We start from the raw sequence: 57,671 nt of genomic DNA, 5'->3' as shown, positions 1-57,671 counted from the left end.
ATGCGGTTATAAGAGCGGGATTGTAACCAATCCACACCCTTTTTTATAGAAAATAAACACGTCATCCTTCAAGCTGCCTCTTTACTGGCTGCGTGAATTTCACTCCGGTCACGTACTCTTTGTACGCTCGGGGACGCATTCACTTGCCGCTTCGATGTAGCCTGAATGATTATGTGTATCGTGACGCTATAGTGGCCAGATATTATCGATAATAATTTGCAGCGAGCGGTTGCCGCGAAATTCGTTAATATCCAGCTTATAGGCCAATTGAACCTCACGCACGCCGTTATCCGGCCAGCAACGGGTATCGACGTTAAACGCAATACCGTCCAGCAGCGGCCCGCCGCCAACCGGCTCCACCATCACTTTCAGGTGACGCTCACCAACAAGACGTTGCTGGAGCAGGCGAAAATGTCCATCAAACAGCGGCTCCGGGAACATTTGCCCCCACGGACCGGCATCGCGCAACATTTGCGCGACTTCCATGGTCATCTCTGCCGCACTCAGCGGACCATCAGAGACGACCTCACCCTGTAATAAAGCGGGGTCAAGCCATTCTGTTACCAGCTCGCCAAAACGCTGCTGGAAATGCCCGAACTGCGCTTCTTCCAGCGACAGGCCTGCTGCCATCGCATGTCCACCAAACTTAATGATCATGCCGGGATAAAGCGTATCCAGACGCTCCAGCACATCACGCATATGCAGTCCCTGGATCGAACGTCCGGAACCTTTTAAGGTGCCATCCCCCGCAGGAGCAAAGGCGATTACCGGACGATGGAAACGCTCTTTAATACGCGATGCCAGAATGCCGACTACCCCCTGGTGCCATTCGGGATGATACATCGCCAGCCCACCCGGTAGTGTGTCACTGCTGCGCTCCAGTTTTTCGCACAGGGTCAGAGCTTCAGTCTGCATTCCCTGTTCAATCTCTTTTCGCGTCTGGTTGAGTGCATCCAGTTCATTGGCCAGCATACGCGCCTCACCAATGTTATCGCACAGCAACAGCGCAACGCCGACGGACATATCATCCAGACGACCTGCTGCGTTCAGCCGAGGGCCAAGCGCAAAACCTAAATCACTGGCGGCCAGTTTAAGCGGGTCGCGATTGGAAATCTCCAGTAGCGCCTTAATGCCAGGGCGGCACTTTCCAGCACGAATTCGGCTTAAACCTTGCCACGTCAGGATACGGTTATTGGCATCCAGCGGCACCACGTCTGCTACTGTGCCCAAAGCAACCAGATCAAGCAAATCGGCCAGATTTGGCGGCGCGATACCACGTTCATCAAACCAGCCTTTGTCACGCAGGAAGGTGCGCAGCGCCAACATCAGGTAGAAGGCTACCCCCACACCTGCCAGCGATTTCGACGGAAATTCACAGTCGTGCAGGTTAGGATTGATGATTGCTTCCGCGCCCGGCAGCGTATCACCGGGTAGGTGGTGATCGGTCACCACCACCGGAATCTTCAGCGTTCTGGCATGCTCAACACCCGCGTGAGAAGATATGCCGTTGTCCACAGTGACGATCAGCTGAGCGCCCCGGGCATGCGCCTGATCCACGACTTCCGGGCTTAAGCCATATCCATCTTCAAAACGGTTGGGCACCAGGTAGTCAACATTACTACAGCCCAACGCACGCATCGCCAGGATGCTCAGTGCCGTGCTGGTCGCACCATCGGCATCGAAATCCCCCACCACAATGATGCGGGTCCCTTCGCGAAAGGCGTTATAGAGGATCTCAACCGCTTTTTCGACGCCGTTCAAATGCTGCCACGGCAACATCCCTTTCACGCTACGTTCAAGCTCCTGCGCACTACGCACGCCACGACTGGCGTACAAACGACGCAACAAGGGAGGCAAATCCGCAGGCAGTTCGGCAGTCTCGTCGGCCTCACGCCGACGGAGTTGTATCTGTTGTTTCACGCGAATTATTTACCGCTGGTCTGTTTTTCGTGTGCGTCGAGGAATTCTTTCATCTCTTTCGGCCCCTGATAGCCCGGGACAACATAGCCGTTGCTCAGAACAATCGCCGGTGTGCCACTGACGCCAAACTGCACGCCCAGTGCGTAATGATTCGCGATATCCACATCACAGGTCGCCGCTTTCACGCCCTTACCCGCCATCGCATCGTCAAAGGCTTTGTTTTTGTCTTTTGCACACCAGATTGACTTCATGTCCTGCTCAGCCTGGCTTTCCAGCCCCTGTCGAGGGAAGGCCAGATAACGGACGGTGATGCCCAGCGCGTTGTAGTCCTTCATTTCTTCATGCAACTTGTGGCAGTAGCCACAAGTGATGTCGGTGAAAACGGTGATGACGTGTTTTTCTTGCGGCGCTTTGTAGACGATCATCTCTTTTTCCAGCGCATTCAGATGCTTCATCAGCAGTTGGTTAGTGACATTCACCGGGCTTGCGCCACTTACGTCATACATCGGCCCCTGAATAATATGCTTGCCGTCTTCAGTAACGTACAGCACACCGCTATTGGTCAGTACGGTTTTCATGCCCGCAACCGGAGCAGGTTGAATTTCGGTGCTCTGCACACCCAGCTTCGCTAATGACTGGCGAATAGCCGCATCATCTGCATGCACCATGCCTGAAAACGCAGTAGCCAGCAGGGTGAGCATCATAAAACGTTTCTTCATAACCTATCCTTTACTGTCAGCACTCACGCTCGTGGGTGATGCTGTTGATGTAGTTGACGCAAGCGCTCCGTTGCGACATGTGTATAAATCTGTGTAGTCGAGAGATCGCTATGCCCCAGCAGCATCTGCACCACGCGCAGGTCAGCGCCGTGATTGAGCAAATGCGTGGCAAAAGCATGCCGCAATACGTGCGGCGACAGTTTCTCGCTGTCGATCCCTGCTAACACAGCATAGTGTTTAATACGATGCCAGAAAGTCTGACGGGTCATCTGCTGCGCACGCTGGCTGGGAAACAGTACGTCAATCGATACGCCGTTGAGCAACCACGGACGACCGTGTTCCAGGTATGTTTCCAGCCAGTACACGGCTTCTTCGCCCAACGGCACAAGCCGCTCTTTGTTGCCTTTACCAATCACCCGTACAACACCCTGGCGCAGACTAATATCGCTCATCGTCAGCCCCACCAACTCTGATACACGCAACCCCGTGGCGTACAAAACCTCCAGCATAGCTTTGTCGCGTAGCTCAAGCGGTTGGTCAATAAGCGGGGCCTGCAGCAGCCGTTCTACCTGCGCTTCGCTAAGATCTTTTGGCAAACGCTGCGGAAGTTTAGGTGAAGCAAGCGAGGCGCTTGGATCGTCTTCGCGAAATTTTTCGCCGTAAAGATGCTGAAAAAAACGCCGCATGGCACTGAGCAAACGTGCTGAACTGGTGGCTTTATACCCGCCATCCATTCGCTCAGCCAGCAGTGCCTGCAAATCATCGCTCTGCGCCGTCGCCAGTGAAATGCCACGATGGTGCAGCCATTCAACAAGCATTGTCAGATCGCGACGATACGCACTTAACGTGTTCTCCGCCAGATTTCGCTCCAGCCACAGGGCATCAAGAAATTGCTCGATGCGTGCCAGATCTTGTTCCACTCGCGCCCCTTAATTCACTCTCATTTTTGATGCATTATGCCTCATTGTGCCGAGATTGCGGCGATTCTGTTACACTAGCCGCAACGCTACAGCAGAATTGAGATGTTTACGTCATGAACATGGGTCTTTTTTACGGTTCCAGCACGTGCTACACCGAAATGGCAGCAGAAAAAATCCGCGATATCCTTGGTCCCGAACTGGTGACACTGCACAACCTCAAGGATGATTCCCCAGCCTTAATGGAGCAGTATGACGTGCTCATTTTGGGTATTCCAACCTGGGATTTCGGTGAAATTCAGGAAGACTGGGAAGCAGTCTGGGATCAACTGGACAACCTCAACCTGGAAGGCAAGATTGTCGCGCTTTACGGCATGGGCGATCAACTGGGGTACGGTGAGTGGTTCCTTGATGCACTGGGTATGCTGCATGATAAACTGGTCACCAAAGGTGTTAAGTTTGTCGGTTACTGGCCAACTGAAGGCTATGAATTCACCAGCGATAAACCCGTGATTGCCGATGGACAGCTGTTTGTCGGTTTAGCTCTGGATGAAACTAACCAGTACGACCTCAGCGATGAACGTATCCAGGCCTGGTGTGAGCAAATTCTCGGAGAAATGGCCGAACACTGGTCCTGATAACCGTGTTGCCGGATGATGGCGTGAATGCCTTCTCCGGCCTACATAGCGCACTAAACCGTAGCTGCTCGCCATCAATCATTCGCCAGCGTTAACCCTGCTTCACCTGTTGCAGCATTAACCGTCGCAAATCCCGCCACTCTGCGTCATCCATGCTGTCCGCTGCCAGCCACAAATGCTGACGTTTTCCCGCATCTGAACGCAAACGCAGCATCATGCCCGTTTTAATCATCCAGGGTGCACAAACGATAGACCACTCCTGCCCCTGCCAGCGCAGACGACCGTCCATTAACAGTCTAATCTCTCCCTGACAAGCGTTAATGCGACGCTGACTGCGTACGCTATCAAACACCACCAGAGAGAGCAGAACCAACCATAATGGGGTGTAGCTCAACGGCCAGGGCATCAATAAAATGAATACCGCAACCAGCCCATGAATGAGCAGAGAGAGCCACTGTGCGCGCCATGAAACGCGTAAATCAGATTGCCACTGGACCACGTTCCCGATTCCGTGTCTGGATGAGTCGCACCATCTGCTCCAACTGCTCATCAGCCGGTTTCCCATGATTCATCAACCAGTTAAATAAGTCTGGATCATCGCATTCCAGCAGACGGATAAAGATGCGTTTTTCTTCGTCACTTAAGTTGTCATACTCATGTTCGAAAAACGGCATGATAGAGATGTCCAGTTCACGCATACCGCGGCGGCATGCCCAATGAATACGTGCTTTGTTGTTAATATCCATGTTCTTTTCCCTGTCTCGCGAAAACGAAGTATCCGGCTATTGTAACGTGTTTTTCACGCTCTTTTACGGGAATATCAGTAAACGGAAGCGCGATCGCTAAATAAAACCACATTAAGTCAAAGGGTTCACTTTTTTGGATGTCTCCTCGCAAAGCTTAATAGAAGGCACAAACAGGATGTTTAAACCGCTTGCAATAGCCCATAGCTCTTTTACCATTAGTCATTATTACCGCGTTAAGCAAATCAGGACATTATTATGGCTTTTACATCATTTCCTCCTCGCCAGCCGTTTGCGTCGGCACGTTTGCCTCTGACGCTAATGACGCTCGACGACTGGGCTCTCGCCACCATTACTGGTGTCGACAGTGAAAAGTACATCCAGGGCCAGGTCACCGCTGATGTCAGCCAGATGACCGAACAGCAACACCTGCTGGCCGCTCACTGCGATGCCAAAGGTAAAATGTGGAGCAACCTGCGACTCTTCCGTCAGGCTGATGGTTTTGCCTGGCTTGAACGCCGTAGCCTGCGTGATGCCCAATTAACCGAACTGAAAAAATACGCCGTCTTCTCGAAGGTCGTGATTGCCCCGGATGATGAGCGCGTCCTGCTGGGCGTGGCAGGCTTCCAGGCGCGTGCGGCGCTAGCCAATCTCTTTAGCGAACTGCCAACCAGCGATAAGCAGGTCGTTACCCACGGCGCTTCCACCTTGCTGTGGTTCGGGCATCCGTCTGAACGCTTCCTGCTGATCGTTGATGTCGCAACAGCTGAGATGATTGCAGAGAAACTGCGTGGCGAAGCAGAATTGAATAACAGCCAGCAATGGCTGGCGCTGGATATCGAAGCGGGTATCCCGGTGATCGACACCGCTAACAGCGGTCAGTTTATTCCGCAGGCCACTAACCTTCAGGCTCTGGGTGGTATTAGCTTCAAAAAAGGTTGTTACACCGGTCAGGAAATGGTTGCCCGCGCAAAATTCCGCGGCGCCAATAAACGTGCAATGTGGACCCTGGCGGGTACTGCCAGCCGGGTACCAGAAGCAGGTGAAGATCTGGAACTAAAAATGGGTGAGAACTGGCGTCGTACCGGTACTGTTCTTGCTGCCGTGCAACTGGCCGATGGTCAGGTGTTAGTACAGGTTGTGATGAATAACGATATGGAAGCAGACAGCGTGTTCCGCGTGCGTGATGATGCGAAAACGCTGCATATTGTGCCGCTGCCGTATTCGTTAGACGAAGAGTAATTAGTCGGCCTGATAAGCGCAGCGCCATCAGGCAATTCAGTGCAGGCCGCCGGATGGCGGCGTTGCCTTATCCGGCCTAAAAACATATCCCGGGCGAGCGTTTACGCCGCCCTCGGGGTTGCACTGAATCTATGCGTTTTGCCCCACGTACAAATAAATCGCCAGAAAGTGACAAACACTGCCACCCAGCACAAACCCATGCCAGATAGCATGGTTGTAAGGAATACGTTTGCAGACGTAGAAAATCACGCCCAGCGAATATACCACGCCCCCCACAGCCAACAACGTCACACCGCCCGCCGCCAGCTTAACCGCCAGTTGATACACCACAATCAATGATAACCACCCCATCGTCAGATAGGTCACCAGCGACAAAACCTTAAAGCGGTGGGCAATAGTCAGTTTGAATAAAATACCAAGCAGCGCCAGACTCCAGATAACGATCATCAATCCACGCGCCAGCGGCGAATCCAGTCCCACCAGCAGAAACGGCGTGTAAGTCCCGGCAATCAGCAGATAAATAGCGCAATGGTCGAATTTTTTCAGCCAGATTTTCGCTTTCTGATGGGGGATTGCGTGATACAAGGTTGAAGCAAGGAACAGCAGGATCATGCTGCCGCCATACAGGCTATAGCTGGTAATCGCCATAGCACTGGCATTGGCATCCACTGCCTGAACCAGCAACAGCACCAGTCCGACAATCCCAAACACCAGTCCAATACCGTGACTGATGCTATTGGCTATTTCCTCAGCCAGCGAATATCCCTGCGCGATTAATGGCTTCTGAACCATAAGTTACTCCGGTAAAACGAACACTTTCGTGATTGCGCCTCTAGCGTAACTGAGAATGGTTCCAGTGAACACCTGTTAGCCAAAATATTTCTCAAAAAAATAAAAAATCAATAAAAATCATGTTGTTACATTTTATATTTCAGCTAACAGCTGTACCTTAAAAATTAAAGGCATTTAAAATCAATCACATAAAATTGCGTTTGTTGTGGATAGATCTCAGCAATCACCTGTTTAAGCTTATCAAGCGTCATGTTTTCCTGTCGGGCGTGTTGTTCCGTTAGCGTATCCAGTGTAACTGTTGAAGTGCCGACAACTTCAATCGTGCAGAAGTAGCCATCATCCTCGAAGCGCCCAACGCGCAGAATATCGCCGACTTTGAAGTGTGATTCAGACTCATCACGAATGGTGATGGTCTTACGTCCTGCCAGAATGTCATCCTGGAAGCGTTGAAAAAAAGTGATGTCATTTGGCTGCATGTTATTATTCCCTGTAGATGAAGTCTGATGAGTGAGTTTTGCCATTGTGAGTATGTTCTCCCACGCTGCCATCGCCAGTCTCAACAATCTTGAGATGCTGGTCTATAACTATGTCATCAAAAACCGTGACAAAGTCATGTACATGACCATTCGCGAACTGGCCGATGCCGTGGGCGTATCCACAACTACCGTGTTGCGCTTTTGCCGCAAGCTTAAGTGTGAGGGTTACTCAGAATTTCGCGTACGCTTTAAATTATATTTAGAGCAGAATGAACCGCAACAGGCTAATTTTGGCGCCAGCGAGATAATCAGCTTTTTTAAAGGCGTGAACAATGACGAGTTTGATAAACTGCTCGATCAGGCTGTTGATATTATATTATCTTCTGAGCGTATCATATTCGTCGGTGCGGGAACATCAGGAGCCTTAGCAAAATATGGCGCACGTTTTTTCTCCAATGTGGGTAAATTCAGTAACCATATCGACGACCCTTATTTTCCGGTAACCAATGATATGGCCAGAAACGCGCTGGCGATTGTCCTGTCCGTCTCTGGCGAAACAGAGGAAATCCTGCGTTTCGCCAGCCAGTTCAGCCTGCATAACTGTAAAGTCCTGTCGATTACCTGCCATGAGCATTCGCGACTGGCGAAACTCGCCGACTTTAACCTCTCGTGGCACGTACCGCAAACCCGCATAGCGGGGGTCTATGATATTACCACGCAAATTCCTGTTATTTATATTCTGGAATCACTTGGCCGCAAGCTGGCGAAAAGATTAGCGTAAAAAAAACAATATGTTTTTTTGATGTAACAAATCACATTTCCGCTATTTTGTTATATCGTGACATTTATCTTTCCTTTGTTAGACTCAAAATCAGATTGTATTAATTTGAGACTGAGCGCAGATGAAAAAACTTACCTTACCAAAAGATTTTTTATGGGGCGGCGCAGTAGCGGCGCATCAGGTTGAAGGCGGCTGGAACAAAGGTGGCAAAGGTCCCAGCATTTGCGACGTACTGACCGGTGGCGCACATGGTGTTCCCCGTGAGATCACTCAAGACATTGTGCCCGGCAAGTACTATCCCAACCATGAAGCTGTCGATTTTTACAGTCATTACAAAGAAGACATCAAGCTGTTTGCCGAAATGGGTTTCAAGTGCTTCCGTACCTCTATCGCATGGACCCGTATCTTCCCGCAAGGTGACGAATCACAACCGAACGAAGAAGGTCTGAAGTTCTACGATGATATGTTCGATGAATTGCTCAAATACAACATCGAGCCGGTTATCACGCTTTCCCACTTCGAAATGCCGCTGCATCTGGTTCAACAGTACGGTAGCTGGACCAATCGCAAAGTCGTCGATTTCTTTGTTCGTTTTGCCGAAGTTGTCTTTGAGCGCTACAAGCACAAGGTCAAATACTGGATGACCTTCAATGAAATCAACAACCAGCGTAACTGGCGCGCACCACTTTTTGGTTACTGCTGTTCCGGCGTTGTGTATACCGAACATGAAAATCCAGAAGAAACCATGTATCAGGTGCTACATCACCAGTTTATTGCCAGTGCGTTGGCGGTAAAGGCGGCACGTCGCATCAACCCTGAAATGAAGGTCGGTTGCATGCTGGCGATGGTACCGCTGTATCCGTTCTCCTGTAAGCCTGAAGATGTAATGTTCGCGCAGGAATCTATGCGTGAGCGCTATGTTTTCACCGACGTTCAACTGCGCGGTTACTACCCGTCTTATGTGCTGAATGAATGGGAGCGCCGCGAATTCAACATCAGGATGGAAGAGGGTGATAAACAAATCCTGCGTGAAGGGACCTGCGACTATCTCGGCTTCAGCTATTACATGACTAACGCAGTAAAAGCAGAAGGTGGTAGCGGCGATGCAATCTCGGGTTTTGAAGGCAGTGTGCCAAATCCGCACGTAAAGGCCTCCGACTGGGGCTGGCAGGTAGATCCTGTTGGGCTGCGCTATGCGTTATGCGAACTTTACGAGCGTTATCAGAAACCGCTGTTTATCGTCGAAAACGGGTTTGGCGCCTACGATAAAGTGGAACAAGACGGTAGCATCATCGATGACTATCGTATCGACTATCTGCGTGCTCATGTCGAAGAGATGATGAAAGCGGTAACGTATGATGGCGTGGATCTGATGGGCTACACGCCGTGGGGTTGCATCGACTGCGTATCATTCACCACCGGCCAGTACAGTAAACGGTATGGTTTTATCTATGTGAATAAACACGACGATGGCACCGGCGATATGTCGCGTTCGCGCAAGAAAAGTTTTAACTGGTACAAAGAGGTAATTGCCAGCAACGGCGAGAAACGTTAACTACACGAGATAATACGTACTTACCTGCGTGATGCCAGGTAAGTACGCAAACAAAGAGATCACCAGGTTTTACCGACTTTAAACTCCCAACGTACATTTTCCATTTTGGTCGCCGATTTAGCCTCTTGCATTACAGGAAAGAATGAGCCGAAACCAAGCCAAACATTTATTGAATCAATCGCAACATTGAAAGAAGGACCAATAACCCATTCGGTAGTACCTGACTGATTATTTATCACACGGCCCGTTGATAGCTCCCGGGTGCCAGAATCATTATGGCTATACGCACTTTCCACGCCAATATCCCACGGTATTTCGCTAAACATATAACGGAATTGGGTATTCCATTGAAACTCATTCCCACGTTTAACATCCTGATTTCCGCGTTCAAACGGCCCCTGGAAGATAAAATCCATATCACCTTTAATATTCGGGGTAAAAAACTTCGTTAATGACACGGATGCCCGGCCACCCCACGCCCCATTACCGGGTAAATGGTTATCTCCATCCTGCCCCGTCGGTAACAGCACCGCTCCGCCAACTGTCAGCCAAAATGGCGCCCCCGCTCGCTGACTCAACAACGCATAGCTCAGGCCAACTGACTGGTCGCCCAACCCTTCTATATGTTCGGGAGACATATTGTTGCGTCGATTATTAATATAAGATCCAACTGTCACACCTTCGAGTCGGTCAGTCATTCCGTAACGGATTTTGAGCAGCCATATTTGAGAGTAAATATCCGGACTTCCGCTTCCCTTTATTTGATTATCCTTATCACGAAAGGAACTGTTTACTGCTGTCAGTAACATTCCCTGCGGAAGTAGCGAACCACCTGAAATTGCTGTGTTAACAGGAGCACCTAATATTTTACTTGGGGATGATGTATTACCTTTTGCATCCGCACTCATTGCATTTATAGATATAAAATATATAATTAACGGCAGCAAGCTTAACTTATTCATCATTTCCTCCTGAAATGAAAATACCGCAGATTATTTCACAGAAAATATATTTGAGTTATTTATGGTATTTAATTTTTCATAAATAAAGGGGATTTAAAACAACGTTAATTTACTGGAAATGATGAGAATAAATTGAGATACAAATTCCGTTTTAAGAGATTATATACCTTACTACAATGGCGTTTAACGACGCCCATATCTCTGTCGCCGGATTCGGGATCTTTTCTCCGGGTCTACCTGAGGATAACATTATTACAGATGCGGATTACCGGGAAAACGGCAGTCCGCGACATAAATATACGCTTCGGGTTGCACACTTATGGCACGGTAAGCGCAGTACGCTATCAACGCACTTACTTCCCCCCCGCTAATTCAAGAAAACTGCCCGTCACGTAAGAGGCCTTTTCGCTCAGCAGCCAAACTATCGCCTGCGCGACCTCTTCCGGCTGTCCGCCTCGCTGCATAGGCAACATGGATTTCACGCGGTCCACCCTGTCCGGCTCTCCTCCACTGGCATGCATTTCGGTATAGATAAGGCCTGGTCGTACGCAGTTTACACGAATCCCCTGTGCCGCCACTTCCAGCGCCAGCCCGGTCGTTAGCGAATCCACAGCCCCTTTCGATGCGGCATAATCAACATATTCGAAAGGCGCGCCAAGCCTTGATGCGGCTGAAGAAACATTCACAATCGCCCCACCCTGACCACCGTGTTTTAACGACATCCGTTTTACCGCTTCCCGACAACACAGAAAATAGCCGGTCACATTGGTTGCCAGGACACGGTTGATTCGCTCAGCCGTGAGGTTCTCCACCGTGCTCTGCTCAAACAAAATCCCGGCATTATTGACCAGTGCAACCAATGGTTCGCCTTCGCGGTCAATCGCGTCAAACATCGCCACCACCTGACTCTCATCACTGATATCCGCACGCAGAATAAACGCGTTCCCTCCAGCGGCTATGATGCGATTTACCACCTCCGTTGCGGCGCGAATATTATGATGAAAGTTAACCGCAACCGTGTAGCCCTCTTCTGCCAGCTGCAATGCAGTTGCCCGTCCAATACCACGACTGCCGCCAGTAACCAGTGCGATTCCCATACATTCCTCCAGATATGAAAAAGCCGGGAGGCGGCTTCGCCTTACCCGGCCTGGAAACGGCTTTACTACACGGAAAAATTACTGATATTCGCTCATCGGTACGCAAGAGCAGAACAGGTTACGGTCACCGTAAACGTCATCGAGACGCTTCACGGTCGGCCAGTATTTGTTCGCCACACCCACCGGGAAGACAGCAATTTCGCGGCTATAACCGTGAGTCCACTCAGACACCAGTTCATTCTGGGTATGTGGAGAGTTAACCAGCGGGTTATCTTCCAGCGGCCATTCACCGGCTTTCACGCGATCGATCTCAGCGCGGATAGCCAGCATCGCATTGATAAAGCGATCCAATTCTACTTTGCTTTCGGATTCCGTTGGTTCGACCATCAGCGTACCCGCAACCGGGAATGACATGGTCGGCGCATGGAAACCGTAATCGATCAGACGCTTGGCAATATCCAGTTCGCTGATACCGGTCTCTTCTTTCAGTGGGCGAATGTCGAGAATACATTCATGTGCCACACGGCCGTCACGACCAGTATACAACACCGGATAGGCATCTTTCAGACGGCTGGCAATGTAGTTAGCATTCAGAATTGCCACCTGGCTTGCCTGCTTCAGACCTTCTGCGCCCATCATACGGATATACATCCAACTGATTGGCAGAATAGATGCGCTACCGAACGGAGCGGCAGAAACAGCGCCCTGACGGGTGAGCATCCCTTCAATCTGTACCACACTGTGGCCCGGCACGAACGGTGCCAGATGCGATTTAACGCCGATCGGTCCCATACCTGGGCCGCCGCCGCCGTGCGGAATGCAGAACGTTTTATGCAGGTTGAGGTGTGATACATCTGCGCCAATAAAGCCTGGCGAAGTAATACCAACCTGGGCGTTCATGTTCGCACCATCAAGGTAAACCTGCCCGCCAAACTGATGCACAATTTCGCACACTTCACGGATGGTTTCTTCATATACGCCGTGCGTAGACGGATAGGTGACCATGATGCAGGAGAGATTTTCGGCGTGTTGTTCTGCTTTTGCACGCAAATCGTCCAGGTCGATGTTGCCGTTCTTATCACAGGCGACAACCACCACCTGCATACCCGCCATCTGAGCGGAAGCCGGGTTGGTACCATGAGCAGAAGCCGGGATCAGGCAGATATCACGATGGCCTTCGTTACGGCTTTCGTGATAATGACGAATTGCCAGCAGGCCAGCATATTCACCCTGTGCGCCGGAGTTCGGCTGCATGCAAACGGCGTCATAACCGGTCAGTTTAACCAGCCAGTCAGACAGTTGACCTATCATCTGGTGATAACCTTCTGCCTGTTCCGGCGGACAGAACGGGTGCAGTTCGGCAAATTCCGGCCAGGTGATTGGAATCATCTCAGCGGCCGCATTCAGCTTCATGGTGCAGGAGCCCAGCGGGATCATCGCCTGGTTCAGTGCCAGATCTTTACGCTCCAACGAGTGCATGTAGCGCATCATTTCGGTTTCGCTATGGTAGCGATTAAATACCGGATGGCTGAGGATTGCGTCATCACGCAGCATGCTGTCCTGAATAGAACGGCTGTCGAGCGCCACATCTTTATCCAGCGTATCGATGTTCAGGCCGTGGCTGTCGCCCAGCAGGACGTTGAACAATTGCACCACATTTTCGCGAGTGGTGGTTTCATCGAGGGTGATACCTACTGCGTTATGAATATCGCTGCGCAGGTTGATTTCAGCCGCTTCAGCACGCGCCAGCACGGAGGCTTTGTCAGCCACTTCGACACACAGGGTATCGAAGTAATGCGCATGCCGCAGCTTCAGTCCTTTCTGTTGCAGACCTGCCGCCAGAATATCGGCCAGGCGGTGGATGCGGTTGGCGATGCGTTTCAGGCCTACCGGACCATGATAAACGGCATACAAACTGGCGATGTTGGCCAGCAGTACCTGCGAGGTACAAATGTTGGAGTTCGCTTTCTCGCGACGGATATGCTGCTCGCGAGTCTGCATCGCCATACGCAGTGCGGTATTGCCCGCCGCATCTTTGGATACGCCGATAATACGGCCTGGCATGGAGCGCTTGAATTCATCTTTAGCAGCAAAGAACGCTGCGTGTGGACCACCGTAGCCCATCGGTACGCCGAAACGCTGCGCAGAGCCGAACACAATGTCTGCGCCCTGTTTACCTGGAGCGGTCAGCAGAACCAGCGCCATAAAATCGGCAGCAACGCTGACCACGACTTTACGGGATTTCAGTTCAGCAATCAGTTTGCTGTAATCGTGCACTTCACCGGTAGTGCCAACCTGCTGTAACAGCACGCCGAACACATCCTGGTGATCCAGTGCTTTTTCCGCATCATCGACGATAACGTCAAAACCGAAGGTTTCCGCACGGGTACGCACAACATCCAGGGTTTGCGGATGAACATCAGCCGCGACGAAGAAACGGTTGGCGTTTTTCAGCTTGCTGACGCGTTTTGCCATCGCCATAGCTTCAGCGGCAGCGGTGGCTTCATCCAGCAGAGACGCGGAAGCCATGTCCAGACCAGTCAGGTCCAGCGTGACTTGTTGGAAATTCAGCAGCGCTTCCAGGCGCCCCTGAGAGACTTCTGGCTGATACGGCGTATACGCCGTGTACCAGCCCGGGTTTTCCAGCATGTTGCGCAGGATAACCGGCGGTAATTGTACGGCGGTGTAACCCATGCCAATGTAGGACGTGAAGCGCTTGTTACGCCCGGCGATGGCTTTTAATTCAGCCAGCGCGGCGTATTCGGTCGCCGCCTCGCCCACCTGTGGCGGGGTTGCGAGCTGAATGTCTTTCGGCACAATCTGGCCGATCAGCGCGTTTAACGACTCGGCGCCAACGGCATTCAGCATCTCTTGCTGCTGCGCGGCATCCGGTCCGATGTGGCGTTCAATGAAAGCGCCGCTGTTTTCAAGCTGGCTTAACGTCTGTGTCATGGGCGATGGTTCCTGAAACGTGCAGTGAATCGTAGGTGTCTCTACTTACCTGAATACGCAAAATGATTCGCGTTGCAGGTGTGCGAGGAAACCAACACACCTGCAACGTGAAGAATGACGCGTATTTATTCGTCTTCTAACAAAGCTTCGTATGCAGTCGCATCCAGCAGTGATTCAATCTCACTTTCATCGCTGGCTTTGATTTTGAAGATCCAGCCACCGGCATACGGCTCGCTGTTAACCAGTTCAGGAGAGTCGCTGAGTGCATCATTAACCGCAACAATCTCACCGCCGACCGGCGCATAAATATCAGATGCCGCTTTTACGGATTCCGCAACCGCGCAGTCATCACCCGCACTAACGGTCGTGCCAACGTCGGGCAGATCAACGAAAACCATGTCGCCCAGCAGCTCCTGAGCGTGTTCGGTGATACCAACGGTATAAGAACCGTCAGCTTCTTTGCGCAGCCATTCGTGTTCTTTGCTGTATTTCAGTTCTGCAGGTACGTTGCTCATCAATCAATCTCCAAAAAAGGATGAATTACGCGACGGCTTTGCCGTTACGCACAAAAACAGGTTTAGTCACTTTTACCGGCATTTCGCGGTTACGAATTTGCACAATCGCCGTTTCGCCGATACCCGCCGGAACGCGTGCCAGCGCGATGCTGTAGCCCAACGTTGGGGAGAAGGTTCCGCTGGTGATGATGCCTTCATGCGGGTTGCCCGACGCATCAGTAAAACGCACTGGCAGTTCATTACGCAGCACGCCTTTCTCGGTCATCACCAGCCCGACCAGTTGCTCATGGCCTTTTTCGCGCTGCATTTCCAGCGCTTCACGACCAATAAAGTCGCGATCGGTCGGTTCCCACGCGATAGTCCATCCCATATTGGCCGCCAGCGGGGAGATACCTTCATCCATCTCCTGACCATACAGGTTCATACCGGCTTCTAAACGCAGCGTATCACGCGCGCCCAGACCGCAAGGCTGAACACCTGCTTCGACCAGCGCACGCCAGAAATCCGCGGCCTTTTCATTCGGCATTGCAATTTCATATCCCGCTTCGCCGGTATAACCCGTGGTCGCGATAAACAAATCACCTGCCTGAACGCCGAAGAACGGTTTCATACCTTCAACAGCATGGCGTTGTTCGTCAGTAAACAGCGTGGCAGCTTTTGCCTGCGCGTTTGGTCCTTGCACCGCGATCAGTGACAGGTCATCACGAACGGTGATGTCGATGGCGTAAGGTTCAGCGTGTTGGGTAATCCAGGAGAGGTCTTTTTCGCGAGTGGCGGAGTTTACAACGAGGCGGAAGAAATCTTCAGTGAAGTAGTAGACAATCAGGTCATCTATCACGCCGCCCGAAGCATTGAGCATTCCGGAGTAAAGGGCTTTACCTGTCTTCGTTAGCTTCGCGACGTCGTTTGCCAGCAGATAGCGCAAGAACTCCCGGGTGCGGCTGCCGCGCAGGTCGACGATGGTCATGTGCGACACATCAAACATACCGGCATCGGTGCGGACAGCATGGTGCTCATCGAGCTGAGAACCGTAATGCAGTGGCATCATCCAGCCATGGAAATCAACCATGCGCGCGCCACATAGCGTGTGTTGTTCGTACAAAGGAGTCTGTTGAGCCATCTTTTCCTCGTTGAATAAGCGGGGCTATCAACTCTTTCGTGGTGAAATCTTCGCCACGAAACCCAGCACCACAGCCGCTCCAGGGGCTGCGACGCAAACGTTCTCTTTGTCCTGAACTTACCACCGAAACAGACGCTAAACCATAAGGCAAAATTAACCATCACATTAGCTTATGACTAAAAATGGCCAGATCGCCGACAGCATAAAAAACCATTAAAACGCCACCACTTCAGAACAACAGACGCACATAAGCAGAGCTAAGCCGCATCAATCCATATTTAATGTGGAAAAAATGTCAAAAATGGCGTTATGAAAAAAATGTAATATTAAAAAAACTAATGCGAAAAAAGGCGTGGAATTAGATTATTTCAAATGAGAGAGCCATCCCGGCGCGCAGGCCGGGAGAGGAAAGTGTGACGGGTTTCAAACTCTTAAGATTGTCCTTTCGGACGCTAGCGTAGCCATTCAGGAAGATCGTTCAGCCCCATCGCCTGACGGATGAGCTGTGGTTTTACGCCCGGGAGGGTATCGGCCAGTTTCAGACCAATATCACGCAGTAATTTCTTCGCCGGATTCTCACCGGCAAACAGTTCACGGAACCCCTGCATTCCAGCCAGCATCAGCGCCGCACTGTGCTTACGGCTACGCTCATAACGGCGCAGATAGAGGTACTGACCGATGTCTTTTCCCTGGCGTTGCAGGCGCTTAAGTTCATCAATCAACTCCGCTGCATCCATAAAACCGAGGTTCACGCCCTGTCCTGCCAGCGGATGGATGGTATGCGCCGCATCACCCACCAGGGCCATACGATGGGCGGCAAACTGACGGGCATAGCGTCCAGTCAGCGGAAACGTCTGGCGTTCACTTTCAAGCTGGCATAATCCCAGACGATTATCGAAAGCGATATTCAGAGCCTGATTGAAATCATCTGCACTTGCCTGCTGCATACGTTCAGCGTCCTGCGGCGAGAGAGACCAGACAATAGAGCATAAATGTGGATCGCTCAGCGGCAGGAACGCCAAGATACCTTCGCCATGAAACGCCTGACGCGCAACCGCGCCATGGGCTTCTTGCGTGCGGATCGTTGCCACCAGCGCATGATGACGGTAATCCCAGAACGTCAGCGGAATATCCGCTTTGTTGCGCAGCCACGAGTTTGCACCGTCTGCGCCAATCACCAGACGAGCGGTCAGCATGGAGCCATCTTTCAGCGTCAGGAACGCCTCGTTTTCTCCCCAGGCCACCTGCTGTAACTCAGCCGGTGCCATCAGCGAGATATCCGCTGAACGCTGCGCTTTTTGCCACAGTGCGTAGTGAATCACCGAGTTTTCGACGATATGCCCCAAATGGCTGTAACCCATACTCTGGTCATCAAATTCAATGCGTCCAAAGCTGTCTTTATCCCAGACTTCCATGCCGTGGTAACAGCAAGCGCGACGGGCAACAATATCCGACCATACGCCAAGGCGTGTCAGCAGTTTTTCACTGGCCGCGTTAATTGCCGACACGCGAAGCTGAGGGGGTGCATCCGCCGCCAAAGGCTGCGGAACATGTTGTTCTAACACAGCAACGCGTAATCCGCTGCCCTGCAGGCCGCAGGCAACCGCCAGTCCCACCATGCCGCCACCAACAATTGCTACATCAACACTTTGCACTGTTTATACCTCGAAACCTGTAATCCGTAAGCCTGATAAACGCAGCGCTATCAGGCATTTTTGCGGGGACCCTTGCCGGATGGCGGCTTTGCCTTATCCAACCTACAGGTCATATTTATCGCGCAACCCAACCGAGGGTCCGCTCCGCCAACGCATCGCGCGCGGGTGTGAATAATTCCATCGCCATCAGTCCGGCATTACGCCCAACGACCAACGGAGCCCAGCGATTGGCAAACAGATACACCAGACTGTTGGTGACACCAATCGTCACCTCGCGATCGCTCTGACGACGTTGTTGATAACGCGACAGCACCGCATAATCGCCCACATCTTCTGCGTCATCCTGAGCCTGAGTCAACGTTTCGGCAAGACTCATGGCATCACGAAGCCCAAGGTTAAAACCTTGTCCGGCAATAGGATGCAGCGTCTGCGCCGCATTACCCACCAGCACCGTACGATGGGTAATCGCTTTAAGCGCGGTTGTTAAAGACAGCGGGTAAGCGCTGCGTTTGCCCGCTTGTGTAATGCGTCCCAGTCGCCAGCCAAATGCGCGTTGCAGTTCGCAGCAAAACTGTTCATCTGACCAGGACATGATCTCTTCACGCTTCTCCAGCGGATGACACCACACCAGCGAACATCGCCCCTCCGCCATTGGCAACATGGCCAGCGGACCATGCGGCGTGAAACGCTCATAGGCACGCCCCTCGTGAGGAACGGAAGTCGTGACGTTAGCAATGACGGCCAGTTGTTCATACGGCTGTTGCTGCCAGTCAACCCCACAGGCTGTCGCCAACGCAGAGCGCGTACCGTCGGCGGCCACCAGCAGATGCCCCGTAATCGTTTCGCCGTTTTCCAGTGTAACATCAACACGATCTTGCGAGCGCGACACGCTGGCGACACGAGCGGGACAGTGCAATGTGACACCCGGCGCTTTACGCAGCAGCGCAAACAGACGTAGCCCCACATCGTGCAGTTCTACCACCTGACCGAGCGCTGAAATAGAGTATTCCTGCGCATCCAGCGTTACGAATCCGGCATGCCCACGGTCACTGACGTGTACCGTTTTAATTGCCGTTGCGCAATCGGCAATCGCCTGCCACACGCCAATTCGCGCCAGCTGTTGGCAGGTTCCTGCCGCCAGCGCAATTGCCCGGGCGTCAAATCCCGGGTGGCGATCGGTTTCAGGTTCGCTCGCTTCTATCAGATGAACAGGCAGCGTCCCATGGCTTAGGGCTGAAATGGCCAACGCCAGCGTCGCGCCGACCATGCCACCACCGACGATAATCACACTCATTGCAGTCGCGCCGCAGCCATCAGGGCTTCGATGTCATCCGCCTTCTTAACCACTCCAGCGGTCAGATTTTCATTACCGTCTTCGGTAATAAGGATGTCATCTTCAATACGAATACCGATACCGCGGTAAGCAGGGGGGACATCGGCATCCGGAGCGATATACAACCCAGGCTCAACCGTGAGCACCATTCCCGGCTCCAGCATACGCGAACGATCCTGACCATAAACACCGACATCATGGACATCCAGGCCCAGCCAGTGGCTAAGACCATGCATAAAGAAAGGTCGGTGCGCATTCTCGGCAATAAGCTGATCGACATCACCATGCAAAATGCCCAGTTTTACCAGGCCGGTAATCATGATGCGCACCACTTCGCCAGTCACCTCCTGAATGGAAGTCCCCGGACGATACAGACGCAGGCTGGTTTCTAACGACTCCAGCACGATGTCGTAGACCTCACGCTGGGCAGGTGTAAATTTACCGTTAACCGGGAAGGTGCGCGTGATATCGCCTGCGTAGCCTTTGTATTCGCATCCGGCGTCAATCAGCACCAGGTCGCCATCACGCATTTCACTTTCGTTTTCGGTGTAATGCAGGATACAGCCGTTTACACCGCTGCCAACGATGGTGTTATAGGATGGGTAACGCGCACCATGACGGGTGAATTCGTGATGAATTTCCCCTTCCAACTGGTACTCAAACATCCCCGGACGGCATTTTTCCATCGCCCGGGTATGTGCCAGTGCGGTAATTTCCCCAGCCCGACGCATAACAGCAATCTCTTCTGGCGATTTAAACAGACGCATCTCATGCACCATTGGACGCCAGTCGATAATTGCTGCAGGCGCGGTCAGATTCTGCCGGGAACCTTTACGCAGCTTATCCAGCGCCGTACTGACAATCTCGTCTGCCCACGTATACTCACCCTGTGCGTGATACACCGCGTCAAGACCATTCAGCAGCAGGTGCAATTGTTGGTTGATTTCACTGAAGGCTAGCGCCCGGTCAACGCCCAGTTTTTCCGGTGCGGCATCCTGCCCCAGACGACGGCCAAACCAGATCTCTGCAGTCAGGTCGCGAACCCGATTGAACAAAACGCTATGATTGTGTGTGTCATCACTTTTAATCAGCACCAGCACAGCTTCTGGTTCGTTAAAACCGGTGAAGTACAAGAAATCGCTGCTCTGGCGGTACGGATATTCACTGTCCGCGCTGCGTGTCGCTTCCGGTGCAGCGAAAATTAGCGCGGCGCTGCCGGGCTGCATTTGCGCCAACAAAGCCTGGCGGCGGCGTAAGTATTCTTGCTGAGTCATGACACTCTCCCTGGCGTTGTTGTTCTTAGTGCAGAGTCGGTTTACGGACTTCCGGTGCGGTCGGTTGCTGACGCGTGAATGTGTCATGGCACAGCAATGCGGCAACACGCACGTATTCGATGATCTCTTCGAGCGACATTTCCAGCTCTTCCTGATCTTCGTCTTCGTCATAGCCCAACTGGGCGATATTACGCAGATCATCGATGGCTTCGCCGGTTTCACCTGTCACTTTGTCGAGCTTGGGCTGTGTAACCCCGAGGCCCAGCAAAAAGTGGTTTACCCAGCCAGCCAACGCATCGGCGCGATCGAACACGCTAACATCATCGCCTTCAGGCAGATAAAGCTGAAAAAGGAAGCCATCATCTTCCAGTGCATCGCTGGTGGCAGAGTGCATTTTCAGCAGAGCCTGAGCCAGCTCGTGACCGAAAGCCAGGCCTTCGTTCGTCAGGTCGTGCAACAGCGGCTGCCATGAGCTGTCGTTGTTGCCACCGCAAATCATCCCGCTGATCAAACCGTGCATTTCGGCGGGGGTCAATCCGGCCCCTTGTTGGTTCAAAAACTGGCTAACTTCGTTGTAACCAGGCATTTCGTTCTGTATAGACATAAGCATTCGTCATCAAAGGGAGGATATTCATGATATGCTACCACTTTGGACCCTGGTGGACCAGAAAAGGGCTTGTATCTTGATACCAGGGTAGCTATAGTGTCGCCCCTTCGCGGACCCACGGTCTGGAGACGAAGGCAGCGCAGTCAATCAGCAGGAAGGTGGCATGTCTGCACAACCCGTCGATATCCAAATATTTGGCCGTTCACTGCGAGTGAATTGCCCGCCTGAACAAAGGGATGCGTTGAATCAGGCTGCGGACGATCTGAATCAGCGATTGCAAGATCTGAAAGTTCGCACTAGAGTCACAAATACTGAGCAGCTGGTTTTCATCGCCGCGTTGAATATCAGCTATGAATTAACTCAGGAAAAAGCGAAGACGCGTGATTACGCGGCGAGCATGGAACAACGTATTCGGATGCTACAACAGACCATCGAACAAGCGTTGCTTGATCAGGGTCGCATAACCGAAAAAACGGGCCAAAACTTTGAATAACACTTTTCGGTTTACTGTGGTAGAGTGACCGTGAAGACAAAATTTCTCTGAGATGTTTGCAAGCGGGCCAGTCCCCTGAGCCGATATTTCATACCACAAGAATGTGGCGCTCCACGGTTGGTGAGCATGCTCGGCTCGTCCGAGAAGCCTTAAAACTGTGACGACGCATTCACCTTGAACCAAGGGTTCAAGGGTTACAGCCTGCGGCGGCATCTCGGAGATTCCCTTCTACCTGGCAACAGCCATGACACTACTTTCTGAACTTCCTGTATCCCGACAAGAAATACGTCAACTCATTCGGCAACGCCGCCGTGCATTAACGCCTGATCAACAAAGACATTTCGGCCAGCAAGCCGCGACCAGAATGCTGAGTTTTCCCCCAGTGGTACTCGCTCATACCGTGGCGGTGTTTCTTTCTTTTGATGGCGAACTCGATACCCAACCGTTAATCGAACAGCTCTGGCGAGCTGGCAAGCGCGTCTATCTCCCGGTTCTTCATCCCTTCAGCCCCGGTAACTTATTGTTCCTGCACTATCATCCTCAGAGCGGGCTGGTCACTAATCGCTTAAAAATCCAGGAACCACGACTTGATGTACGCGACGTATTGCCGCTGGCAAAACTGGATGTGCTGATTACGCCGTTAGTAGCATTTGATGAGGAGGGGCAAAGACTGGGCATGGGCGGCGGTTTTTATGACCGCACGTTACAGAACTGGCAGCAGCATCAGATCCAGCCAGTAGGTTATGCACATGATTGCCAGTTAGTCGAAAAACTGCCTGTCGAAGAGTGGGATATTCCCCTGCCTGCGGTGGTGACGCCGTCAAAAGTGTGGGAATGGTAACCGTTTTTTGCCAATTGACAGCGTCGCTTTTTTGACCTAAATTCCTCGGTGAAGGGTGAGGGAGGCGAACCTCCCTCCTGCGTACTCGCTGTTAATATGCTGGGCAAGCGATGATTAACAGGATCAGCAGCATGATGACGGCTCTCATCATCGTCCCTTTCCTTTTCATAGCCCCTGCTTTGGTAGGGGCTTTCCCGTTTTCAGCACTCTGCTGAGCCCCTATCGTAAATTCCTTTTATTGCTGTACAACATGCAACGCTGCCTTTAGTTGCCAATTGCGGCAAGGCTCGAAAACAGAATGTAGGCGTTACAGGAGGAGAGGTTGAGGCAGGGAAAGCAGAGGAAAGATGGGCAGGTCAACCGCCTGCCCATCCAGAGGAAATTAGTACAGCAGACGGGCGCGAATGGTTCCCGGCAGGGCTTTCATCGCCAGCAGCGCTTTCTCCGCCACATCTTCATCCGCTTCAATATCAATAACCACATAACCAACCTGGGCGGAAGTCTGCAGATACTGCGCGGCAATGTTGACGCCCTGCTCGGCAAAAATCTGGTTCAGCGCGGTCAGTACGCCTGGACGGTTTTCGTGAATGTGCATCAGACGACGACCGCCGTGCAGCGGTAGCGACACTTCCGGGAAGTTCACGGCAGACAGCGTAGAGCCATTGTCGGAATACTTCGTCAGTTTACCCGCCACTTCCAGGCCGATGTTTTCCTGCGCTTCCAGCGTGGAACCACCGATATGCGGCGTCAGGATCACGTTATCAAAATCACACAGCGGCGAGGTGAACGGATCGCTGTTAGATGCAGGCTCTGTTGGGAAGACGTCGATTGCCGCTCCCGCCAGATGTTTCGTTGCCAGCGCATCACACAGCGCAGGGATATCGACAACCGTACCGCGTGCGGCGTTGATCAGCAGTGCGCCTGGTTTCATCAGCGCAATCTCATGCGCGCCCATCAGATTTTTGGTGGAGGCGTTTTCCGGCACGTGGAGGCTGACCACATCGCTCATATTGAGCAGGTCGGAAAGATGCTGCACCTGAGTGGCGTTACCCAGCGGAAGTTTATTTTCAATATCATAGAAGTAGACGTGCATCCCCAGCGATTCCGCCAGAATGCCCAACTGAGTACCAATGTGGCCGTAGCCGATAATCCCCAGTTTTTTGCCACGCGCTTCAAAAGAGCCGGTAGCCAGTTTATTCCACACGCCGCGGTGCGCTTTGGCGTTCGCTTCCGGCACGCCACGTAGCAGTAGCAGGAGTTCGCCAATCACCAGTTCGGCAACGGAACGCGTGTTAGAGAATGGCGCGTTAAACACGGGGATCCCGCGTTTTGCCGCCGCGCTCAGATCAACCTGATTGGTGCCAATGCAGAAGCAGCCAATCGCGACCAGTTTCTCTGCGGCGTCAATCACATCTTCAGTCAGATGGGTTCGGGATCGCAGGCCAATGAAGTGGGCATCACGGATGGACTCTTTCAGCTGTTCAGTGTCCAGAGCGCCTTTATGAAACTCGATGTTGGTATAACCTGCTGCACGAAGGCTTTCGAGTGCTTTTTGGTGCACACCTTCAACCAGCAGAAATTTAATCTTATCTTTCTCCAGTGATACCTTTGCCATTTCCCGACCCTGTCTTTTTTTGTTCAAACTGATGTGTTGTGTGTGGGATTTTCATCCTCCTCTTCAACATATCAAAAAATAATATTGCGGCAATATGAACGTTTGCGTCGTCATGCTGAGGAAATGTCATTCAGCGGGAATTGTCAGAGGAAAATACTGGCGATAACTTTTTCTTTGGAGGGATCGGCAGGACAATATTATAAACGTGACACAAGTCACCAAATTTGCCCTGCCAAAATTTTTTTAACGGGAGAAGGCTCTCCCGTCAGATCATTTTACGATAGTTTTCACGCCGTCCGGTGTGCCAATCAGCGCCACATCCGCACCACGGTTGGCGAACAGACCTACGGTTACTACGCCCGGAATCGCATTGATGGCGTTTTCCATGGCCACGGCGTCAAGGATCTCCAGGCCGTGCACATCAAGGATCACGTTACCATTGTCAGTGACGACACCCTGACGATATTCAGGACGACCGCCCAACTTCACCAGTTGACGCGCGACTGCGCTACGCGCCATTGGGATCACTTCCACCGGCAGCGGGAAGTTGCCAAGAATATCGACTTCTTTGGACGCGTCCGCGATGCAGATAAATTTCTTCGCCACGGAAGCAATGATTTTTTCACGAGTCAGCGCTGCGCCGCCGCCTTTGATCATCTGCATATGTCCGTTGATTTCATCCGCGCCATCAACGTATACGCCAAGGCTGTCCACTTCGTTAAGATCGAATACGTGGATACCGAGGCTTTTCAGTTTTTCAGTCGATGCGTCCGAACTGGACACTGCGCCTTCAATCTGGCCTTTCATTGTGCCCAGCGCATCAATAAAGTGTGCGGCTGTTGAACCGGTACCTACGCCCACAATGGTGCCGGGCTGTACATACTGAAGTGCCGCCCATCCTACTGCTTTTTTCAGTTCATCCTGCGTCATGATCGTTTCGCCTGTGGTGTGAATATGGTGGGAAAATTCACGCGCATTATAGAACATTGTGCAGAAAAATGTTCCCACACCCGCAAGCCGGCGGCGGATTTCGTCTTTACCCAACCTAAAATTGTGTCATAGTGCAGAACAAACAAAAATTTCAGGAGTGCGTCAGAGCAATGAAACGTCCGGACTACAGAACACTACAAGCACTGGATGCGGTTATTCGTGAACGAGGATTTGAGCGCGCAGCGCAAAAGCTGTGCATCACGCAATCCGCGGTTTCACAACGCATAAAACAGCTTGAGAATATGTTCGGACAACCGTTGCTGGTACGTACCGTTCCCCCGCGCCCTACCGAACAAGGGCAAAAGCTTCTGGCCCTGTTGCGCCAGGTTGAACTGCTGGAAGATGAGTGGCTGGGTGATGAACAAACCGGATCCACGCCGCTGCTGCTCTCTCTGGCAGTGAACGCCGACAGCCTGGCAACCTGGTTGCTTCCGGCACTGGCGCCGGTACTGGCCAATTCACCGATTCGTCTGAACCTGCAGGTTGAAGATGAAACCCGGACCCAGGAACGTCTGCGCCGTGGTGAAGTCGTGGGGGCGGTGAGTATCCAGCATCAGGCGCTGCCAAGCTGCCTGGTGGATAAACTTGGCGCGCTGGACTACCTGTTTGTCGGCTCAAAGCCTTTTGCTGAACGCTACTTCCCTAATGGTGTTACCCGCTCCGCCCTGCTGAAAGCACCAGCGGTGGCTTTTGACCACCTCGACGATATGCACCAGGCCTTCCTGCAGCAGAACTTCGATTTGCCTCCGGGCAGCGTGCCATGCCACATCGTTAACTCATCCGAAGCCTTCGTTCAGCTGGCGCGTCAGGGCACGACCTGTTGTATGATCCCTCACCTGCAAATTGAAAAAGAGCTGGAAAGTGGTGAGCTTATCGACTTAACGCCGGGACTGTTCCAGCGCCGTATGCTCTACTGGCATCGCTTTGCACCGGAAAGCCGCATGATGCGCAACGTCACCGACGCTCTGCTGGCTTACGGTCACAATGTACTGCGCCAGGATTAAACTGTTTATAGCCTCTGAGTGCCGGATGGCGGCGTAACGCCTTATCCGGCCTACCTCCTGTTACCGCTTTTTCATGTTATTCATGCCACGTCTTTGAAAGACATCACAAAATCAAACACACCATGCGGCAAAAAACGACGCCCTGTTGGCTATTTTTTGCTGGCGACAAGCTGACTGAAAAAGCTCACCGTATTCGTAAAGATTCAACTTATTGCGTAATACGGAGCAAAAAATGGCAAACGTACAGGAGTGGCAAACACTCGCTAATAAAGAACTCAGTCGCCGGGAAAAAACCGTCGAATCTCTCGAAAGGCAGACGGCGGAAGGGATTGCCATCAAGCCGCTGTATACCGAGGCTGATCTCGATAATCTGGAAGTGATCGGTACTCTCCCCGGCCTGCCGCCGTATGTGCGCGGTCCGCGTGCCACCATGTATACCGCGCAGCCGTGGACCATTCGCCAGTATGCAGGTTTCTCAACCGCTAAAGAATCGAATGCGTTTTATCGCCGCAACCTCGCTGCCGGACAAAAAGGGCTCTCCGTCGCTTTTGATCTTGCCACCCACCGTGGCTATGACTCTGATAACCCTCGCGTGGCGGGTGACGTCGGCAAAGCGGGCGTGGCTATCGATACCGTCGAAGATATGAAGATACTCTTCGACCAGATCCCGCTGGATAAAATGTCCGTCTCAATGACCATGAATGGTGCAGTCCTGCCCGTGTTGGCGTTTTATATTGTGGCGGCAGAAGAGCAAGGCGTGACGCCGGAACAACTCACCGGTACGATTCAGAACGACATACTGAAAGAATATCTGTGTCGTAACACCTACATTTACCCGCCGAAACCCTCAATGCGCATTATCGCCGACATCATCGCCTGGTGTTCTGGCAACATGCCACGCTTTAATACCATCAGCATCAGCGGCTACCACATGGGCGAAGCCGGCGCGAACTGCGTGCAACAGGTGGCATTTACGCTGGCTGACGGTATTGAGTACATTAAAGCTGCACTCTCTGCTGGATTGAAAATTGATGACTTTGCCCCGCGCCTGTCATTCTTCTTCGGTATCGGCATGGATCTGTTCATGAATGTCGCCATGTTGCGCGCAGCTCGTTATTTGTGGAGTGAAGCGGTCAGTCGTTTTGGTGCCACCAACCCGAAATCCTTAGCCCTGCGAACCCACTGTCAGACATCCGGCTGGAGCCTGACCGAGCAGGACCCCTACAACAACGTCATTCGCACCACCATCGAAGCACTCGGCGCCACACTCGGCGGTACGCAGTCTTTGCATACCAACGCCTTTGATGAAGCGCTCGGTCTGCCCACAGATTTCTCCGCGCGTATTGCACGCAATACGCAGATCATCATTCAGGAAGAATCAGAGATCTGTCGCACCGTCGATCCGCTGGCCGGATCGTATTACGTCGAGTCACTCACTGATCACATCGTTAAGCAGGCGCGCACGATAATCAAACAGATCGATGAAGTCGGAGGCATGGCGAAAGCGATCGAAGCCGGGTTGCCGAAACGGATGATCGAAGAAGCCTCGGCACGTGAGCAATCGCTGATCGACCAGGGCAAGCGCGTCATCGTTGGCGTGAACAAGTACAAGCTGGATAAAGAAGACGAGACATCGGTACTGGAGATCGACAACGTGAAGGTGCGCAACGAGCAGATTGCTTCGTTGCAGCATATCCGCGCAACGCGTGACAATGATGCCGTCAAAACTGCGCTGTCAACGCTGACCCACGCCGCACAGCACAATGAAAACCTGTTGGCCGCTGCGATTAACGCCGCCCGTGTTCGCGCCACGCTGGGTGAAATTTCCGACGCGCTGGAGGTTGCCTTTGACCGCTATCTGGTTCCCAGCCAGTGCGTTACCGGCGTGATTGCGCAAAGCTACCATCAGTCCGATAAATCAGCTGACGAATTTGACGCCATTGTTGCGCAAACCGCGCGATTCCTGGATGAGCATGGCCGTCGTCCCCGTATTCTGATCGCCAAGATGGGTCAGGATGGTCACGATCGCGGCGCAAAAGTGATCGCCAGCGCCTACTCCGACCTCGGATTCGATGTTGATCTCAGTCCGATGTTCTCCACACCGGAAGAGATTGCCCGCCTGGCAGTAGAAAACGATGTGCACGTGATTGGCGCATCATCACTGGCGGCAGGTCATAAAACGCTCATCCCGGAACTGGTAACCGCGCTCAAAAACTGGGGGCGCGAAGATATTTGCGTGGTCGCGGGAGGGGTTATCCCGCCTCAGGATTACGCCTTCCTGCATGAACGTGGCGTCGCTGCCATTTATGGCCCAGGTACGCCGATGCTCGATAGCGTCCGCGATGTGTTAACCCGCATTAGCCAACATCATGATTAACGCCGCCACGCTTGAGGATACCGTCCGGCGCCTGCGCCTGGGTGAGCGCGCCACGCTCGCGCAGGCGATGACGCTGGTCGAAAGTAGCCACCCGCGCCATCAGTCCCTGAGTACGCAATTACTGGACGCCATTATGCCGTTCACCGGTCATGCCCTGCGTCTGGGTATTACCGGTACGCCGGGCGCGGGCAAAAGTACCTTTCTGGAAGCATTCGGTATGCTGTTGATCCGCAGGGGATTGAGGGTGGCAGTTATTGCAGTCGATCCCAGTAGCCCGGTTAGCGGCGGCAGTATTCTTGGCGATAAAACCAGGATGACCGAGCTGGCACGCGCAGAATCCGCGTTTATTCGCCCGGTGCCTTCAGGCGGGCATTTAGGCGGCGCCAGCCAGCGTGCGCGCGAGTTAATGCTGCTGTGCGAAGCCGCGGGCTTTGACGTGGTGATTGTGGAAACCGTCGGCGTCGGGCAGTCCGAAACCGAAGTGGCCCGGATGGTAGATTGCTTTATCTCATTGCAGATAGCCGGTGGCGGTGACGATTTACAGGGCATCAAGAAAGGGATAATGGAGATGGCTGACCTGATCGTAATCAACAAAGATGACGGTGATAACCGCAGCAGCGTTGCCATTACCCGCCACATGTATCAATCCGCCCTACACATTCTGCGCCGCAAGTATGACGAGTGGCAGCCACAGGTTCTGACCTGTAGTGCGCTCGAAAAGCGTGGCATCGAGGAAATCTGGCAGACGATAACCGACTTCAAAGCGCGTCTTACCACCAGCGGTCGGCTGGAAAAAGTGCGTCAACAACAGGCAGTTGAGTGGATACAGAAACAAGCTGAAGAAGAAGCGCTGCATCTGCTGTTTGCCTGTGCGGATTTCGACCGCTATTTCCAGCAAACGCTACAGTCCGTGAAAAACAATGATCTTTCGCCGCGCACCGGGCTGCGGCACATCAGCGAATTTATCCAGCATCATTACTTTAAATAAAGAGAACATTATGTCTTATCAATACGTCAACGTTGTCATCATTCAGAAAGTCGCGGTCATTGAATTCAACTATGCCCGCAAACTCAATGCCCTGAGTAAAGTATTTATCGACGATCTGATACAGGCGCTGAGCGATCTCAATCGTCCGGAAATTCGCTGCATTATTCTGCGCGCACCAGGCGGGGCAAAAGTGTTCTCTGCCGGGCATGACATTCATGAACTCCCAACCGGACGTCGCGATCCCCTCTCCTATGACGATCCGCTGCGTCAGATAACCCGCATGATCCAAAAATATCCGAAACCCGTGATCTCCATGGTTGAAGGCAGCGTCTGGGGTGGTGCATTTGAGATGATCATGAGTTCCGATCTGATTATCTCCGCTGAAACGTCCACCTTTTCGATGACGCCAGTCAACCTTGGTGTGCCCTATAACCTGGTGGGCATCCACAACCTGACCCGTGATGCAGGCTTTCACATCGTGAAAGAGCTGATTTTTACCGCCTCGCCCATTACAGCACAACGCGCCATGGCCGTCGGGATCCTTAACCATGTCGTCCCTGTCGACGAACTGGAAGATTTCACCTTGCAAATGGCGCACCACATCTCAGAAAAAGCGCCGCTGGCGATCGCCGTTATCAAAGAAGAACTGCGCGTGCTGGGTGAAGCACACACCATGAATTCCGACGAATTCGAGCGTATCCAGGGTATGCGTCGTGCGGTGTACGACAGCGAGGACTATCAGGAAGGGATGAATGCGTTTATGGAAAAACGTAAACCGAATTTTGTCGGTCACTAATTGCGGTCAAAGAAAGGAGATCGCCATGAAACGGATGAGCGCTGAAGAAGCGGCAGAAATTATCCAACACGATGATATGGTGGCATTTAGCGGATTCACACCAGCAGGCTCACCAAAAGCATTGCCGACAGCGCTTGCCCGACGCGCCTGCGAACAGCATCAGGCCGGGAAGCCCTTTCAGATTCGGTTGCTGACTGGGGCGTCAATTGGCGCTGCCGCTGACGATGCATTATCAGAGGCAGATGCCGTTTCCTGGCGTGCCCCTTATCAAACCGCCTCCGGCCTGCGCGAGAAAATTAACCAGGGCCAGGTGAGATTTGTCGATCTCCATCTGAGTGAGGTTGCGCAGATGGTCAATTACGGCTTTTTTGGCGAGATCGATATTGCCGTTATTGAAGCGTCAGCCATCGCGCCAGATGGACGGATTTGGCTTACCAGCGGGATCGGCAACGCGCCAACCTGGCTGCTGCGGGCAAAAAAAGTGATCATTGAACTGAACCACTACCATAACCCGCGCGTAGCAGAGCTTGCCGACATTGTTATTCCAGGCGCGCCACCACGCCGGAACAGCGTGCCTATCTTTCATACCATGGATCGTGTAGGGGCACAGTGCGTGCAGGTAGACCCGAAAAAGGTCGTTGCGATAGTGGATACCGAGCTGCCAGATGCCGGTAATGCGTCAGATAAAACGAACCCGGTCAGCCAGCAAATAGCCGATAACGTGGTCACCTTTCTGCTAGCAGAAATGGCGCACAAGCGAATTCCACCTGAGTTTTTGCCCCTTCAGAGTGGCGTTGGCAATATTAATAACGCAGTGATGGCGCGACTGGGTGAGAACCCGGATATCCCGCCCTTTATGATGTATTCAGAGGTGTTGCAGGAATCGGTGGTGTATCTGCTGGAAACAGGGAAGATAACCGGTGCCAGCGCCTCAAGCCTGACGATTTCCGCCCCATCGCTGCAGAAGATCTACGACAACATGGATTTCTTCACCAGCCGGATCGTGTTGCGCCCACAGGAGATCTCCAACAATCCGGAGATCATCCGCCGTCTGGGGGTTATTGCGCTTAATGTCGGCCTGGAGTTTGATATTTATGGCCATGCTAACTCCACGCATGTCGCGGGGGTCAATCTGATGAACGGTATTGGCGGCAGCGGCGATTTCGAACGTAACGCCTATCTGTCGATCTTTATGGCCCCGTCGATCGCCAAAGGCGGGAAAATATCCACTATTGTGCCGATGTGTAGCCATGTCGATCACAGCGAGCATAGTGTGAAGGTGATCGTCACTGAACAGGGCATTGCCGATCTGCGCGGGTTATCTCCTCTGCAACGGGCGCACACCATCATCAACAATTGTGCGCACCCGCTCTACCGCGATTACCTGCACCACTATCTGGAAAATGCACCTGGTGGCCATATTCATCACGATCTCAGTCATGCCTTTGATCTGCATCGCAATTTGATCGAGACAGGCTCCATGCTGGGCTAAGTTGCCGTACCGTCACGATCCTCAGCAATATGCTGCAGCATCGTGGCGGTGTAGCGATGGTTTTTCAGCGAATACAGAAACTCCTGCATGTACATTGGGCTGCCGGGAGCATCGAAATATTTCAACTTGGCCGGATTCACTAATCGCCATGCAAAATGTGGGATGACCGTCAGAAACTGCCCCCGCTCCACGGCGCTGATCTTGGCCATAAAGCTGTACGGGCGATAGATAATTGTCGGATTGATCCCACAGGGACGCATGTAAGCATCCAGCATCGCCTCAAAGTTGGCGCGATTCTGGAAGCGCATCTGCAACCAGGGCAGCTCACGCAGCAAATCCTGTGGTTGTTTTTCTTCGTAACGCCGGGATACCAGAAACCCCAGGCGTAACGGCGGTAATTCACTTACTGCCAGATTATCCAGCTCTTGCACCCGGGGAGACACATGCTGCGGCGAGATAATAAAATCAAGCTGTCGGTCGAACAGATTATCAATCACCCCGTTTTCACTGAACTCGACGGCCTGGGCGCTGATACCATCGTACTTATCGCCAAGGCTAATCAGCTGGTCAAAAATAATGGTTGGGTAGGTGTTGTCGATGCCGATGACGATTTCCCGCGAACGACGAGAGGCATTATGAATTTCGTTATCAATAGCAGATAGCCGCTGGTAGACGGGAAATAATTTCTGATACAGCTCCTGACCGGCTTTATTCAGACTGATGTTGTTATCTTTACGGGTAAACAGCGTATAGCCGATTTGATCTTCCAGTGCAGCAATGCTTTTGCCAAACGGCGATGCGGTCATGTGTATTTTTTCTGCGGCTCTGGCGATGTTATTCGTTTGCGCCAGCAGAATAAAATTACGCATCTTTTTCGAGATAAAAATATCCATAGTCACCTCATAAAATCACTACGGCATATCCTCATCAAGACAAAAAAAAGACTCGCGACGCGGTCGCATTTTTACAGTTGTTCACAGAAAAAACCCGGCGGATAAGCCGGGTCTGAAAAGATTACTGCGTTTTGGCAGGTGCTGCCGCGGGTTCTATCTGGAAAACCACATCGACCTGATCGTCAAACTGAATGACCGGCTGTTCGTAGGTCTCCTGAGCAGATGGCGCAGGAGCCGCGTCGGCTTTCATCATCCGTACCATCGGGCTCGGCTGATAATTCGAAACGTGGTAGCGCACGCTGTACACCGGACCAAGTTTGCTGTTAAAGCCCGCCGCCAGCTGTTCAGCCTGATGAATCGCATCATCAATGGCCGCTTTACGCGCCTTGTCTTTGTAAGCATCTGGCTGAGCCACGCCCAGTGACACCGAACGAATCTCGTTCAGACCCGCTTTCAGCGCGCCATCCAGCAATGCGTTAAGTTTATCCAGCTGACGCAGCGTAACCTCAACAGTACGTACCGCGCGGTAGCCTTTCAGTACGCTTTTACCATTCTGGTAATCGTAGTCCGGCTGTGTACGCAGATTGGCGGAGCTAATATCCTTCTTCGCTATCTGGTTTTGCTCAAGGAAGGAAAGATACTGCGCCACACGATCGTCGGCTTGCTTTTTCGCAGATGCTGCATCCTTCGCCGCTACATTCACTTCAATTGCCAGAGTGGCAATATCAGGTGTCGCATCGACGCTTGCCGTTCCGGAAGTCACGATGTGTGGTCCATTGGGCAATTCGTTTGCCTGTACCGAGAGTGCGCTGAATCCGACTAATGCCGCCAGGGCGATGACTTTGAACTTCACTGTCGTTCCTCCATGTTACATATACCCCTAAACTCAGGGCGCATGCAGGCAAGCTTAGCCGATCTCGCCGTGTTGTCCATCAGACAACACTTAGAGTCAGGCCCATCAGGCGCCATTGTTGCTGCCAGTTTGGACACGGACAGCACGGAAAAACCGGAGCATACACGTAGTACGTGAGGATGTTGAGCACTGCCCAGGGCCAAAATGGCCAATAAAATAGCCTAATGGGCCTGACTCTTAGTTGAACAGCGCATCAACGTGCGCAACACCTTCTTTTGCCAGCTGAAAAGCGATAAACCACATCACTAATCCCACCAGCGTGTTGATAATGCGCTGGGCTTTAGCCGTGCGCAGACGCGGGGCCAGCCAGGCCGCCAGCAGTGCCAGACCAAAGAACCACAGGAACGATGCGCTGACGGTTCCCAGTGCAAACCAGCGCTTAGGTTCCACATCCAGTTGACCGCCGAGGCTGCCCAGCACGACAAAAGTATCCAAATAGACATGGGGATTTAGCCAGGTTACCGCCAGCATGGTGGCGATGATTTTCCAGCGGCCCTGCTTCATCACCTCGGCGCTGGCCAGCTCCAGGTTACTGCTCATCGCCGTTTTTAACGCACCAAAGCCATACCAGAGTAAAAACGCCACCCCGCCCCAGGTCACCAGCGCCATCAACCACGGCGACTGCATCAACAAGGCACTACCACCAAAGATACCGGCACAGATCAGCACTAAGTCGCTGATGGCGCAAAGTAAGGCAATCATGATGTGATACTGGCGACGAATCCCCTGATTCATCACAAAAGCATTCTGCGGGCCAAGTGGAAGGATCATGGCCGCACCAAGCGCAAGGCCTTGAAAATAATAAGATATCACGTTATTTATCCCGAGCTATTTCTCTTAAGCGCAGACTATAGCGCGGGAAAATCATTAGCGGAAATTGATAATATTAATCAGGGATAAGAGGAATTAATACCGAGAGAGGAAATGCCGGATGGTGGCTGACGCCTTATCCGGCCAGGAGATTTTGTAGGCCCGGTAAGCGGTGGCACCACCGGGCACGCGATTACTCGGCCGTGTGCTCTTTCACACGCTTGAAATTCACATCCATCTGCGGATATGGGAAGCTGATACCGTTGGCATCGAACTCACGTTTAATACGCTCCAGCACATCCCAGTAGACACTTTGCAGGTCGCCACTGTGACTCCAGACACGTACCACAAAGTTAATGGAGGAAGCCCCCAGCTCATTCAGACGCACCGTCATTTCTCGATCTTTCAGGATACGATCATCAGACTGGATGATATCGGTAAGGATTTTCTTCACCTGATCGATATCGGAATCGTAGGCTACACCGATAATAAATTCGTTACGGCGAACCGGTTCACGAGAGAAGTTGATGATATTCCCGGCGATGATTTTGCCGTTTGGGATCACAACAATCTTGCCATCCACGGTACGCATGGTCGTGGAGAAAATCTGCACGTTAAGCACGGTTCCGGCTACGCCGCCGAGGTCAACATACTCACTCGCACGGAACGGGCGGAACATCACCAGCAGTACGCCCGCAGCGAGGTTAGACAACGAACCTTGTAATGCCAGACCAACGGCTAAACCTGCCGCACCGAGAACGGCAATCACCGAAGCCGTCTGCACCCCAACGCGTCCGAGGGCAGCAATCAGCGTGAACGCAATGATCCCGTAGCGCACCAGCGCAGAGAGGAAGTCGGCTACGGTCGCATCAATCTTACGCGCCACCATCAAGCGGTTAACCGTGTTCGAAACGATACGCGCCACAATCATACCGATAATAACAATGGCGATGGCCGCAACGATATTGACGGCATAGCTCAGCAGCAGTTCCTGGTTGCGGACCAGCCAGGTGCCCGCACCGTTTATGCTGTCGACAACATTCAAATCTTCCATTCAATATTCCTTTTTTGCTTACCCAAACGGGAGAAATAAAGCCCCCCCACCGGGGCGGGCAACCTGACTAGGTTAAACAAAAAACCCCAATGTTGCCAAATTGATCACAAAATTTCTGTCGTCAGCATATTGAAATCATAATAAAAAAGGCCCGCATTTGCGGGCCTCATGTCACGTAGAACGGCGTAAATTACAGAACGTCAACCGCGTTCAGTTCTTTGAAAGCCTGTTCCAGACGGGTGATCATGGTTGCCTGACCAGCACGCAGCCATACGCGCGGATCGTAGTATTTCTTGTTCGGCTGATCTTCGCCTTTCGGGTTGCCCAGCTGACCCTGCAGGTAAGCTTCGTTGGCTTTGTAGTAGTTCAGAACGCCTTCCCAGGTCGCCCATTGGGTATCGGTATCGATGTTCATTTTCACTACGCCGTAGCTTACGGAGTCTTTGATTTCCTGAGCAGTAGAACCGGAACCGCCGTGGAACACGAAGTTCAGGCTGTTGTGCGGCAGGTTATGTTTCTTAGAAACATAGTCCTGAGAATCGCGCAGGATGGTCGGAGTCAGAACCACGTTGCCCGGCTTGTACACGCCGTGTACGTTGCCGAAGGAAGCAGCGATGGTGAAACGCGGGCTGATTTTGCTCAGCTCAGTGTAAGCATAATCAACGTCTTCCGGCTGGGTATACAGGGCAGAAGCGTCCATGTGGCTGTTGTCCACGCCGTCTTCTTCACCACCGGTGCAACCCAGTTCGATTTCCAGAGTCATGCCCATTTTGGACATACGCGCCAGGTATTTGGAGCAGATTTCGATGTTCTCTTCCAGAGACTCTTCAGACAGATCGATCATGTGAGAAGAGAACAGCGGTTTGCCCGTTGCTGCGAAATGTTTTTCACCCGCGTCCAGCAGACCGTCGATCCACGGCAGCAGTTTCTTCGCGCAGTGGTCAGTGTGCAGGATAACCGGAACACCGTAGTGTTCAGCCATCTGGTGAACGTGATGTGCGCCAGAGATAGCACCCAGGATTGCAGCGCCCTGAGGAACGTCGGACTTCACGCCTTTACCCGCGATGAAAGAAGCACCACCGTTGGAGAACTGTACGATTACCGGCGCTTTAACTTTTGCAGCAGTTTCCAGAACGGCGTTGATGGAGTCGGTACCAACGCAGTTAACAGCAGGCAGAGCAAAGTTGTTTTCTTTAGCTACCTGGAAAACTTTCTGTACGTCATCACCAGTGATTACGCCTGGTTTTACGAAATCAAAAATTTTAGACATTTTACGAGTCCTGTATCTTCGGCCGTTGTACACATCATCCTTCAAGCCGCCTCAGCGTTGGCTGCCTTCGCTCGCCCCAGTCACTTACGTAAGTAAGCTCCCGGGGAACTCACTCAGTTGCCGCCTTGATGCAACTCGAATGATTTTGTGTAAAGAATTGAAGCGTGCTCTGGAGCGCGCTGAAATAAGGGCAGGTTTCCCTGCCCATTAAAGTCTTACTTTTTAGCACGCTCTTCGAGCATGGCTACTGCTGGCAGGACTTTGCCTTCCACGAATTCGAGGAATGCGCCACCACCAGTCGAGATGTAGGAGATTTTGTCAGCGATGCCGAACAGGTCGATTGCTGCCAGAGTATCGCCGCCGCCTGCGATGGAGAACGCTTCGCTGTCTGCGATCGCGTTAGCAACGATTTCAGTACCTTTACGGAAGTTCGGGAATTCAAACACACCAACCGGGCCGTTCCACAGAATGGTTTTCGCATTCTTCAGGATGTCAGCCAGCTGCTGTGCAGAAGCGTCGCCGATATCCAGAATCTGCTCGTCTTCTTTCACATCGCTAACGGATTTCAGCGTAGCCGGTGCAGTTTCAGAGAATTCAGTCGCTACGCGAACGTCGGTTGGAACCGGGATGTCACAAGTGGTCAGCAGACGCTTAGCTTCATCAACCAGGTCAGCTTCGTACAGGGATTTACCCACGTTGTGGCCTTGAGCGGCAACGAAGGTGTTCGCAATACCACCGCCTACGATCAGCTGATCGGCGATTTTAGACAGGGAGTCCAGAACAGTCAGTTTGGTAGAAACTTTAGAACCACCAACAATAGCAACCATCGGACGAGCAGGTTCTTTCAGTGCTTTACCCAGTGCATCCAGCTCAGCAGCCAGCAGCGGACCCGCACACGCTACATCAGCGAATTTACCGATACCATGAGTGGAAGCCTGTGCGCGGTGAGCCGTGCCGAAAGCATCCATGACGAATACGTCGCACAGTGCGGCATATTTTTTGGACAGCGCTTCGTCGTCTTTCTTCTCGCCTTTGTTGAAGCGAACGTTTTCCAGAACAACCAGTTCACCGGCCGCAACTTCAACGCCGTCCAGGTAATCTTTTACCAGGCGAACCGGAGCAGACAGTTTGTCTTTCAGGTAGTTAACAACCGGCAGCAGAGAGAATTCTTCGTTGTACTCGCCTTCGGTAGGACGACCCAGGTGGGAAGTTACCATCACTTTTGCACCCTGCTTCAGGGCCAGCTCGATGGTTGGCAGAGAGGCACGGATACGCGCATCGCTGGTTACTTTCCCTTCTTTAACTGGTACGTTCAGATCCGCACGGATAAAAACACGTTTACCAGCAAGATCCAGATCGGTCATCTTAATTACAGACATGGTGAATCCTCTCGTTGATTCTTAAAGTTTTGCAAGCGCTCACGCGCCTTACCTGAAACCAATAGCAGCCATCGCTAACGTTGTATCGAGCATGCGGTTAGCAAAGCCCCATTCATTATCGCACCAGACCAGGGTCTTGATCAGGTGAGCCCCACTCACACGCGTTTGTGTACCATCAACGATGGCGCTGTGCGGGTCGTGGTTAAAATCTACAGAGACCAACGGTAATTCCGTATAGTCAACTATACCATGAAATGCACCTTGTGCTGCTTTTTGCAGCAACTGGTTGACTTCACTGGCTTTTACCGGTTTTTTCACCGTCACGCTTAAGTCGATCGCCGTCACATTAATGGTCGGTACACGTACCGCAATCGCTTCAAAACGATCGTTAAATTGCGGAAAAATTCGTGTGATACCTGCCGCCAGTTTGGTATCAACCGGGATGATCGACTGGCTAGCCGCTCTCGTGCGGCGCAGGTCAGGATGATAAGCATCAATAACCTGCTGATCGTGCATCGCGGAGTGGATCGTCGTGACGGTACCAGACTCGATGCCGTAAGCATCATCCAGCAATTTAATGACGGGAATTATACAATTCGTGGTGCAGGAGGCGTTGGAGACGATTCGGTGCTCAGCGCGCAGTTGCTCCTGATTAACGCCAAACACAACGGTTGCGTCGATGTCGTGACTGCCAGGATGTGAAAAGAGCACTTTTTTAGCACCAGCGGCAATATGCGCCTCGCCGTGTTCGCGATTGCCGAAAACACCGGTGCAGTCCAGCACAACGTCGACGCCCAATTCACGCCACGGAAGCGCATCAAGGGTTCGCTCATGCAGAATGCGAATCGCGTCATCGCCAACGATGAGCTGGTCACGTTCCTGACGAACATCCCAGGCAAAACGCCCATGGCTGGTGTCATATTTCAACAAATGCGCCATGCCTGCGGCATCCGCCAGTTCGTTGATAGCCACCACGGTGATTTCCGCCCGACGCCCGGATTCATACAAAGCACGAACCACGTTACGTCCGATGCGACCGAAACCATTAATCGCTACGCGTACGGTCATAGGTCTCCTGCAAGGATTTCTCAGAAACGATGTGGCTGACAGAGTAATGCAGCAAACCGTTCAGGGAAACCTTACCTGTCGCAAACTGCGACTAATTGATTAATTGTCGAACATTTAATCGACTGAAACGCTTCAGCTAGAATAAGCGAAACAAGGAATAAAAGGAATGATTGTCCAGCAACAGAACACAGTTATCTGACTTGCGTCACATTTTAAAGCCCTTCACTGCTAAATTTATTCCATATTCCAGAATTGCGAATAAGCGTAGCAAGATTATTTCGTTGCCATATCACAAATCCTGATTTATATCAGAAAGCTCCCTAACCTGCGTCTATATTATCAGCGCAACGTCCGAGTCTCGGAGTCCCTCAATCATGGCTACATTCACTCCTCAATCATCTGAAGCTCGCTTTCATGCGCTGCGTTTGTTCCCCGGTCAGGAAGTCTTTTCTCAGCTACATGCTTTTGTCCAGCAACACCAGTTGCAGGCGGCATGGATAGCAGGTTGTACCGGAAGCCTGACCAACGTCGCTTTACGCTACGCTGGGCGTGAAGAAACCACATTACTCACCGGTACCTGGGAAGTCATCTCCCTGAACGGCACGCTGGAACTGACTGGCGAACACCTCCATCTTGCGGTGTCCGATCCACAAGGCACCATGCTGGGGGGCCACATGATGGCAGGCTGTACTGTGCGAACCACACTGGAACTGGTCATTGGCGAGCTAACAAGTCTGGCATTTAGTCGCCAACCCTGCACCGTTTCAGGTTATGACGAACTGGTTATTTCATCCCGCTAACGCTTCACTTAAAAGAGGTCTTCTATGGCGCGTCGCCAATTTTCCAGCCAGTCTCTGGTACTGATTGTCATTGCTATCGCTATCAACATGGTCGGGGGGCAGCTTATCAGTATGTTGAAATTGCCCATTTTTCTCGACTCCATTGGCACCTTAATTAGCGCGGTACTGTTAGGCCCGGTTGTGGGGATGTTGACCGGCTTGCTCACTAATCTGCTGTGGGGACTGCTGACCGATCCAATTGCAGCCGCCTTTGCTCCCGTGGCGATGGTTATCGGCCTGGTTGCCGGTTGGCTGGCACGGGCTGGCTGGTTTCGCACCTTACCCAAAGTCGTGGTCAGCGGCGTGATCATCACGCTTGCCGTGACCCTCGTTGCTGTGCCGATTCGCACGACCCTGTTCGGCGGCGTCACCGGCAGCGGCGCCGATCTTTTTGTCGCCTGGATGCACTCGGTCGGTCAGAACCTGGTGGAGTCCGTTGCCATCACCGTCATCGGCGCGAATCTGGTCGATAAAATCCTCACGGCCATCATCGTCTGGATACTGTTACGCCAACTTCCGCTGCGCACCACGCGCCATTTCCCAACGATGTCTGCTGTGCGCTAAATGCACCCGTTTACGTCGTTAACTCTGTGGGCGCTTGCCGCCTGCTCCACGCTCCTGCTGCCAGCCGGAGTGCCGCTCAGCGTGTACAGCGCCGCGACGTTCGTCGGTTTGCTATGTATGAAGGCTACGCGGTCGCGGGCGAAATACGTACTCTGGCTGATGATCCCCTTAGGGCTGGGACTATGGCTGGTACACGGCGGATGGCTTACCGAGTGGATGAGCGGGCAGCCGCGCACGCCGGAACGCTGGGCCGATGCCGTTACGCTCTGGCTAAGGATCCTGGCCATTGTGTCAACATCGCAGATGTGGATGCAATACGTACCGGTTTCGCGCTTTATGCGCGCCCTGTTCGCGTCTCGCCTGCCGCCAGGCGTTGCCTACCTGTTCGCAGGCCCGTTGCTGGTGGTTGAACAGCTCAAACACCAGTTGGCGATTATTCACGAGGCCCAGCGCGCACGCGGTGTACCGCTGGATGAGAGCTGGTATCAACGTTTACGCGCCATGCCTGCATTGGTTGTGCCGCTCACCCATAACGCACTCAATGACTTAGCCGTTCGCGGTGCAGCGCTCGATATGCGCGGATTTCGACTACATCGCACACGCACCACGCTGTGGGCGCCATCAGACAGCACCTTACAACGTCTGGCCCGCTACGGGATGGTGGTTCTGATGGTGGTTGAGACAGGAGTCTGGATATGGTTACGTTAGAGCAGTTTCGCTATCTCCCGACGCACGCTATGCGGCCACCTGCCTGTTACGATTTCCATTATGCCAGCCCTGGTATGGTGGCTATTTTTGGCGATAACGGCAGCGGGAAAAGCACGCTGGCGCAGCTGATGGCTGGTTGGTATCCCGATTTCCTTCCGGGAGAAATTGAGGGTACAGGCACGCTACTGGGTAATCCCATCGGGCAACTGTCACTGGTCGAGCAGTCGAGTACCATTCAGCTTGTGCAGCAGTCACCTTACCTGCAGCTTTCAGGTTGTACTTTCAGCGTGGAGGAAGAAGTGGCGTTTGGCCCGGAAAACCTTTGCTTTACCGAAGCTGAAATTATGCAGCGCATAGACGCCGCCCTGGCGCTGACGGAATGTCAGTCTCTACGCCATCGTCATCCGGGCACCCTTTCCGGCGGGGAAACCCAGCGGGTAGTGATTGCCAGCGCACTCGCCATGCAGCCGAAAATATTGATTCTGGATGAAGCGTTCAGTCGCCTGACGGCGCAGGCCACGACAATGCTGCTGGCGCGACTGCAACACTGGGCGCAGGAACAGCATGCTTTGATTGTGCTTTTTGAACGCAATCATTCCCCTTTTCTCAGCCACTGCCAGCAGGCATGGCAGTTGCGCGACGGAGCTTTGTCACCGCTATGTTAACGCTAAATCAGGTCAGCTATCGCTGGCCGAACGCCGCCGATGACTGTTTACGCAATATTTCGCTGGAACTCCAGGAGGGTGAATGGCTGGCATTAACGGGCGATAATGGCGCGGGAAAATCCACGCTTCTGCGCATTATGGCCGGACTACTGACGCCTTCATCCGGCACAATAACCGTTCAGAACCGCGCGATTGCGCAACTGAAAAATAGGGAGCGCGCCAGGGTACTCGGCGTGCTGTTTCAGGAGGCGGAAAATCAAATTTTTCACAGCAAGGTAGCAGAGGAAGTGGCCTTCGGATTACGGCTACAGAAGCTTCCCGCAACTGAAGTTGCGCAACGCACGATGGCGGCGCTGCAATTATGTCAGCTAGAGGACGTCGCCGACGCACACCCACTCGATCTGCATACAGCACAGCGACGCATGGTTGCCGTCGCCAGTCTGGAAGCCCTCGAACCCGCTATTCTATTGCTGGATGAGCCCAGTCGGGATTTTGATGCGCACTGGCTTGGCGTCTTCGAAAACTGGCTGGCAGTGTGTCGTGCGCGCAGTACCAGTATTGTGGCGATCAGTCATGACGCTGCATTTACGCAGCGCCATTTTTCACGCGTGGTACGGCTACACAACAAAAATCTCACACCGTCCGATATGCACCCTCAAGCGTCATCTCCAGCATAAGGTCTGCTGGCAGGCTGTGTTCCAGCACCCGACGAACATTCGGTCCGTCGGTGCGCTCATAAAACGCCTCAGCGTCAGTTTGTGATACTCCGCCAGCCAGTTTACGACCTACCAGTCGCGTACGCAGCGCATTGGCTGGAGCGCGAACAAACAACGAGTAATCACAAAACTCAGCTAACGCTCGCCATCTTTCATCATCGAGCAATAGCCAGTTTCCCTCCACAATCACCATCGGTGCTGTCACTGTTATGGCCTCTTCGACCGGATCGTGCTTTTGCCGGTCATATTGCGGCCAGGCCCCTTCCCCTTCCCTTATCTGACGTAGATTCTGCGCAAGCTTATCCACATCAAAGGTTTCCGGCGCGCCTTTGTATGCCCGCAGGTTATGGGCATCCAGCCAGCTGTTGTAGTGATGGAAGCCATCCATCGGCAGTGTCTGGATCTCCGGCAGGCAAGGATCCTGACGGGAGAGATATTCCCAGAAGGTGGTCAGCGTCGATTTACCCGTCCCCGGCGGAGCACAGAGAAAAACGATCGTGCGTCGCTGCGAATTTATGGCGTGTATTTTTGCCAACTGCTGTAATAACGGTTTGTGGACGTTTTCTATCTCATCATCATGGTAATGTGCTTCAACCTGTAGCCCATTCACCGTTAGCTCGATTTTCACGGTGTTAATTCCTTTAAAATCGCCGTCACCGCCAGCGTCATTGCCGTCTTGACCATTGCGCAAAAACGTACCTCGGACCACGCAGCAAAGTCGGCAAATTTCATCGACTCCAGCGCGCCGTAGAGCGTTGCGTTACGGGTAATACTGTTCACGTTGCTGACAAAATCCCAGGTAATGTCATCGGCAAAACCGGGGATAATATCCTGCTGATTCAGGTACTGATAAAACTGAGAAAAATGGGTGATATCGGCATAAAGCCACTTATCCATTTTTCCCAGCGCATAAATCAGACGTAACGCAACGTCGATATCGTCAAGCGGTCCACTCTGGGCGAGCAACGGCTTCACTGCATATTCCACGATCTCTTCATCGTTATTGACGAACAACGACGGCAGAAAGCGCTTAATGCCCTTGAGCAAAATATTATGTGCCGTCGTCATAAACGAAAGTAAATTATTTTGAGCATCCAGTTGCTCAAGCACATCATCTTCTGTCAGCGTCGTCATTAGTTATCCGATAAATCACCATGAATGCAGAGAGTCTATTATATTACACGTTCGATCCGCGCCGCCGATCAGTAAAGTTTGCGTGCGCACACCATTCGCAACCTGTTGGATCCCTTTCACAAGATCGCCGCCCGTAACCCCCGTCGCGCTGAAGAGGATCTTATTTCCCCCTACCAGTTCGTCGAGCGCATAGATACGGTTGATTTCAACGCCCATTTCCATGCAGCGCTGACGTTCCTGTGCCGCAATCAGACGATTATCTGCGCTATCACCTTTCGCCTCGCAAAAATCAATCAGTTCAGCCTGCATGTCGCCCCCCAGCGCTTTAACTGCACAGGCTGAAATAACCCCTTCAGGTGCCCCGCCAATGGTATACATCAGGTCATAGGGATTTTCCTGCATACAGGCCAGTACGCTGGCGGCCACGTCGCCATCGGGCAGAGCAAAGACTTTAACGCCCAGTCGTGTCGCCTCGGCAATCGCCGGTTGAAGGCGCGGTTTATCCAGCGTTACCATCCGCAGTCGCTCCAGCGGTTTACCCAGCGCCGCTGCCACATTACGCAGATTGTCTGCCAGCGGCAGCGCCAGATTAATGGCCCCTTTTGCAAACCGATTAACAACCAGTTTTTTCATGTACATATCAGGAGCATGTAGCAAACTACCGCGGGGGGCAAACGCCATGACGGCCAGCGCATTGCTTTGCCCCATCGCCACCATTCGGGTTCCTTCAATGGGATCGACGGCGATATCTACCTCAGGTCCGGCGCCGTTTCCCACTTCCTCACCAATCCACAGCATCGGGGCGCGATCAATCTCCCCTTCGCCAATGACGATTCGCCCACGGAGAGCAATATTGTTCAATGCTTCACGCATTGCCGTCACGGCCAGACCGTCAATCTTGTTTTTATCGCCGCACCCGGTTTGCGGCCAGGCTGCCAGCGCAGCCTGTTCCGTGATACGAAATAACGGCCATGTCAGCGACATCATATCGCCGCCTCCCCGATATCAACGCCGAAGTGTGCCAACAGGTATTTTTCTGCCTTTTCATTCCAGATACCGTGCGTCTCCTCCATCAGCAGCGCCAGTTCTTTGAATAATGGATCTGTTTTCCCTTTCTCCGCGAAATCAGCAATGGCGGTTAGTGGCATGGTAACGCCGTTATATATCAGCTTTTTACCGCCGGGGATCGCCGGTAAATTCAATACGGTTTCTGGAACCGCATCAAGACCGCCAATGTGCGTTACCATAAACGACGGTTGTAGCTGGCCGGTTGCACTGAGCGCAATGGCCTCTTTCATATCATCCGTTGAACCACCAGATGTCCCGACAACGTGAGTACTGTTGTAGTGCACGTTATAAAAATTAAACGGCACTTTGAAGTTACTGTCCGTAGGGCCGGCAAAGAAATTCAGGCAACCATCTTCCGCAAGTAAATCATCAGCCATTTCAATGACTGCTGGCACTGCCGCATACACGAAGACATCATCAAAACCTGCGTCATGGGTTAGCGAGCGCAGCATCGCGGTCGGAGAATCCATGCCGGTCGTATTCACATAGATAAGCTCAATACCCTTTTCTGCCGCCAACTCAACCGGCAATAATTTTTTAGCCTGCGCCAGTCGTGCTTCGTCAATGTCGACCACCACCACGCGTGACGGTTGAATACTGCCGTTAATGGCATAATCTATTGCACCAATACCCATAGGCCCGGCACAGGCCAGAAGCGCAATGCTCCCCCCCGGCTTAATTCCCATACGATGTTCATAAACGTAAGGCGTGGTGTGAAAGTTCGCGTTATATGCGCCAATAATGCAGCACATCGGTTCTGCCAATGAGGCGGCAGCAAAATAAGAACCGTGATACGGTAAAACACAACCCAGATTAATCGCTACCTCCGGGATAATCATATATGTCGCATTGCCACCAAAATATTCGTAGCTGTATCCCGCTGAATATCCGCTTGGCAACCCCATCGCGGGTTGCAAAACAAAACGCTGGCCTTTTTTATATTTATTCGTCAGGTTTTTTCCCACTTCAACAATGATACCTGCACATTCATGTCCGGTAATCACCGGATGATTTTCCAGATCGTCCGGTACGCGTTTATGATCGCTCCCCAATGCCGCCGCTTTCCAGGTGGATAAACAAACGCTATCGGATATTACGCTTACTAACAATTCGTTATCTGTAATTGCGGGCAGTTCAAATTCGCGGATACGAATATCCTGCTTGCCATATATGGCAGCCACTTTCGTTTTCATATTCACTCCAAAAAGAGAAGAAGGTTAGTTCGCAGTAATGCGTTTAAATAAATCATCCAACAGTGGGTCACCAATGTAGTTCTTAATCAGTACTAATGGCTTTTCACTCACACGTTTAACACGACCTTCAAGACTGGCATGGGTGACAATAATATCAGCATCTTGCGGAACGTTTTCGATGGCATAATGCGTCACATTAATATTCAGTCCCGCTTTCTCCAGACGCTTACGAAACGTGGTTGCCCCCATCGCGCTGGACCCCATTCCCGCATCACAGACAAAAACGACGCGTTTAATATTTTTATAAGAGAATTTACCTTCCTGCTTCATCGCTTTGACGGCTCTGGCTGATTCAGCAAAGTCATCTTCACTTTCTGTTTCGACGTTCTTTTCCATTTTCAGGATGACAGAGGTAATAACAAACGTAACTATTGTACCCGCGGTGACTCCTGCAATGGTCGCGAGGAACGATCCTTTTGGTGTTAATGCCAGGTAGGCGAATATTGATCCAGGACTCGGACCCGCAACTAACCCACCGTCAAGCAGATGGAATACCCACGTCCCGGTCATTCCCCCGGCAATCATCGCAATCAGGGTCAGAGGCTTCATCAGCACATACGGGAAATACAGTTCATGAATACCACCGAGGAAGTGGATGATCATGGCACCCGGCGCGGATTTTTTACTCATCCCTTTGCCAAAGATGGCAAAGCCGAGCAACAGACCTAACCCCGGCCCTGGGTTGGATGCCACCATAAAGAAAATCGATTTTCCCGTTTCTGAAGCTTGCTGCATTCCCAGCGGATAATACACGCCTTGATCGATAGCATTATTCAGAAAGAGAATTTTCGCCGGTTCATTGATTACAGATAGCAACGGCAGATAGCCTGCATGAACCAACGCTTCAATACACTCCTTCACAAAATTATTCGCAATGAGAACCGCAGGGCCAATGACTTCAAACCCCAGTAAGCATAAGAACATTCCCGCAATACCAAGGGAGAAGTTATTGATAACCATCTCGAAGCCTGCAGGAATGCGTTTTTCCAGCAGACGGTCAATATGCTTAATCACCCAACCGCCAAGCGGTCCCATCACCATCGCGCCAAGGAACATCGGGATATCCGCGCCCACAATCACGCCAATAGAACCAATGCCTCCCATGACTGCGCCACGTTTCCCGCCAACCAGGTGTCCCCCTGTGGAACCAATCATAACGGGCAGTAAATAGGTAATCATCGGACCGACAATTTTGGCAAAATGTTCATTCGGCATCCAACCGGTTGGAATAAACAATGCGGTTATAAAACCCCAGGCAATAAACGCGCCGATGTTGGGAATGACCATTGCTGTCAAAAACCCACCAAAAGCCTGGACTTTGGCACGAGCAGACTTGTTTTCCATAATAATGTCCTGAAAGGAAACTGTGAATTATGCGTGGGCGATAATATCCGCCAGTTGTTTTTCTGATTTAGCCGCTAACAAAGCAGTTAATGTCTCCTCTTCACATAATAATTCGCTCAAGGCCTGAATAGCGCCAATATGTGAGTCAGCATTTTCCGCCGATAACCCGATTAATAATCTGATACCTTCATCATCTTCGGAAAATCTCACCTCCTGTTTAAGAAGCGTTAATGACATCCCGGTTTTTAACGCACCACATTCTGGACGAGCGTGTGGCATGGCGACGCCAGGCGCTAAAATATAATAAGGGCCATTGTTAATCGTTGAATCTTTTATAGCCTGAATATAATCTGAGTTGACATAATGGTTGGCGAGTAAAGATGACATTGAAAAGTCAATTGCCTCCTGCCAGTTCTGTGCTGAATTTTTTATTGAGATAGATGATTCGGGAAAGTAATCAATCAGCCGCATACATTTTCCTTATTTTATTTTTAGGGTACGAGTTAACGTTAAAAATAAAATACGCGTGCGGCAAAATGAAATCAATCGAGGAGAAAAATACAGACGGTGCAAGATATTTTTACATGATGTCTTTAAAAACAATAAATTGAGAAGTCAAAAATAAAAAGCAACACTAATTATGTGACACTCATTGCAAATATCAAATAACACTGAATCTCATATTTGTGATGTAGATCCACAATATCGGGTTGCGTAGGGTAAATAAAATTTACTTTGATTAAAAAAACGGGCCACCTGAGCGACCCGTTTTCACCTGTAAGCGAAATTACAGCAGTTCTTTTGCTTTCGCGACCACGTTGTCTACGGTGAAGCCGAACTCTTCAAACAGCAGTTCTGCCGGTGCAGACTCACCAAAAGTCGTCATCCCGACAATTGCGCCGTTCAGGCCCACGTATTTGAACCAGTAGTCCGCGATGCCCGCTTCGATAGCAACACGCGCGGAGACCGCTTTCGGCAGAACGGATTCGCGGTAAGCCGCATCCTGTTTGTCGAACGCGTCGGTAGACGGCATGGAAACCACGCGCGCTTTAACGCCTTCCGCAGTCAGTTTGTCCCATGCAGCCACCGCCAGCTCAACTTCAGAGCCGGTAGCAATGAAGATCAGTTCCGGTTGACCGGCACAGTCTTTCAGCACGTAACCACCGCGAGCGATGTTTGCCAGCTGTTCTGCAGTACGTTCCTGCTGCGCCAGGTTCTGACGGGAGAGGATCAGTGCGGTCGGGCCGTCCTGACGCTCAACACCGTATTTCCACGCTACCGCAGATTCAACCTGGTCACACGGACGCCATGTGCTCATGTTCGGAGTCACACGCAGAGAAGCGACCTGCTCTACCGGCTGGTGAGTCGGGCCATCTTCGCCCAGACCGATGGAGTCGTGGGTGTAGACCATTACCTGACGCTGTTTCATCAGCGCAGCCATACGCACCGCGTTACGGGCATATTCCACGAACATCAGGAAGGTGGAAGTGTACGGCAGGAAACCACCGTGCAGAGAGATACCGTTAGCGATAGCGGTCATACCAAATTCACGTACACCGTAATGGATGTAGTTACCGGCAGTATCTTCGTTGATAGCTTTAGAACCAGACCACAGCGTCAGGTTAGATGGCGCGAGATCTGCAGAGCCGCCGAGGAATTCAGGCAGCAACGGACCAAACGCTTCAATCGCGTTCTGAGACGCTTTACGGCTGGCGATTTTCGCCGGGTTAGCCTGCAGTTTAGCAATGAATTCGTTCGCTTTTGCGTCGAAGTCAGACGGCATTTCACCTTTCATACGACGGGTGAATTCAGCGGCTTCCTGCGGGAAAGCTTTCGCATAAGCAGCAAACTTCTCGTTCCATGCAGCTTCTTTTGCCTGGCCTGCTTCTTTTGCATCCCACTGCGCGTAGATTTCAGACGGGATTTCGAACGGCGCGTATTTCCAGCCCAGCTGTTCGCGGGTCAGTGCAATTTCTGCATCGCCCAGCGGTGCACCGTGAGAGTCGTGGGTACCGGCTTTGTTCGGGGAACCGAAACCGATGATGGTTTTGCACATCAGCAGGGACGGTTTGTCGGTCACTGCGCGTGCTTCTTCAACGGCGCGCTTAATCGCGTCAGCATCGTGACCATCTACGCCACGAACCACATGCCAGCCGTAAGCTTCAAAACGCTTAGCGGTGTCATCGGTGAACCAGCCTTCAACGTGACCATCGATGGAGATACCGTTGTCATCGTAGAACGCCACCAGTTTGCCCAGCTTCAGCGTACCGGCCAGAGAACATACCTCGTGAGAGATACCTTCCATCATGCAGCCGTCGCCCATGAAGGCATAAGTGAAGTGGTTAACAATGTCGTGGCCCGGACGGTTAAACTGCGCCGCCAGTGTTTTTTCAGCAATAGCCATACCCACGGCATTCGCAATACCCTGACCCAAAGGACCCGTCGTGGTTTCCACACCAGCGGTGTAACCCACTTCCGGGTGCCCCGGCGTTTTGGAGTGCAGCTGACGGAAGTTCTGCAGCTCGGACATCGGCAGATCATAGCCGGTGAGGTGCAGCAGACTATAAATCAGCATGGAGCCGTGGCCGTTGGACAGCACGAAGCGGTCACGGTCAGCCCAGGACGGGTTAGTCGGGTTGTGGTTCAGGAAATCACGCCACAGGACTTCGGCAATGTCAGCCATACCCATCGGGGCACCCGGGTGACCGGATTTGGCTTTCTGTACTGCGTCCATGCTCAGCGCACGAATAGCATTGGCAAGCTCTTTACGTGAGGACATTTTGACTCCAGATCGGATAATGAAGGCCGTGCCCTTAACGACTTGACGACAGCGCGTTTTGGGCTACGCCGGAAAAAAGTGCCAACAATGTAACCCAAGCCGCGTGTCATGTACATGGAGCATCCTTTTACCGCTTCAGAAATCTCTGGATCATGCGCGCAAGTTGCGCAATCTACTCGCCCGCTTATTGTTCTTTTCTTTATACTTAGACTGAGCGTCGGTTTACCTGCAAACGACGCAATTTTTAGAATAATCCTGACTTTGTGCGGAAGAGAAAACATGAAAATTCGCGCTTTACTGCTTGCTATGAGCATGGCGACGGCATTGACCGGTTGCCAGAATATGGACTCCAATGGACTGCTTTCTTCGGGCGCAGAGGCTTTTCAGGCCTACAGCCTGAGCGATGCTCAGGTGAAAGCGCTCAGCGATCAGGCCTGTAAGGATATGGACAGCAAGGCTACCATCGCCCCGGCTGGCAGCGAATATGCGACGCGTCTTGGCAAAATCGCCACTGCGCTTGGCGACAACATTAACGGTCAGCCCGTGAACTACAAAGTGTATATGGCGAAAGATGTGAATGCCTTTGCCATGGCAAACGGCTGTATCCGCGTATACAGCGGCCTGATGGATATGATGACCGACAACGAAGTCGAAGCGGTGATCGGCCACGAAATGGGCCACGTCGCGCTGGGTCACGTGAAAAAAGGCATGCAGGTTGCGCTGGGCACCAACGCCGTGCGGGCTGCTGCGGCCTCAGCAGGCGGCATTGTCGGCAGCCTGTCGCAGTCACAGTTGGGCGATCTTGGCGAGAAACTGGTGAACTCGCAGTTCTCCCAGCGTCAGGAATCCGAAGCGGATGATTACTCGTATGATTTGTTGCGCAAGCGCGGCATCAACCCGGCGGGTTTAGCCACCAGTTTTGAGAAACTGGCAAAACTGGAGGCAGGACGTCAAAGCTCAATGTTTGACGATCACCCAGCATCCGCAGAACGTGCGCAACATATTCGCGATCGCATGAGCGCAGACGGGATCAAATAGTTTTAGTCCCATTCCGCGATGATATCGGACATTATTGGCGAAGCCAGTTTGGGACCGGACAGCGCACAGCCACCGGAGCGTACACGTCGTACGTGAGGATGGCGGGCACTGCCCGGGTTCAAAATGGCGAGCAAAATAGTCCGATAACGGTTACTCGCCTTTTTTCGCCGCCTGGATATACAGCATTTCCAGAGCCAGCGTAGCCGCCGCCAGCGCGGTGATTTCGGACTGATCGTAGGCAGGCGCGACTTCTACAACGTCCATGCCGACGATGTTCAGATCCTTCAGGCCACGTACCAGTTTGATCGCACGATCCGACGTAAGACCACCGATCACTGGCGTACCGGTACCTGGGGCAAACGCCGGATCCAGACAGTCGATATCAAAAGTCAGGTATACCGGCATATCACCGACAATCTGCTTAACCTGCGCAATGATGTCATCCACACTGCGATCGTTCACCTGGCAGGCATCCAGCACGGTAAAGCCGTTGTCTTTGTCGAACTCGGTACGAATACCAATCTGCACAGAGTGATTCGGATCGATCAGACCTTCGTTCGGCGCAGTGTAGAACATGGTGCCGTGATCGAATTCGCAGCCGTTGGCGTAGGTATCGGTATGGGCATCAAAATGCACCAGCGCCATTTTGCCAAAGTGCTTCGCGTGGGCGCGCAGCAGCGGTAGCGTGACGAAGTGGTCACCACCGAAAGAGAGCATACGCTTACCAGCAGAAAGCAGCTTCTCAGCATGCGCCTGCAGCTTTTCGCTCATTTCACGGGCATCGCCAAACGCGTAAACCAGATCGCCACAATCCACAACGTTCAAACGCTCGCGCATATCGAAATTCCACGGGAAACGGTTATGTTCCCAGGCCAGGTTAGTGGAAACCTGACGGATCGCCGCCGGACCATGACGCCCGCCCGCACGGCCAGACGTTGCCATATCAAACGGTACGCCGGTGATTACCCAGTCGGCATCGCTGTCGTATGGCATGAAGTTCATCGGCAGACGCAAAAAACCAAAGGCGTTAGAAACCAGGGAGTTGTCGTATTGATGACCTAAGGTGCTCATGTACTGACCTCTTATAAAATCGGTGAAAAAAAATCCCCTCCGCGTCGTTAAGCCCGACGAGGAAGGGATTGATTTACGTGACTACTTGTATGGGCGAATTATCGCCGTTAATTTGTCCGGGTTCAAGCGACCCCGCACAACCTTACTCGTCTTCGAGGTAAGTATAACCGTACAGTCCTGCTTCGAACTCTTCGAGGAACTGCTGCTGCAACTCGGTATCCAGATCTGTTTTTTTCACCTGGTCACGGAACTGCGTCAGCAGGGTATTCGGATCCAACTGCACGTACTGCAGCATGTCTGCCACAGTATCACCCTCGTCAGACAACTCAACTTCGACACTACCGTCAGGGAAGACGAACACGTCAACCGCTTCGGTATCACCGAACAGGTTGTGCATGTTACCGAGGATCTCCTGATAAGCCCCTACCATAAAGAAGCCCAGCATCGGCGGGTTCTCCGGATCGTATTCCGGCATCGGCATGGTGGTGGCAATTCCGTCGCCGTCAACATAATGATCGATAGCACCGTCGGAGTCACAGGTAATGTCCAGCAGCACCGCGCGGCGCTCAGGTACCTGATTCAACCCTTCCAGCGGCATCACCGGGAACAACTGATCGATACCCCACGCATCCGGCATCGACTGGAACAGCGAGAAGTTGACGTAAATCTTATCCGCCATACGTTCCTGCAGCTCGTCGATAATCGGACGATGCGCGCGGTTGCTCGGGTCGAGTTGTTTCTGCACTTCGTGACACATATTCAGATAGAGCTGTTCAGCCCATGCGCGTTCCTGCAGGCTAAAAGTGCCTGAAGAGTAGCCGACGTGAATATCATGCAAGTCCATCTGGCTATCGTGCAACCATTCACGTAACGAGCGACGGGTACCCGGCTCGTGCATCTCCTGCCACGTTTCCCACATACTTTGCAGGGCGCGCGGCGCATCTTCAGCCGGAGGTGTTGCCTCGGTATGTTCGCTACGCTCAACGCCGATAATGTTCGACACCAGCACGGTATGGTGCGCGGTAACAGCACGACCGGATTCGGTGATCACCGTCGGATGCGGCAGGCCGTGTTCTTCACAGGCATCGCCAATCGCCCAGATAATATTATTGGCGTATTCGTTCAGCCCGTAGTTCACCGAACAGTCAGACTGCGAACGTGTCCCTTCGTAGTCCACGCCCAGTCCACCGCCCACGTCGAAGCACTGGATGTTCACACCTAACTTATGCAGCTCAACGTAAAAACGCGCAGATTCACGCACGCCGGTGGCGATATCGCGAATGTTCGCCATCTGCGAACCGAGGTGGAAGTGCAACAGTTGAATGCTGTCCAGACGGCCGCGTTCACGCAGAATTTCTACCAGTTGCAGTACCTGGTTTGCTGCCAGGCCAAACTTGGATTTTTCACCGCCGGAGGACTGCCATTTGCCGGAACCCTGCGACGCCAGACGCGCACGCACGCCCAGACGCGGAACCACATTCAGACGTTCAGCTTCATCCAGTACGATAGCGATTTCAGACATCTTCTCGATGACCAGATAGACTTTATGGCCCATCTTCTCGCCAATCAGCGCCAGGCGAATGTATTCGCGGTCTTTATAGCCGTTACAGACAATCACGCTACGGGTCATACCCGCGTGCGCCAGCACTGCCATCAGTTCCGCTTTCGAACCCGCTTCCAGTCCCAGCGGTTCGCCGGAGTGGATCAACGATTCAATCACGCGACGATGTTGGTTGACCTTGATCGGGTAAACGAGGAAATAATCACCCTTATAGCCGTAAGACTCACGGGCGCGCTTGAACGCGGCGTTAATCGAACGCAGACGGTGCTGCAGGATCTGCGGGAAGCAGAACAGCGCAGGCAAACGTTGCCCCTGCGCTTCACGGGCTTTTACCAGCTCGGCAAGATCAACGCGTGCTTCCGGGACGTCTGGGTCCGGACACACACTGATGTGGCCGAGTTCGTTGACGTCGTAGTAGTTATTACCCCACCAGGCAATATTGTATGTACGCAGCATCTTGCTGGCTTCCTGGGAACTCATTGCAACCTCCTGCATGGAGCGTAGTACACCCTGTCCGCCCGCTGACGAAGGCGAACCCATGGAAATGTCGTCAGACATAGCGAACCTCAGATTTTATTAACAAGTGTAAAACAGTTGACTACTATCGCAATCCGAAGAAGCGATAACAACCCATAAACAGGCAGACTTTGCAGCAGATAGTGCTGACGCTCCGACTGTGCGACCGGTTTCTTTTTCATATCATTGTAAACACGTAACCGAACTTAATGCTGACGGTTCGGCGAAACCACGAGAAAACTCTTGTTTACCAAGAGCGCCCTTGTTCAGTCCTTAGTTGCCGTTACCGGCCCTGGAGTCCTGAGAAGCGCCGAGATGGGTATAACATCGGCAGGTATGCAAGATGCAGATTGCGGGGGACATATGTACACCAGAACGGTGTGACAGATTCAGCAGAATACAACGGTTCATTATCTCGTATCACCTCCACGGTCGCTCCACACGGAACGAACCCACAAGCCAAAGCTAAAGTGTTAACCCGGCTGGAAGTGGCAACACGATGAAAACGTCGTGTGCTTTTGTCTATCCTATATAATTCAAGTTGTGGGAAGGCGGCAACGCAGAGAGTCCCCGGGAGCTTACATGAGTAAGTGACTGGGGCGAGCGAGGAAGCCAACGCACATGCAACTTGAAGTATGACGGATATGAGCCGCGCGCCGCGTTTTATACCGATAAGAAGGTCAAAAAGCAAAAGATAAATGCACACATTGCCAGCACCGTCAGGAAAAATTTCCAGTTACATTTTCAGTACAATGCGACCTTAATCAAAAAAAGCTGGAAATCAGGCGATGAAGTATCCTAAAATAGCCATCCAGATGTTAATCCATCTATACCGATTAACACTCAGACTGCCAGTGTCCGTCATCTGCAGACTCATGGTAGAATCTTCTACACATGGCTATTCCACTCGACAGTTTGAGCTAACAAAATATTCCTTAGGTGAAATTAAATATGGCAAAACACCTTTTTACGTCCGAGTCCGTATCAGAAGGGCATCCTGACAAAATCGCTGACCAAATCTCTGATGCCGTGCTGGATGCAATCCTCGAGCAGGATCCGAAAGCGCGCGTCGCCTGCGAAACCTATGTCAAAACCGGTATGGTTTTAGTTGGCGGTGAAATCACCACCAGCGCATGGGTCGATATCGAAGAGATCACGCGTAATACGGTTCGCGAAATCGGTTATGTGCATTCCGACATGGGCTTTGACGCTAACTCTTGCGCAGTACTGAGCGCTATCGGTAAACAGTCCCCGGATATCAACCAGGGTGTTGACCGCGCGGATCCGCTGGAACAAGGCGCTGGCGACCAGGGCCTGATGTTTGGTTATGCAACCAATGAAACCGACGTGCTGATGCCTGCGCCAATCACCTACGCGCATCGTCTGGTACAGCGTCAGGCTGAAGTACGCAAAAACGGTACTCTGCCGTGGCTGCGCCCGGATGCAAAAAGCCAGGTCACTTTCCAGTATGACGACGGTAAAATTGTCGGTATTGATGCCGTGGTTCTGTCGACTCAGCATGCTGAAGATATCGACCAGAAATCTCTGCAAGAAGCCGTCATGGAAGAGATCATCAAGCCGGTACTGCCGACCGAATGGCTGACCGCTGCGACCAAATTCTTCATCAACCCGACGGGTCGTTTTGTGATCGGCGGCCCAATGGGCGACTGCGGTCTGACCGGTCGTAAAATCATCGTTGATACCTACGGCGGCATGGCCCGTCATGGTGGCGGTGCATTCTCCGGTAAAGATCCGTCTAAAGTTGACCGTTCTGCGGCATACGCTGCACGTTATGTGGCAAAAAATATCGTCGCTGCAGGTCTGGCAGACCGTTGTGAGATTCAGGTTTCCTACGCTATCGGTGTAGCTGAACCAACCTCTATCATGGTTGAAACCTTTGGTACCGAAAAAGTACCTTCAGAACAGCTGACCCTGCTGGTGCGCGAGTTCTTCGATCTGCGTCCATACGGCCTGATTCAGATGCTGGATCTGCTGCACCCGATCTACAAAGAAACCGCAGCATACGGTCACTTTGGTCGTGAACATTTCCCATGGGAAAAAACCGACAAAGCGCAACTGCTGCGTGACGCTGCCGGTCTGAAGTAATTTACTGAAGACTGTCCGCTTATTAAGACCAGCCTCGTGCTGGTCTTTTTTTTATTCCCCAATTTTCCCCCAATACCTCGTCACCTGAACAATACAGTGAACCTTCTCTTTCAATAATAATGAAAGCGATTACATACCACCGATTTTCTATCCACAACGAGTTAACATCTCTTTTCCGCCGCGCCTGCATCATTGTTACATTACTTTTCAGGGTTGCCTTAATTTCAGACAATCAGTCATATTTAATCGCATTATAAAATGTTAATTTTCAAATAGTTAATTAATAATCATGATGAATGTTAGTGTAACCGATTACACTAATGTGATGTAATTCGCATTTTTTTACCCCGTACTCACCTACCCTTAACATCAACAAAACTAGTTACCCAACCGGAGGGCATCATGCCTGACTATAAAAAAGCGGGGCGTTCCAACAAAGCCATGACATTCTTTGTCTGCTTCCTTGCAGCCCTGGCAGGATTACTTTTTGGCCTGGATATCGGTGTTATTGCTGGTGCTTTACCTTTCATCACCGATGAGTTCCAAATTACTGCACACACTCAGGAATGGGTGGTGAGTTCCATGATGTTTGGTGCAGCAGTCGGTGCTGTCGGTAGCGGCTGGCTCTCTTTCAAACTGGGTCGTAAAAAAAGCCTGATGATCGGCGCCATCCTGTTTGTTGCCGGCTCACTGTTCTCCGCAGCGGCGCCTAACGTGGAAGTACTGTTGGTTTCTCGCGTACTGTTGGGTCTGGCTGTCGGCGTTGCGTCTTACACCGCGCCGCTTTATCTGTCCGAAATCGCGCCGGAAAAAATTCGCGGCAGCATGATCTCCATGTATCAGTTGATGATTACCATCGGGATCCTTGGTGCCTACCTGTCTGATACCGCGTTTAGCTACAGTGGCGCATGGCGCTGGATGCTGGGCGTGATCATCATCCCGGCTTTGTTACTGCTGGTTGGCGTTATCTTCCTGCCAGACAGTCCGCGCTGGTTTGCGGCTAAACGTCGCTTTGTCGATGCCGAGCG

Annotated in this window: 55 protein-coding genes and 1 other RNA gene (1 of these 56 only partly in view); 20 read left to right on the top strand and 36 right to left on the bottom strand. The window is 52.2% G+C overall.

Annotation, left to right across the window (positions count from 1 at the left end; genetic code table 11):
* Window positions 1-186 precede the first annotated feature (186 nt).
* Genes recJ through xerD form a run of 3 tightly spaced genes read right to left on the bottom strand, consistent with a single transcriptional unit; the run spans window position 187 to window position 3,559 of the window.
* Entirely contained in the window at window positions 187-1,920 is a 1,734-nt protein-coding gene (gene recJ, locus ACLJXE_RS18640) for a single-stranded-DNA-specific exonuclease RecJ (protein ID WP_410751656.1), read from the bottom strand.
* Window positions 1,921-1,925: 5 nt separating this feature from the next.
* On the bottom strand, window positions 1,926-2,639 hold the full coding sequence (dsbC, locus tag ACLJXE_RS18635; protein ID WP_101742745.1) for a bifunctional protein-disulfide isomerase/oxidoreductase DsbC: 714 nt from the start codon (window positions 2,637-2,639) through the stop codon (window positions 1,926-1,928).
* A 23-nt stretch (window positions 2,640-2,662) separates the two neighbouring features.
* Entirely contained in the window at window positions 2,663-3,559 is an 897-nt protein-coding gene (xerD, locus tag ACLJXE_RS18630; protein ID WP_005123354.1) for a site-specific tyrosine recombinase XerD, read from the bottom strand.
* A gap of 113 nt (window positions 3,560-3,672) precedes the next feature.
* Here xerD and fldB point away from each other — a divergent pair, with 113 nt between their 5' ends.
* The gene (gene fldB, locus ACLJXE_RS18625) at window positions 3,673-4,194 is read left to right on the top strand and encodes a flavodoxin FldB (RefSeq protein WP_048213164.1); all 522 of its coding nucleotides are present in this window, start codon (window positions 3,673-3,675) and stop codon (window positions 4,192-4,194) included.
* A 91-nt stretch (window positions 4,195-4,285) separates the two neighbouring features.
* On the opposite strand, the gene ACLJXE_RS18620 is transcribed toward fldB, so the two are convergent.
* Both ACLJXE_RS18620 and sdhE read right to left on the bottom strand, forming a co-directional pair.
* Entirely contained in the window at window positions 4,286-4,693 is a 408-nt protein-coding gene (locus tag ACLJXE_RS18620; protein WP_048213165.1) for a protein YgfX, read from the bottom strand.
* Window positions 4,674-4,940 carry an FAD assembly factor SdhE gene (gene sdhE / locus ACLJXE_RS18615; RefSeq protein WP_005123351.1) on the bottom strand — a complete coding sequence of 89 codons (267 nt, stop codon included), beginning with the start codon at window positions 4,938-4,940 and terminating at the stop codon, window positions 4,674-4,676. Before sdhE ends, ACLJXE_RS18620 begins: the two co-directional genes overlap by 20 nt.
* Window positions 4,941-5,195: 255 nt before the next feature.
* Here sdhE and ygfZ point away from each other — a divergent pair, with 255 nt between their 5' ends.
* Window positions 5,196-6,179: a tRNA-modifying protein YgfZ gene (gene ygfZ / locus ACLJXE_RS18610; RefSeq protein WP_410751655.1), complete on the top strand. Its 984-nt coding sequence runs from the start codon at window positions 5,196-5,198 to the stop codon at window positions 6,177-6,179.
* 129 nt (window positions 6,180-6,308) lie between these two features.
* On the opposite strand, the gene trhA is transcribed toward ygfZ, so the two are convergent.
* Both trhA and yqfB read right to left on the bottom strand, forming a co-directional pair.
* Window positions 6,309-6,971: a PAQR family membrane homeostasis protein TrhA gene (gene trhA / locus ACLJXE_RS18605; RefSeq protein WP_286629562.1), complete on the bottom strand. Its 663-nt coding sequence runs from the start codon at window positions 6,969-6,971 to the stop codon at window positions 6,309-6,311.
* Between the two features lie 164 nt (window positions 6,972-7,135).
* Entirely contained in the window at window positions 7,136-7,447 is a 312-nt protein-coding gene (yqfB, locus tag ACLJXE_RS18600) for a N(4)-acetylcytidine aminohydrolase (protein ID WP_410751654.1), read from the bottom strand.
* Between the two features lie 52 nt (window positions 7,448-7,499).
* Between yqfB and ACLJXE_RS18595 the strand changes: the two genes are divergently transcribed.
* A complete protein-coding gene (locus tag ACLJXE_RS18595; RefSeq protein ID WP_286629729.1) occupies window positions 7,500-8,228 on the top strand; it encodes a MurR/RpiR family transcriptional regulator in 729 nt (242 codons plus the stop codon).
* 121 nt (window positions 8,229-8,349) lie between these two features.
* Complete coding sequence (gene bglA, locus ACLJXE_RS18590; RefSeq protein WP_410751653.1) at window positions 8,350-9,783, top strand: 6-phospho-beta-glucosidase BglA; 1,434 nt, start codon at window positions 8,350-8,352, stop codon at window positions 9,781-9,783.
* A gap of 59 nt (window positions 9,784-9,842) precedes the next feature.
* Here bglA and ACLJXE_RS18585 read toward each other — a convergent pair whose 3' ends face one another.
* The 9 genes from ACLJXE_RS18585 to ACLJXE_RS18545 form a co-directional block, all read right to left on the bottom strand.
* A complete protein-coding gene (locus tag ACLJXE_RS18585) occupies window positions 9,843-10,745 on the bottom strand; it encodes a transporter (RefSeq protein WP_410751715.1) in 903 nt (300 codons plus the stop codon).
* Window positions 10,746-11,098: 353 nt separating this feature from the next.
* Complete coding sequence (locus tag ACLJXE_RS18580) at window positions 11,099-11,842, bottom strand: SDR family oxidoreductase (RefSeq protein ID WP_410751652.1); 744 nt, start codon at window positions 11,840-11,842, stop codon at window positions 11,099-11,101.
* Between the two features lie 78 nt (window positions 11,843-11,920).
* Complete coding sequence (gcvP, locus tag ACLJXE_RS18575) at window positions 11,921-14,794, bottom strand: aminomethyl-transferring glycine dehydrogenase (protein ID WP_410751651.1); 2,874 nt, start codon at window positions 14,792-14,794, stop codon at window positions 11,921-11,923.
* A gap of 125 nt (window positions 14,795-14,919) precedes the next feature.
* Window positions 14,920-15,309 carry a glycine cleavage system protein GcvH gene (gene gcvH / locus ACLJXE_RS18570; RefSeq protein ID WP_137382650.1) on the bottom strand — a complete coding sequence of 130 codons (390 nt, stop codon included), beginning with the start codon at window positions 15,307-15,309 and terminating at the stop codon, window positions 14,920-14,922.
* Between the two features lie 25 nt (window positions 15,310-15,334).
* Window positions 15,335-16,429, bottom strand: coding sequence for a glycine cleavage system aminomethyltransferase GcvT (gene gcvT, locus ACLJXE_RS18565; protein ID WP_410751650.1), 1,095 nt, complete (start codon window positions 16,427-16,429; stop codon window positions 15,335-15,337).
* 452 nt (window positions 16,430-16,881) lie between these two features.
* Complete coding sequence (gene ubiI / locus ACLJXE_RS18560) at window positions 16,882-18,084, bottom strand: FAD-dependent 2-octaprenylphenol hydroxylase (protein WP_410751649.1); 1,203 nt, start codon at window positions 18,082-18,084, stop codon at window positions 16,882-16,884.
* A 115-nt stretch (window positions 18,085-18,199) separates the two neighbouring features.
* A complete protein-coding gene (gene ubiH / locus ACLJXE_RS18555; RefSeq protein WP_410751648.1) occupies window positions 18,200-19,378 on the bottom strand; it encodes a 2-octaprenyl-6-methoxyphenyl hydroxylase in 1,179 nt (392 codons plus the stop codon).
* The gene (gene pepP, locus ACLJXE_RS18550) at window positions 19,375-20,691 is read right to left on the bottom strand and encodes a Xaa-Pro aminopeptidase (RefSeq protein WP_410751647.1); all 1,317 of its coding nucleotides are present in this window, start codon (window positions 20,689-20,691) and stop codon (window positions 19,375-19,377) included. The genes ubiH and pepP overlap by 4 nt, the downstream gene beginning before the upstream one ends.
* A gap of 25 nt (window positions 20,692-20,716) precedes the next feature.
* On the bottom strand, window positions 20,717-21,295 hold the full coding sequence (locus tag ACLJXE_RS18545) for a YecA family protein (protein ID WP_003026978.1): 579 nt from the start codon (window positions 21,293-21,295) through the stop codon (window positions 20,717-20,719).
* Between the two features lie 166 nt (window positions 21,296-21,461).
* Here ACLJXE_RS18545 and zapA point away from each other — a divergent pair, with 166 nt between their 5' ends.
* The 3 genes from zapA (at window position 21,462) to ACLJXE_RS18530 (ending at window position 22,632) form a co-directional block, all read left to right on the top strand.
* Window positions 21,462-21,791 carry a cell division protein ZapA gene (gene zapA, locus ACLJXE_RS18540; RefSeq protein WP_006686880.1) on the top strand — a complete coding sequence of 110 codons (330 nt, stop codon included), beginning with the start codon at window positions 21,462-21,464 and terminating at the stop codon, window positions 21,789-21,791.
* 41 nt (window positions 21,792-21,832) lie between these two features.
* A non-coding RNA gene (ssrS, locus tag ACLJXE_RS18535) (6S RNA) lies at window positions 21,833-22,016 on the top strand.
* A gap of 19 nt (window positions 22,017-22,035) precedes the next feature.
* The gene (locus ACLJXE_RS18530; RefSeq protein ID WP_410751646.1) at window positions 22,036-22,632 is read left to right on the top strand and encodes a 5-formyltetrahydrofolate cyclo-ligase; all 597 of its coding nucleotides are present in this window, start codon (window positions 22,036-22,038) and stop codon (window positions 22,630-22,632) included.
* 382 nt (window positions 22,633-23,014) lie between these two features.
* On the opposite strand, the gene serA is transcribed toward ACLJXE_RS18530, so the two are convergent.
* Together serA and rpiA are read right to left on the bottom strand one after the other, a co-directional pair.
* Window positions 23,015-24,247 (bottom strand): phosphoglycerate dehydrogenase, encoded by a 1,233-nt coding sequence (gene serA / locus ACLJXE_RS18525; RefSeq protein ID WP_043017518.1) that lies wholly within the window; start codon window positions 24,245-24,247, stop codon window positions 23,015-23,017.
* 270 nt (window positions 24,248-24,517) lie between these two features.
* Window positions 24,518-25,177, bottom strand: coding sequence for a ribose-5-phosphate isomerase RpiA (gene rpiA / locus ACLJXE_RS18520; protein WP_003026986.1), 660 nt, complete (start codon window positions 25,175-25,177; stop codon window positions 24,518-24,520).
* 170 nt (window positions 25,178-25,347) lie between these two features.
* Here rpiA and argP point away from each other — a divergent pair, with 170 nt between their 5' ends.
* The 5 genes from argP to ACLJXE_RS18495 all read left to right on the top strand — a co-directional run bounded on the left by argP (window position 25,348) and on the right by ACLJXE_RS18495 (window position 31,894).
* On the top strand, window positions 25,348-26,241 hold the full coding sequence (gene argP, locus ACLJXE_RS18515) for a DNA-binding transcriptional regulator ArgP (RefSeq protein WP_003825477.1): 894 nt from the start codon (window positions 25,348-25,350) through the stop codon (window positions 26,239-26,241).
* A gap of 232 nt (window positions 26,242-26,473) precedes the next feature.
* Window positions 26,474-28,618, top strand: coding sequence for a methylmalonyl-CoA mutase (scpA, locus tag ACLJXE_RS18510; RefSeq protein WP_410751645.1), 2,145 nt, complete (start codon window positions 26,474-26,476; stop codon window positions 28,616-28,618).
* A complete protein-coding gene (gene meaB / locus ACLJXE_RS18505; RefSeq protein ID WP_410751644.1) occupies window positions 28,611-29,606 on the top strand; it encodes a methylmalonyl Co-A mutase-associated GTPase MeaB in 996 nt (331 codons plus the stop codon). The genes scpA and meaB overlap by 8 nt, the downstream gene beginning before the upstream one ends.
* Before the next feature lie 10 nt (window positions 29,607-29,616).
* Complete coding sequence (gene scpB / locus ACLJXE_RS18500; RefSeq protein WP_271454888.1) at window positions 29,617-30,402, top strand: methylmalonyl-CoA decarboxylase; 786 nt, start codon at window positions 29,617-29,619, stop codon at window positions 30,400-30,402.
* Window positions 30,403-30,421: 19 nt separating this feature from the next.
* Window positions 30,422-31,894: an acetyl-CoA hydrolase/transferase family protein gene (locus ACLJXE_RS18495; protein WP_410751714.1), complete on the top strand. Its 1,473-nt coding sequence runs from the start codon at window positions 30,422-30,424 to the stop codon at window positions 31,892-31,894.
* Here the strand turns inward: ACLJXE_RS18495 and srsR are convergent.
* The 7 genes from srsR to epd form a co-directional block, all read right to left on the bottom strand.
* Window positions 31,891-32,787 (bottom strand): LysR family transcriptional regulator SrsR, encoded by an 897-nt coding sequence (gene srsR / locus ACLJXE_RS18490; protein WP_271456174.1) that lies wholly within the window; start codon window positions 32,785-32,787, stop codon window positions 31,891-31,893. The genes ACLJXE_RS18495 and srsR overlap by 4 nt on opposite strands.
* A 121-nt stretch (window positions 32,788-32,908) precedes the next feature.
* Window positions 32,909-33,640, bottom strand: a complete 732-nt coding sequence (locus ACLJXE_RS18485) for an oxidative stress defense protein (protein WP_410751643.1) — start codon at window positions 33,638-33,640, stop codon at window positions 32,909-32,911.
* Between the two features lie 237 nt (window positions 33,641-33,877).
* Window positions 33,878-34,513 carry an arginine exporter ArgO gene (gene argO / locus ACLJXE_RS18480; RefSeq protein WP_286629547.1) on the bottom strand — a complete coding sequence of 212 codons (636 nt, stop codon included), beginning with the start codon at window positions 34,511-34,513 and terminating at the stop codon, window positions 33,878-33,880.
* A 190-nt stretch (window positions 34,514-34,703) separates the two neighbouring features.
* Window positions 34,704-35,564, bottom strand: a complete 861-nt coding sequence (locus tag ACLJXE_RS18475; RefSeq protein WP_410751642.1) for a small-conductance mechanosensitive channel MscS — start codon at window positions 35,562-35,564, stop codon at window positions 34,704-34,706.
* A 190-nt stretch (window positions 35,565-35,754) separates the two neighbouring features.
* Window positions 35,755-36,834: a class II fructose-bisphosphate aldolase gene (fbaA, locus tag ACLJXE_RS18470; RefSeq protein WP_003027029.1), complete on the bottom strand. Its 1,080-nt coding sequence runs from the start codon at window positions 36,832-36,834 to the stop codon at window positions 35,755-35,757.
* 215 nt (window positions 36,835-37,049) lie between these two features.
* Window positions 37,050-38,213, bottom strand: coding sequence for a phosphoglycerate kinase (pgk, locus tag ACLJXE_RS18465; RefSeq protein ID WP_003027032.1), 1,164 nt, complete (start codon window positions 38,211-38,213; stop codon window positions 37,050-37,052).
* A 48-nt stretch (window positions 38,214-38,261) separates the two neighbouring features.
* Complete coding sequence (gene epd / locus ACLJXE_RS18460) at window positions 38,262-39,281, bottom strand: erythrose-4-phosphate dehydrogenase (RefSeq protein WP_137382634.1); 1,020 nt, start codon at window positions 39,279-39,281, stop codon at window positions 38,262-38,264.
* Between the two features lie 374 nt (window positions 39,282-39,655).
* Between epd and ACLJXE_RS18455 the strand changes: the two genes are divergently transcribed.
* Genes ACLJXE_RS18455 through ACLJXE_RS18435 form a run of 5 tightly spaced genes read left to right on the top strand, consistent with a single transcriptional unit; the run spans window position 39,656 to window position 42,734 of the window.
* A complete protein-coding gene (locus ACLJXE_RS18455) occupies window positions 39,656-40,081 on the top strand; it encodes a PPC domain-containing DNA-binding protein (protein ID WP_410751641.1) in 426 nt (141 codons plus the stop codon).
* A gap of 24 nt (window positions 40,082-40,105) precedes the next feature.
* Window positions 40,106-40,684: an ECF transporter S component gene (locus tag ACLJXE_RS18450; RefSeq protein WP_410751640.1), complete on the top strand. Its 579-nt coding sequence runs from the start codon at window positions 40,106-40,108 to the stop codon at window positions 40,682-40,684.
* Window positions 40,685-41,392 (top strand): energy-coupling factor transporter transmembrane component T, encoded by a 708-nt coding sequence (locus ACLJXE_RS18445; protein ID WP_410751639.1) that lies wholly within the window; start codon window positions 40,685-40,687, stop codon window positions 41,390-41,392.
* On the top strand, window positions 41,380-42,057 hold the full coding sequence (locus ACLJXE_RS18440) for an ATP-binding cassette domain-containing protein (RefSeq protein WP_410751638.1): 678 nt from the start codon (window positions 41,380-41,382) through the stop codon (window positions 42,055-42,057). The genes ACLJXE_RS18445 and ACLJXE_RS18440 overlap by 13 nt, the downstream gene beginning before the upstream one ends.
* Window positions 42,051-42,734, top strand: a complete 684-nt coding sequence (locus tag ACLJXE_RS18435; RefSeq protein WP_410751637.1) for an ABC transporter ATP-binding protein — start codon at window positions 42,051-42,053, stop codon at window positions 42,732-42,734. The genes ACLJXE_RS18440 and ACLJXE_RS18435 overlap by 7 nt, the downstream gene beginning before the upstream one ends.
* Here ACLJXE_RS18435 and ACLJXE_RS18430 read toward each other — a convergent pair.
* From ACLJXE_RS18430 to tkt, 7 genes are all read right to left on the bottom strand, one after another.
* On the bottom strand, window positions 42,691-43,401 hold the full coding sequence (locus ACLJXE_RS18430) for a nucleoside/nucleotide kinase family protein (protein WP_410751636.1): 711 nt from the start codon (window positions 43,399-43,401) through the stop codon (window positions 42,691-42,693). The two genes, ACLJXE_RS18435 and ACLJXE_RS18430, sit on opposite strands and share 44 nt — an antisense overlap.
* Window positions 43,398-43,907, bottom strand: coding sequence for an MltR family transcriptional regulator (locus ACLJXE_RS18425; protein WP_410751635.1), 510 nt, complete (start codon window positions 43,905-43,907; stop codon window positions 43,398-43,400). The genes ACLJXE_RS18430 and ACLJXE_RS18425 overlap by 4 nt, the downstream gene beginning before the upstream one ends.
* Before the next feature lie 15 nt (window positions 43,908-43,922).
* Window positions 43,923-44,894, bottom strand: coding sequence for a class II fructose-bisphosphatase (gene glpX, locus ACLJXE_RS18420; RefSeq protein ID WP_286629538.1), 972 nt, complete (start codon window positions 44,892-44,894; stop codon window positions 43,923-43,925).
* Window positions 44,891-46,168, bottom strand: a complete 1,278-nt coding sequence (locus ACLJXE_RS18415) for a zinc-binding dehydrogenase (RefSeq protein ID WP_410751634.1) — start codon at window positions 46,166-46,168, stop codon at window positions 44,891-44,893. Before ACLJXE_RS18415 ends, glpX begins: the two co-directional genes overlap by 4 nt.
* A gap of 24 nt (window positions 46,169-46,192) precedes the next feature.
* On the bottom strand, window positions 46,193-47,572 hold the full coding sequence (locus ACLJXE_RS18410) for a PTS mannitol transporter subunit IICB (protein WP_410751633.1): 1,380 nt from the start codon (window positions 47,570-47,572) through the stop codon (window positions 46,193-46,195).
* Between the two features lie 27 nt (window positions 47,573-47,599).
* Window positions 47,600-48,043, bottom strand: a complete 444-nt coding sequence (gene cmtB / locus ACLJXE_RS18405; protein WP_410751632.1) for a PTS mannitol transporter subunit IIA — start codon at window positions 48,041-48,043, stop codon at window positions 47,600-47,602.
* Window positions 48,044-48,359: 316 nt separating this feature from the next.
* On the bottom strand, window positions 48,360-50,351 hold the full coding sequence (gene tkt / locus ACLJXE_RS18400) for a transketolase (protein ID WP_286629534.1): 1,992 nt from the start codon (window positions 50,349-50,351) through the stop codon (window positions 48,360-48,362).
* Window positions 50,352-50,630: 279 nt separating this feature from the next.
* On the opposite strand from tkt, the gene ACLJXE_RS18395 reads away from it, so the two are divergent.
* Window positions 50,631-51,389, top strand: coding sequence for a M48 family metallopeptidase (locus tag ACLJXE_RS18395; protein ID WP_286629533.1), 759 nt, complete (start codon window positions 50,631-50,633; stop codon window positions 51,387-51,389).
* A 150-nt stretch (window positions 51,390-51,539) separates the two neighbouring features.
* On the opposite strand, the gene speB is transcribed toward ACLJXE_RS18395, so the two are convergent.
* From speB to ACLJXE_RS18375, 4 genes are all read right to left on the bottom strand, one after another.
* A complete protein-coding gene (gene speB / locus ACLJXE_RS18390; protein ID WP_003027056.1) occupies window positions 51,540-52,460 on the bottom strand; it encodes an agmatinase in 921 nt (306 codons plus the stop codon).
* A 142-nt stretch (window positions 52,461-52,602) separates the two neighbouring features.
* The gene (speA, locus tag ACLJXE_RS18385; protein ID WP_410751631.1) at window positions 52,603-54,579 is read right to left on the bottom strand and encodes a biosynthetic arginine decarboxylase; all 1,977 of its coding nucleotides are present in this window, start codon (window positions 54,577-54,579) and stop codon (window positions 52,603-52,605) included.
* Window positions 54,580-54,587: 8 nt separating this feature from the next.
* Window positions 54,588-54,719, bottom strand: a complete 132-nt coding sequence (yqgB, locus tag ACLJXE_RS18380) for an acid stress response protein YqgB (protein ID WP_410751630.1) — start codon at window positions 54,717-54,719, stop codon at window positions 54,588-54,590.
* Window positions 54,720-54,810: 91 nt separating this feature from the next.
* Window positions 54,811-54,948, bottom strand: coding sequence for a hypothetical protein (locus tag ACLJXE_RS18375; RefSeq protein ID WP_269429419.1), 138 nt, complete (start codon window positions 54,946-54,948; stop codon window positions 54,811-54,813).
* Between the two features lie 540 nt (window positions 54,949-55,488).
* Between ACLJXE_RS18375 and metK the strand changes: the two genes are divergently transcribed.
* Together metK and galP are read left to right on the top strand one after the other, a co-directional pair.
* Window positions 55,489-56,643 (top strand): methionine adenosyltransferase, encoded by a 1,155-nt coding sequence (metK, locus tag ACLJXE_RS18370; RefSeq protein ID WP_005123306.1) that lies wholly within the window; start codon window positions 55,489-55,491, stop codon window positions 56,641-56,643.
* Between the two features lie 402 nt (window positions 56,644-57,045).
* Window positions 57,046-57,671, top strand: the beginning of a protein-coding gene (galP, locus tag ACLJXE_RS18365) for a galactose/proton symporter (RefSeq protein ID WP_286629531.1). The gene runs 769 nt beyond the window's last position; only the first 626 of its 1,395 coding nucleotides appear in the window; the start codon lies at window positions 57,046-57,048; its stop codon lies off the right edge, out of view.

The organism is Citrobacter sp. U14242 (genome assembly GCF_046555775.1).
In the GTDB taxonomy this organism is placed as follows: Bacteria; Pseudomonadota; Gammaproteobacteria; order Enterobacterales; family Enterobacteriaceae; genus Citrobacter.
The sequence above is the reverse complement of the archived record's forward strand: the minus strand, read 5'-3'. Positions and strand labels throughout refer to the sequence as shown.

Coding starts and splice junctions, on each gene's coding strand:
- dsbC (WP_101742745.1), bottom strand. CDS start 2,639: ATGAAGAAACGTTTTATGATGCTCACCCTGCTGGCTACTGCGTTTTCA.
- fldB (WP_048213164.1), top strand. CDS start 3,673: ATGAACATGGGTCTTTTTTACGGTTCCAGCACGTGCTACACCGAAATG.
- sdhE (WP_005123351.1), bottom strand. CDS start 4,940: ATGGATATTAACAACAAAGCACGTATTCATTGGGCATGCCGCCGCGGT.
- ygfZ (WP_410751655.1), top strand. CDS start 5,196: ATGGCTTTTACATCATTTCCTCCTCGCCAGCCGTTTGCGTCGGCACGT.
- trhA (WP_286629562.1), bottom strand. CDS start 6,971: ATGGTTCAGAAGCCATTAATCGCGCAGGGATATTCGCTGGCTGAGGAA.
- yqfB (WP_410751654.1), bottom strand. CDS start 7,447: ATGCAGCCAAATGACATCACTTTTTTTCAACGCTTCCAGGATGACATT.
- ACLJXE_RS18595 (WP_286629729.1), top strand. CDS start 7,500: ATGTTCTCCCACGCTGCCATCGCCAGTCTCAACAATCTTGAGATGCTG.
- bglA (WP_410751653.1), top strand. CDS start 8,350: ATGAAAAAACTTACCTTACCAAAAGATTTTTTATGGGGCGGCGCAGTA.
- ACLJXE_RS18585 (WP_410751715.1), bottom strand. CDS start 10,745: ATGAATAAGTTAAGCTTGCTGCCGTTAATTATATATTTTATATCTATA.
- ACLJXE_RS18580 (WP_410751652.1), bottom strand. CDS start 11,842: ATGGGAATCGCACTGGTTACTGGCGGCAGTCGTGGTATTGGACGGGCA.
- gcvP (WP_410751651.1), bottom strand. CDS start 14,794: ATGACACAGACGTTAAGCCAGCTTGAAAACAGCGGCGCTTTCATTGAA.
- gcvH (WP_137382650.1), bottom strand. CDS start 15,309: ATGAGCAACGTACCTGCAGAACTGAAATACAGCAAAGAACACGAATGG.
- gcvT (WP_410751650.1), bottom strand. CDS start 16,429: ATGGCTCAACAGACTCCTTTGTACGAACAACACACGCTATGTGGCGCG.
- ubiH (WP_410751648.1), bottom strand. CDS start 19,378: ATGAGTGTGATTATCGTCGGTGGTGGCATGGTCGGCGCGACGCTGGCG.
- pepP (WP_410751647.1), bottom strand. CDS start 20,691: ATGACTCAGCAAGAATACTTACGCCGCCGCCAGGCTTTGTTGGCGCAA.
- ACLJXE_RS18545 (WP_003026978.1), bottom strand. CDS start 21,295: ATGTCTATACAGAACGAAATGCCTGGTTACAACGAAGTTAGCCAGTTT.
- zapA (WP_006686880.1), top strand. CDS start 21,462: ATGTCTGCACAACCCGTCGATATCCAAATATTTGGCCGTTCACTGCGA.
- ACLJXE_RS18530 (WP_410751646.1), top strand. CDS start 22,036: ATGACACTACTTTCTGAACTTCCTGTATCCCGACAAGAAATACGTCAA.
- serA (WP_043017518.1), bottom strand. CDS start 24,247: ATGGCAAAGGTATCACTGGAGAAAGATAAGATTAAATTTCTGCTGGTT.
- rpiA (WP_003026986.1), bottom strand. CDS start 25,177: ATGACGCAGGATGAACTGAAAAAAGCAGTAGGATGGGCGGCACTTCAG.
- argP (WP_003825477.1), top strand. CDS start 25,348: ATGAAACGTCCGGACTACAGAACACTACAAGCACTGGATGCGGTTATT.
- scpA (WP_410751645.1), top strand. CDS start 26,474: ATGGCAAACGTACAGGAGTGGCAAACACTCGCTAATAAAGAACTCAGT.
- meaB (WP_410751644.1), top strand. CDS start 28,611: ATGATTAACGCCGCCACGCTTGAGGATACCGTCCGGCGCCTGCGCCTG.
- scpB (WP_271454888.1), top strand. CDS start 29,617: ATGTCTTATCAATACGTCAACGTTGTCATCATTCAGAAAGTCGCGGTC.
- srsR (WP_271456174.1), bottom strand. CDS start 32,787: ATGGATATTTTTATCTCGAAAAAGATGCGTAATTTTATTCTGCTGGCG.
- ACLJXE_RS18475 (WP_410751642.1), bottom strand. CDS start 35,564: ATGGAAGATTTGAATGTTGTCGACAGCATAAACGGTGCGGGCACCTGG.
- fbaA (WP_003027029.1), bottom strand. CDS start 36,834: ATGTCTAAAATTTTTGATTTCGTAAAACCAGGCGTAATCACTGGTGAT.
- pgk (WP_003027032.1), bottom strand. CDS start 38,213: ATGTCTGTAATTAAGATGACCGATCTGGATCTTGCTGGTAAACGTGTT.
- epd (WP_137382634.1), bottom strand. CDS start 39,281: ATGACCGTACGCGTAGCGATTAATGGTTTCGGTCGCATCGGACGTAAC.
- ACLJXE_RS18455 (WP_410751641.1), top strand. CDS start 39,656: ATGGCTACATTCACTCCTCAATCATCTGAAGCTCGCTTTCATGCGCTG.
- ACLJXE_RS18450 (WP_410751640.1), top strand. CDS start 40,106: ATGGCGCGTCGCCAATTTTCCAGCCAGTCTCTGGTACTGATTGTCATT.
- ACLJXE_RS18445 (WP_410751639.1), top strand. CDS start 40,685: ATGCACCCGTTTACGTCGTTAACTCTGTGGGCGCTTGCCGCCTGCTCC.
- ACLJXE_RS18440 (WP_410751638.1), top strand. CDS start 41,380: ATGGTTACGTTAGAGCAGTTTCGCTATCTCCCGACGCACGCTATGCGG.
- ACLJXE_RS18435 (WP_410751637.1), top strand. CDS start 42,051: ATGTTAACGCTAAATCAGGTCAGCTATCGCTGGCCGAACGCCGCCGAT.
- ACLJXE_RS18425 (WP_410751635.1), bottom strand. CDS start 43,907: ATGACGACGCTGACAGAAGATGATGTGCTTGAGCAACTGGATGCTCAA.
- glpX (WP_286629538.1), bottom strand. CDS start 44,894: ATGATGTCGCTGACATGGCCGTTATTTCGTATCACGGAACAGGCTGCG.
- ACLJXE_RS18415 (WP_410751634.1), bottom strand. CDS start 46,168: ATGAAAACGAAAGTGGCTGCCATATATGGCAAGCAGGATATTCGTATC.
- ACLJXE_RS18410 (WP_410751633.1), bottom strand. CDS start 47,572: ATGGAAAACAAGTCTGCTCGTGCCAAAGTCCAGGCTTTTGGTGGGTTT.
- cmtB (WP_410751632.1), bottom strand. CDS start 48,043: ATGCGGCTGATTGATTACTTTCCCGAATCATCTATCTCAATAAAAAAT.
- tkt (WP_286629534.1), bottom strand. CDS start 50,351: ATGTCCTCACGTAAAGAGCTTGCCAATGCTATTCGTGCGCTGAGCATG.
- ACLJXE_RS18395 (WP_286629533.1), top strand. CDS start 50,631: ATGAAAATTCGCGCTTTACTGCTTGCTATGAGCATGGCGACGGCATTG.
- speB (WP_003027056.1), bottom strand. CDS start 52,460: ATGAGCACCTTAGGTCATCAATACGACAACTCCCTGGTTTCTAACGCC.
- speA (WP_410751631.1), bottom strand. CDS start 54,579: ATGTCTGACGACATTTCCATGGGTTCGCCTTCGTCAGCGGGCGGACAG.
- yqgB (WP_410751630.1), bottom strand. CDS start 54,719: ATGAAAAAGAAACCGGTCGCACAGTCGGAGCGTCAGCACTATCTGCTG.
- ACLJXE_RS18375 (WP_269429419.1), bottom strand. CDS start 54,948: ATGAACCGTTGTATTCTGCTGAATCTGTCACACCGTTCTGGTGTACAT.
- metK (WP_005123306.1), top strand. CDS start 55,489: ATGGCAAAACACCTTTTTACGTCCGAGTCCGTATCAGAAGGGCATCCT.